The 51,924-nt window shown below is 70.7% G+C and carries 59 protein-coding genes and 1 tRNA gene (2 of these 60 only partly in view); 34 read left to right on the forward strand and 26 right to left on the reverse strand.

All coding sequences use genetic code 11. The features are described 5' to 3' along the window. Together DY262_RS12520 and DY262_RS12525 are read left to right on the forward strand one after the other, a co-directional pair. A protein-coding gene (locus DY262_RS12520; protein ID WP_116959374.1) for a ParA family protein crosses the window boundary here: on the forward strand, positions 1 to 44 show its final stretch. The gene continues 565 nt to the left of window position 1, outside the view; only the last 44 of its 609 coding nucleotides appear in the window; its start codon lies beyond the left edge, outside the window; it ends in the stop codon at positions 42 to 44. Positions 45 to 103: 59 nt separating this feature from the next. Continuing rightward, on the forward strand, positions 104 to 559 hold the full coding sequence (locus tag DY262_RS12525) for a MaoC family dehydratase (RefSeq protein ID WP_116959376.1): 456 nt from the start codon (positions 104 to 106) through the stop codon (positions 557 to 559). Positions 560 to 568: 9 nt separating this feature from the next. On the opposite strand, the gene DY262_RS12530 is transcribed toward DY262_RS12525, so the two are convergent. From DY262_RS12530 to DY262_RS12540, 3 genes are all read right to left on the reverse strand, one after another. Then, positions 569 to 970: a hypothetical protein gene (locus DY262_RS12530; RefSeq protein ID WP_139146913.1), complete on the reverse strand. Its 402-nt coding sequence runs from the start codon at positions 968 to 970 to the stop codon at positions 569 to 571. A gap of 65 nt (positions 971 to 1,035) precedes the next feature. Then, positions 1,036 to 1,509 (reverse strand): tRNA (uridine(34)/cytosine(34)/5-carboxymethylaminomethyluridine(34)-2'-O)-methyltransferase TrmL, encoded by a 474-nt coding sequence (gene trmL, locus DY262_RS12535; protein ID WP_116959379.1) that lies wholly within the window; start codon positions 1,507 to 1,509, stop codon positions 1,036 to 1,038. Between the two features lie 28 nt (positions 1,510 to 1,537). Next, positions 1,538 to 2,089 (reverse strand): ComF family protein, encoded by a 552-nt coding sequence (locus DY262_RS12540; protein WP_322469355.1) that lies wholly within the window; start codon positions 2,087 to 2,089, stop codon positions 1,538 to 1,540. A gap of 237 nt (positions 2,090 to 2,326) precedes the next feature. On the opposite strand from DY262_RS12540, the gene DY262_RS12545 reads away from it, so the two are divergent. The 7 genes from DY262_RS12545 to DY262_RS12570 all read left to right on the forward strand — a co-directional run bounded on the left by DY262_RS12545 (position 2,327) and on the right by DY262_RS12570 (position 8,229). After that, on the forward strand, positions 2,327 to 3,232 hold the full coding sequence (locus DY262_RS12545; RefSeq protein ID WP_147326228.1) for a class I SAM-dependent methyltransferase: 906 nt from the start codon (positions 2,327 to 2,329) through the stop codon (positions 3,230 to 3,232). A 264-nt stretch (positions 3,233 to 3,496) separates the two neighbouring features. Then, positions 3,497 to 4,669, forward strand: a complete 1,173-nt coding sequence (gene coxB / locus DY262_RS12550) for a cytochrome c oxidase subunit II (protein ID WP_116959618.1) — start codon at positions 3,497 to 3,499, stop codon at positions 4,667 to 4,669. 40 nt (positions 4,670 to 4,709) lie between these two features. Beyond that, on the forward strand, positions 4,710 to 6,329 hold the full coding sequence (gene ctaD / locus DY262_RS12555) for a cytochrome c oxidase subunit I (RefSeq protein WP_070397366.1): 1,620 nt from the start codon (positions 4,710 to 4,712) through the stop codon (positions 6,327 to 6,329). A gap of 19 nt (positions 6,330 to 6,348) precedes the next feature. Further along, positions 6,349 to 6,459, forward strand: a complete 111-nt coding sequence (locus DY262_RS21900) for a cytochrome oxidase small assembly protein (RefSeq protein ID WP_220377561.1) — start codon at positions 6,349 to 6,351, stop codon at positions 6,457 to 6,459. Positions 6,460 to 6,472: 13 nt separating this feature from the next. Beyond that, positions 6,473 to 7,075 carry a cytochrome c oxidase assembly protein gene (locus DY262_RS12560; RefSeq protein WP_116959385.1) on the forward strand — a complete coding sequence of 201 codons (603 nt, stop codon included), beginning with the start codon at positions 6,473 to 6,475 and terminating at the stop codon, positions 7,073 to 7,075. 35 nt (positions 7,076 to 7,110) lie between these two features. Further along, positions 7,111 to 7,281, forward strand: a complete 171-nt coding sequence (locus tag DY262_RS12565) for a DUF2970 domain-containing protein (protein ID WP_322469353.1) — start codon at positions 7,111 to 7,113, stop codon at positions 7,279 to 7,281. A 66-nt stretch (positions 7,282 to 7,347) separates the two neighbouring features. Beyond that, positions 7,348 to 8,229: a cytochrome c oxidase subunit 3 gene (locus tag DY262_RS12570; RefSeq protein WP_116959387.1), complete on the forward strand. Its 882-nt coding sequence runs from the start codon at positions 7,348 to 7,350 to the stop codon at positions 8,227 to 8,229. Between the two features lie 76 nt (positions 8,230 to 8,305). Here DY262_RS12570 and DY262_RS12575 read toward each other — a convergent pair whose 3' ends face one another. Then, positions 8,306 to 8,551, reverse strand: a complete 246-nt coding sequence (locus DY262_RS12575) for a twin transmembrane helix small protein (RefSeq protein ID WP_416186969.1) — start codon at positions 8,549 to 8,551, stop codon at positions 8,306 to 8,308. A gap of 54 nt (positions 8,552 to 8,605) precedes the next feature. On the opposite strand from DY262_RS12575, the gene DY262_RS12580 reads away from it, so the two are divergent. Genes DY262_RS12580 through DY262_RS12600 form a run of 5 tightly spaced genes read left to right on the forward strand, consistent with a single transcriptional unit; the run spans position 8,606 to position 12,640 of the window. Then, positions 8,606 to 9,343 carry an SURF1 family protein gene (locus tag DY262_RS12580; protein WP_116959389.1) on the forward strand — a complete coding sequence of 246 codons (738 nt, stop codon included), beginning with the start codon at positions 8,606 to 8,608 and terminating at the stop codon, positions 9,341 to 9,343. Further along, positions 9,324 to 10,022 carry an SCO family protein gene (locus DY262_RS12585; RefSeq protein WP_116959391.1) on the forward strand — a complete coding sequence of 233 codons (699 nt, stop codon included), beginning with the start codon at positions 9,324 to 9,326 and terminating at the stop codon, positions 10,020 to 10,022. The genes DY262_RS12580 and DY262_RS12585 overlap by 20 nt, the downstream gene beginning before the upstream one ends. 4 nt (positions 10,023 to 10,026) lie before the next feature. Beyond that, entirely contained in the window at positions 10,027 to 11,148 is a 1,122-nt protein-coding gene (locus tag DY262_RS12590) for a COX15/CtaA family protein (protein ID WP_116959393.1), read from the forward strand. An 8-nt stretch (positions 11,149 to 11,156) separates the two neighbouring features. After that, entirely contained in the window at positions 11,157 to 12,047 is an 891-nt protein-coding gene (gene cyoE, locus DY262_RS12595) for a heme o synthase (protein ID WP_425459295.1), read from the forward strand. Then, positions 12,041 to 12,640 (forward strand): SCO family protein, encoded by a 600-nt coding sequence (locus DY262_RS12600; protein WP_116959397.1) that lies wholly within the window; start codon positions 12,041 to 12,043, stop codon positions 12,638 to 12,640. The genes cyoE and DY262_RS12600 overlap by 7 nt, the downstream gene beginning before the upstream one ends. 66 nt (positions 12,641 to 12,706) lie before the next feature. Here DY262_RS12600 and DY262_RS12605 read toward each other — a convergent pair whose 3' ends face one another. Both DY262_RS12605 and DY262_RS12610 read right to left on the reverse strand, forming a co-directional pair. Then, positions 12,707 to 13,669, reverse strand: coding sequence for a Bug family tripartite tricarboxylate transporter substrate binding protein (locus DY262_RS12605; protein ID WP_116959399.1), 963 nt, complete (start codon positions 13,667 to 13,669; stop codon positions 12,707 to 12,709). A gap of 27 nt (positions 13,670 to 13,696) precedes the next feature. Further along, on the reverse strand, positions 13,697 to 14,728 hold the full coding sequence (locus DY262_RS12610) for a CDP-6-deoxy-delta-3,4-glucoseen reductase (RefSeq protein ID WP_116959401.1): 1,032 nt from the start codon (positions 14,726 to 14,728) through the stop codon (positions 13,697 to 13,699). 88 nt (positions 14,729 to 14,816) lie between these two features. Between DY262_RS12610 and DY262_RS12615 the strand changes: the two genes are divergently transcribed. After that, positions 14,817 to 15,737 carry an NAD-dependent epimerase/dehydratase family protein gene (locus DY262_RS12615; protein WP_116959403.1) on the forward strand — a complete coding sequence of 307 codons (921 nt, stop codon included), beginning with the start codon at positions 14,817 to 14,819 and terminating at the stop codon, positions 15,735 to 15,737. Between the two features lie 61 nt (positions 15,738 to 15,798). Here DY262_RS12615 and DY262_RS12620 read toward each other — a convergent pair. Then, positions 15,799 to 15,883: transfer RNA gene (locus DY262_RS12620), tRNA-Leu, on the reverse strand. 35 nt (positions 15,884 to 15,918) lie between these two features. On the opposite strand from DY262_RS12620, the gene cysM reads away from it, so the two are divergent. From cysM to DY262_RS12640, 4 genes are all read left to right on the forward strand, one after another. Next, positions 15,919 to 16,821, forward strand: coding sequence for a cysteine synthase CysM (gene cysM, locus DY262_RS12625; RefSeq protein ID WP_116959404.1), 903 nt, complete (start codon positions 15,919 to 15,921; stop codon positions 16,819 to 16,821). A gap of 108 nt (positions 16,822 to 16,929) precedes the next feature. Next, positions 16,930 to 17,469, forward strand: coding sequence for an NUDIX hydrolase (locus DY262_RS12630; RefSeq protein ID WP_116959406.1), 540 nt, complete (start codon positions 16,930 to 16,932; stop codon positions 17,467 to 17,469). A gap of 36 nt (positions 17,470 to 17,505) precedes the next feature. Then, entirely contained in the window at positions 17,506 to 17,733 is a 228-nt protein-coding gene (locus DY262_RS12635; protein ID WP_116959620.1) for a sulfurtransferase TusA family protein, read from the forward strand. 11 nt (positions 17,734 to 17,744) lie between these two features. Next, entirely contained in the window at positions 17,745 to 18,791 is a 1,047-nt protein-coding gene (locus DY262_RS12640; RefSeq protein WP_245980971.1) for an NAD(P)-dependent oxidoreductase, read from the forward strand. Between the two features lie 81 nt (positions 18,792 to 18,872). Here DY262_RS12640 and DY262_RS12645 read toward each other — a convergent pair whose 3' ends face one another. The 4 genes from DY262_RS12645 to DY262_RS12660 form a co-directional block, all read right to left on the reverse strand. After that, positions 18,873 to 21,752 carry a valine--tRNA ligase gene (locus DY262_RS12645; RefSeq protein ID WP_116959411.1) on the reverse strand — a complete coding sequence of 960 codons (2,880 nt, stop codon included), beginning with the start codon at positions 21,750 to 21,752 and terminating at the stop codon, positions 18,873 to 18,875. 110 nt (positions 21,753 to 21,862) lie between these two features. Beyond that, positions 21,863 to 22,048 (reverse strand): DUF2783 domain-containing protein, encoded by a 186-nt coding sequence (locus tag DY262_RS12650; protein WP_116959413.1) that lies wholly within the window; start codon positions 22,046 to 22,048, stop codon positions 21,863 to 21,865. Next, on the reverse strand, positions 22,045 to 23,784 hold the full coding sequence (locus tag DY262_RS12655; RefSeq protein ID WP_116959415.1) for an FAD-dependent oxidoreductase: 1,740 nt from the start codon (positions 23,782 to 23,784) through the stop codon (positions 22,045 to 22,047). Before DY262_RS12655 ends, DY262_RS12650 begins: the two co-directional genes overlap by 4 nt. 12 nt (positions 23,785 to 23,796) lie before the next feature. After that, complete coding sequence (locus DY262_RS12660; RefSeq protein ID WP_070397385.1) at positions 23,797 to 24,420, reverse strand: VOC family protein; 624 nt, start codon at positions 24,418 to 24,420, stop codon at positions 23,797 to 23,799. Between the two features lie 159 nt (positions 24,421 to 24,579). Here DY262_RS12660 and yaaA point away from each other — a divergent pair, with 159 nt between their 5' ends. The 4 genes from yaaA to DY262_RS12680 all read left to right on the forward strand — a co-directional run bounded on the left by yaaA (position 24,580) and on the right by DY262_RS12680 (position 27,650). Continuing rightward, on the forward strand, positions 24,580 to 25,356 hold the full coding sequence (gene yaaA, locus DY262_RS12665) for a peroxide stress protein YaaA (protein WP_116959417.1): 777 nt from the start codon (positions 24,580 to 24,582) through the stop codon (positions 25,354 to 25,356). A gap of 20 nt (positions 25,357 to 25,376) precedes the next feature. Then, positions 25,377 to 26,267, forward strand: coding sequence for a 2OG-Fe(II) oxygenase (locus DY262_RS12670; protein WP_116959419.1), 891 nt, complete (start codon positions 25,377 to 25,379; stop codon positions 26,265 to 26,267). A 7-nt stretch (positions 26,268 to 26,274) separates the two neighbouring features. Continuing rightward, the gene (gene queF / locus DY262_RS12675; RefSeq protein ID WP_116959421.1) at positions 26,275 to 27,126 is read left to right on the forward strand and encodes an NADPH-dependent 7-cyano-7-deazaguanine reductase QueF; all 852 of its coding nucleotides are present in this window, start codon (positions 26,275 to 26,277) and stop codon (positions 27,124 to 27,126) included. Positions 27,127 to 27,323: 197 nt separating this feature from the next. Further along, entirely contained in the window at positions 27,324 to 27,650 is a 327-nt protein-coding gene (locus DY262_RS12680) for an RNA recognition motif domain-containing protein (protein ID WP_220377564.1), read from the forward strand. A 57-nt stretch (positions 27,651 to 27,707) separates the two neighbouring features. On the opposite strand, the gene DY262_RS12685 is transcribed toward DY262_RS12680, so the two are convergent. Then, positions 27,708 to 28,496, reverse strand: a complete 789-nt coding sequence (locus DY262_RS12685) for an anti-sigma factor (RefSeq protein ID WP_116959423.1) — start codon at positions 28,494 to 28,496, stop codon at positions 27,708 to 27,710. Positions 28,497 to 28,506: 10 nt separating this feature from the next. Further along, positions 28,507 to 29,088, reverse strand: a complete 582-nt coding sequence (locus tag DY262_RS12690) for an RNA polymerase sigma factor (protein WP_116959425.1) — start codon at positions 29,086 to 29,088, stop codon at positions 28,507 to 28,509. 181 nt (positions 29,089 to 29,269) lie between these two features. Between DY262_RS12690 and DY262_RS12695 the strand changes: the two genes are divergently transcribed. Both DY262_RS12695 and DY262_RS12700 read left to right on the forward strand, forming a co-directional pair. Then, positions 29,270 to 29,839 carry a ferritin-like domain-containing protein gene (locus DY262_RS12695; protein ID WP_116959427.1) on the forward strand — a complete coding sequence of 190 codons (570 nt, stop codon included), beginning with the start codon at positions 29,270 to 29,272 and terminating at the stop codon, positions 29,837 to 29,839. Positions 29,840 to 29,912: 73 nt separating this feature from the next. Beyond that, complete coding sequence (locus DY262_RS12700; RefSeq protein ID WP_181936490.1) at positions 29,913 to 30,461, forward strand: DUF3455 domain-containing protein; 549 nt, start codon at positions 29,913 to 29,915, stop codon at positions 30,459 to 30,461. A gap of 103 nt (positions 30,462 to 30,564) precedes the next feature. Here DY262_RS12700 and DY262_RS12705 read toward each other — a convergent pair whose 3' ends face one another. From DY262_RS12705 to DY262_RS12715, 3 genes are read right to left on the reverse strand one after another with little or no spacing between them, the layout of a single operon-like run. Continuing rightward, positions 30,565 to 31,626, reverse strand: a complete 1,062-nt coding sequence (locus DY262_RS12705; RefSeq protein ID WP_181936491.1) for a histone deacetylase family protein — start codon at positions 31,624 to 31,626, stop codon at positions 30,565 to 30,567. Positions 31,627 to 31,639: 13 nt separating this feature from the next. After that, entirely contained in the window at positions 31,640 to 32,485 is an 846-nt protein-coding gene (locus DY262_RS12710; protein ID WP_116959431.1) for an enoyl-CoA hydratase-related protein, read from the reverse strand. Further along, positions 32,448 to 33,728 (reverse strand): DNA polymerase Y family protein, encoded by a 1,281-nt coding sequence (locus DY262_RS12715; protein ID WP_245980972.1) that lies wholly within the window; start codon positions 33,726 to 33,728, stop codon positions 32,448 to 32,450. Before DY262_RS12715 ends, DY262_RS12710 begins: the two co-directional genes overlap by 38 nt. Before the next feature lie 72 nt (positions 33,729 to 33,800). Here DY262_RS12715 and DY262_RS12720 point away from each other — a divergent pair, with 72 nt between their 5' ends. Next, the gene (locus DY262_RS12720) at positions 33,801 to 34,526 is read left to right on the forward strand and encodes an SIMPL domain-containing protein (protein ID WP_116959433.1); all 726 of its coding nucleotides are present in this window, start codon (positions 33,801 to 33,803) and stop codon (positions 34,524 to 34,526) included. A gap of 21 nt (positions 34,527 to 34,547) precedes the next feature. On the opposite strand, the gene DY262_RS12725 is transcribed toward DY262_RS12720, so the two are convergent. After that, positions 34,548 to 35,702, reverse strand: coding sequence for an alpha-hydroxy acid oxidase (locus DY262_RS12725; RefSeq protein WP_116959435.1), 1,155 nt, complete (start codon positions 35,700 to 35,702; stop codon positions 34,548 to 34,550). 169 nt (positions 35,703 to 35,871) lie between these two features. On the opposite strand from DY262_RS12725, the gene DY262_RS12730 reads away from it, so the two are divergent. Beyond that, positions 35,872 to 36,204 carry a DUF4124 domain-containing protein gene (locus DY262_RS12730; RefSeq protein WP_116959436.1) on the forward strand — a complete coding sequence of 111 codons (333 nt, stop codon included), beginning with the start codon at positions 35,872 to 35,874 and terminating at the stop codon, positions 36,202 to 36,204. 18 nt (positions 36,205 to 36,222) lie between these two features. On the opposite strand, the gene DY262_RS12735 is transcribed toward DY262_RS12730, so the two are convergent. From DY262_RS12735 to argH, 4 genes are all read right to left on the reverse strand, one after another. Continuing rightward, complete coding sequence (locus tag DY262_RS12735) at positions 36,223 to 37,227, reverse strand: Bug family tripartite tricarboxylate transporter substrate binding protein (RefSeq protein ID WP_116959437.1); 1,005 nt, start codon at positions 37,225 to 37,227, stop codon at positions 36,223 to 36,225. 36 nt (positions 37,228 to 37,263) lie between these two features. After that, positions 37,264 to 38,418, reverse strand: a complete 1,155-nt coding sequence (locus DY262_RS12740) for a mandelate racemase/muconate lactonizing enzyme family protein (RefSeq protein WP_116959438.1) — start codon at positions 38,416 to 38,418, stop codon at positions 37,264 to 37,266. Between the two features lie 154 nt (positions 38,419 to 38,572). Next, complete coding sequence (locus DY262_RS12745; RefSeq protein WP_116959439.1) at positions 38,573 to 39,460, reverse strand: LysR substrate-binding domain-containing protein; 888 nt, start codon at positions 39,458 to 39,460, stop codon at positions 38,573 to 38,575. A 22-nt stretch (positions 39,461 to 39,482) separates the two neighbouring features. Next, positions 39,483 to 40,934, reverse strand: coding sequence for an argininosuccinate lyase (argH, locus tag DY262_RS12750; RefSeq protein WP_116959440.1), 1,452 nt, complete (start codon positions 40,932 to 40,934; stop codon positions 39,483 to 39,485). A 96-nt stretch (positions 40,935 to 41,030) separates the two neighbouring features. Here argH and DY262_RS12755 point away from each other — a divergent pair, with 96 nt between their 5' ends. Together DY262_RS12755 and DY262_RS12760 are read left to right on the forward strand one after the other, a co-directional pair. Then, positions 41,031 to 42,092, forward strand: coding sequence for a sensor histidine kinase (locus tag DY262_RS12755; protein WP_116959441.1), 1,062 nt, complete (start codon positions 41,031 to 41,033; stop codon positions 42,090 to 42,092). Positions 42,093 to 42,128: 36 nt separating this feature from the next. Continuing rightward, positions 42,129 to 42,869, forward strand: coding sequence for a LytR/AlgR family response regulator transcription factor (locus DY262_RS12760; RefSeq protein WP_070397404.1), 741 nt, complete (start codon positions 42,129 to 42,131; stop codon positions 42,867 to 42,869). Positions 42,870 to 42,893: 24 nt separating this feature from the next. On the opposite strand, the gene recJ is transcribed toward DY262_RS12760, so the two are convergent. Continuing rightward, positions 42,894 to 44,615 (reverse strand): single-stranded-DNA-specific exonuclease RecJ, encoded by a 1,722-nt coding sequence (recJ, locus tag DY262_RS12765; RefSeq protein WP_116959442.1) that lies wholly within the window; start codon positions 44,613 to 44,615, stop codon positions 42,894 to 42,896. Beyond that, positions 44,612 to 45,562: a phosphoglycerate mutase gene (locus DY262_RS12770; RefSeq protein WP_116959443.1), complete on the reverse strand. Its 951-nt coding sequence runs from the start codon at positions 45,560 to 45,562 to the stop codon at positions 44,612 to 44,614. The genes recJ and DY262_RS12770 overlap by 4 nt, the downstream gene beginning before the upstream one ends. Positions 45,563 to 45,599: 37 nt before the next feature. Between DY262_RS12770 and DY262_RS12775 the strand changes: the two genes are divergently transcribed. Continuing rightward, positions 45,600 to 46,856, forward strand: coding sequence for a lipoprotein-releasing ABC transporter permease subunit (locus DY262_RS12775; RefSeq protein WP_116959444.1), 1,257 nt, complete (start codon positions 45,600 to 45,602; stop codon positions 46,854 to 46,856). Continuing rightward, complete coding sequence (gene lolD, locus DY262_RS12780; RefSeq protein ID WP_116959445.1) at positions 46,849 to 47,523, forward strand: lipoprotein-releasing ABC transporter ATP-binding protein LolD; 675 nt, start codon at positions 46,849 to 46,851, stop codon at positions 47,521 to 47,523. The genes DY262_RS12775 and lolD overlap by 8 nt, the downstream gene beginning before the upstream one ends. 6 nt (positions 47,524 to 47,529) lie before the next feature. Here the strand turns inward: lolD and DY262_RS12785 are convergent, their stop codons facing one another. After that, on the reverse strand, positions 47,530 to 47,955 hold the full coding sequence (locus DY262_RS12785) for an META domain-containing protein (RefSeq protein ID WP_116959446.1): 426 nt from the start codon (positions 47,953 to 47,955) through the stop codon (positions 47,530 to 47,532). 66 nt (positions 47,956 to 48,021) lie between these two features. Here DY262_RS12785 and DY262_RS12790 point away from each other — a divergent pair, with 66 nt between their 5' ends. The 3 genes from DY262_RS12790 to DY262_RS12800 are packed head-to-tail and all read left to right on the forward strand — an operon-like array spanning position 48,022 to position 50,074. After that, positions 48,022 to 48,861: a TatD family hydrolase gene (locus DY262_RS12790; protein ID WP_116959447.1), complete on the forward strand. Its 840-nt coding sequence runs from the start codon at positions 48,022 to 48,024 to the stop codon at positions 48,859 to 48,861. Beyond that, positions 48,858 to 49,352, forward strand: a complete 495-nt coding sequence (locus DY262_RS12795) for a DNA-deoxyinosine glycosylase (protein WP_116959448.1) — start codon at positions 48,858 to 48,860, stop codon at positions 49,350 to 49,352. Before DY262_RS12790 ends, DY262_RS12795 begins: the two co-directional genes overlap by 4 nt. Before the next feature lie 26 nt (positions 49,353 to 49,378). Continuing rightward, positions 49,379 to 50,074 carry a haloacid dehalogenase type II gene (locus DY262_RS12800; RefSeq protein ID WP_116959449.1) on the forward strand — a complete coding sequence of 232 codons (696 nt, stop codon included), beginning with the start codon at positions 49,379 to 49,381 and terminating at the stop codon, positions 50,072 to 50,074. Between the two features lie 20 nt (positions 50,075 to 50,094). Here DY262_RS12800 and DY262_RS12805 read toward each other — a convergent pair whose 3' ends face one another. Both DY262_RS12805 and DY262_RS12810 read right to left on the reverse strand, forming a co-directional pair. Next, positions 50,095 to 50,910 (reverse strand): DUF4399 domain-containing protein, encoded by an 816-nt coding sequence (locus DY262_RS12805; protein ID WP_116959450.1) that lies wholly within the window; start codon positions 50,908 to 50,910, stop codon positions 50,095 to 50,097. 69 nt (positions 50,911 to 50,979) lie between these two features. Then, positions 50,980 to 51,924 carry the 3' portion of an NAD(P)/FAD-dependent oxidoreductase gene (locus DY262_RS12810; protein ID WP_116959451.1) on the reverse strand. 225 nt of this gene lie beyond the right edge of the window, so 945 of the gene's 1,170 nt are visible here — the last part of the coding sequence; its start codon lies beyond the right edge, outside the window; its stop codon occupies positions 50,980 to 50,982.

A 51,924-nucleotide genomic window follows, 5' to 3' on the forward strand; every position in this document is an offset into this window, starting at 1 on the left:
ATCTGCAGCAGTGGCAGGGCATCTGCGACTGGCTGGACCGCTGAGGCCGGGGCTTGTCGCGCGCCCGACATCCGATCGCGGCCCGGATTTGTAGAGTGCGCCAATGCGCACATTCGACACCCTCGAGGAATTCGATGCGCTGGTGGGCCGGGCCGTGGTCACCAGCGACTGGGTCACCATCACCCAGGAGCGGGTGAACCGCTTCGCCGACGCCACCGGCGACCAGCAGTGGATCCACGTCGATGTGGAGCGGGCCAGGGCCGGTCCTTTCGGCGCGCCCATCGCGCACGGTTTTCTCACGCTGTCGCTGCTGCCGGTGTTTTTCGAGTCCGCGATGAGCGTGCGCGCCTCGCGCATGGGCGTGAACTACGGGCTGAACCGGGTGCGCTTCACCGCCCCGGTGCCGGTGGGCAGCCGCCTGCGCGCGCACATGGCGCTGCAGGCCTGCGAGCCGATCGACAACGGCGGGCGCCAGATGACCTGGGCGGTCACGGTGGAGCGGGAAGGCAGCGAGAAGCCGGTGTGCCTGGCCGAGTCGCTGGTGCGCCACTATCCCTGAGCGCAGGGCTCAGCGGATGCGGGCGAGCTGCTTGGGGTCCAGCCAGTCTTCGAACAGCTGGCGCAGGGCGTCGATGCGCGCGGCGGCCACGTGCTGGCTGTGTCGCTGGGCGATGAGCTGGAAGGCGTCGTTGCGCAGCAGCCAGAGCTCCTGAGGGCTGCGTGCCTGCTCGATCTGGCGGCGCAGGCGCAGGGCCGGCACGGAGTGCACGCAGTCCTCGATGGTGGCCAGCAGGCGCTGGCGGATGGCGACGATGTCCCGCAAGTGCGGCGTGCGCGGCTGGGGTTGGGGGTGCACCACGCCGATCCATCGGGCGATGCGCGCGATCACCGGGTGTCCCTGCGGCCCGCGGTCCCGGCGCGGACCGGTGGCGGGCAGCCGGTGGTGGCGGGGGTTGATCGTGGTCTCCATGGCGCGCATGGTGGATCAGTTGCCACAAATGGGGGATGTTTCAGGGGGAGCTCGCGTGATATGGATCACGCAACCCCGCCTTGGAAGCCGTTTTGGCGCCAGGCTTCGAACACGGCGACGGCCACCGCGTTGGACAGGTTGAGGCTGCGCTGGCCCGCCCGCATGGGCAGGCGCAGCCATCGCTCGGGGGCGATGTCCGCCCGGACCGCCTCGGGCAGGCCGCTCGATTCCGCCCCGAACACCAGCCAGTCGCCCGCCCGCCACGCGGTGTCGTGCACGCCGCGCTGGCCGCGCGTGGTCAGCGCGAACAGGCGCTCGGGATCGGGTCGCTCGGCTTGCAGGAAGGCCCCCCAGCCGGCGTGGCGACGCACCTCGGCGTACTCGTGGTAGTCCAGTCCGGCGCGCCGCATCAGCTTGTCGTCCATGGAAAAGCCCAGGGGCTCGATCAGGTGCAGCGCGCAGCCGGTGTTGGCGCACAGGCGGATCACGTTGCCCGTGTTGGGCGGGATTTCGGGGTGGACCAGGACGACATTGAACATGGTGGGGCGCGCATGATAGTGGCGCGCCTCAGTCCGCGCGCTCGTGCGGTGCCGGGGTGCGGGCGAAGACCAGGGCGTCGACGCGCGCGGCGCCCGCCGCCAGCAGGGCCTGGGCGGCGGCGTCCAGGGTGGCGCCGGTGGTGACCACGTCGTCCACCAGCAGCAGCCGGGCGCCGCGCAGTCGCGGCAGGTCTTTGGCCGGCACCGCGAACGCGCCGCGGAGGTTGCGCAGGCGTTCTTCGCGGGCCAGGCGGTGCTGGGCGGGACCGTCGCTCAGGCGCATCAGCGCGTCCGGCCGCAGTGCGCCTGGGCGCCGTGGCACGAGGGCCCGGGCCAGCGCCCAGGGCGGGTGGTGGCCGCGTTCGGCCAGGCGCCCGGGGGTCAGCGGCAAGGGCACGATGCCGTCGGCCGCGTCGAGCAGGGCGTCGGCGCCGGGCGCGGCCCGCATCAGGCCGGCGAAGGTCCGGGCCCAGGCGGTCTCGCCGTGGAACTTGAAGCGCGCGATCAGCCGGTCCCAGGGAAAGGCATAGTCCACCGCGGCCACGCAGGCGCCGAGCACGGGATCGACGGCCCGCGCCATGCAGGGGCAGAGGGACGGGTCGGTGGCGGGGGCGGCGCAGCGCGGGCAGCGGGGGCGCGCCGGCGCGAAGCGCTGGCGGCAGGCCTCGCACAGCGGCCAGGCCGGCCACCGGCCGCACACATGGCATTGGCTGGGCCATGACCCACCGGGTGTCCATACGGCGAAGCGGCGCATGCGGGCTCAATATACTGAGCGCTCCCTCCCGATACCGGGGCCGGTTCGCACCGGCTCGCCGCCTTGAACCCATCCCCCTCCGACGCTGCCGACGCCGTGCCCGGCCTCGATGCCGTGGCCTGCGCCCGCTGGCAGGGTCTGCCGCGCACCGACAGCCCCTGGCTGCACGAGGAAGTGGGCGGGCGCATGGCCGATCGCCTGCAGTGGTTCCGCGAGCCGCCCACGAGCTGGCTGCACTGGGAGCCCGTGCTCGGCGGCCTGAAGGCGCACGCGCGGCTGCGCGCGGCGCTGCCCCGCGCCGAGTGGCAGGTGTGGTCGCGCGACATGGCGCGCGCCGCCGCGGCCACCCGGGAGCCCGCACCCCGGTCCTGGAACCCGCTGCGCCCGCGCTGGGTGGAGCCCCGAGCCGCCGACCCGCAGCGACCGGTGCAGATGCTCTGGGCCAATATGGGCCTGCACGCCGAGCCCCAGCCGCAGCGCCTGATCGCGCGCTGGCATTCGCACATCGCCACCGGCGGCTTCCTGATGTTCGCCTGCCTGGGCCCGGACAGCCTGAACGAGCTGCGCGCGGTCTGGGCGGCCGAGGGCTGGCCCGCGCCCGCGCACGCCTTCACCGACATGCACGACTGGGGCGACATGCTGGTGCATGGTGGCTTCGCCGAGCCGGTCATGGACATGGAGCGACTCGAACTCACCTACGGCAGCGCCGCCAGCCTGGTCGATGAGCTGCGCGGTTTCGGGCGCAACCTCTCGACCGAGCGCTTCGGGGCCTGTCGGGGCCGGGGCTGGCGCGAGCGCCTGTTGGCGGCGATCGAGGCGCGAGGCCCGCGAACCGACGGCGGCCGCCTGCGCCTGACGGTCGAAATCGTCTATGGCCACGCCTTCAAGGCGGCGCCCAAGCCGCCGCGCGGGGACGCCACCGTGCCGCTGGACGCGCTGCGCGAGCAGCTGCGCCAGCGCCGCAGCTGAACCAAACCCGACCAAGGGGTCCCGGCTTGCAGCAGGGGCGCCCTATGGCGGCGGCTACAATCCCGCGGTTTGGGTTCAAGGGCATTTCCCCCTGTGCCGGCGTGCCGCGTCCGGGGGCGCGTTCCTGATTGGCGCGTGAGATGCGACTGCCTTGCACGGCGCGCGAAGCGCTGGCGCAGGCCTGGCAGGTTTTGGTGTAATCGGGGTCGATATCAATCGACACTTATATTTGAGGCGCAACAAGTGAGCAAGACGACAAAGACGCTGCAAGCCCTACGTGCAGCGCGGAACGCGGTGGGACTGGCGCTGCTGAGCGCCGGGGTCTGGACCTCGGCGGCCGCGCAGAAGGTCAACGATCTGCCGGGCGGCCCCGCGGTCAACCAGCTCAACTTCGCCCCGCCGGTCACCAAGATCGCCGAAGAGCAGCACTGGCTGCACTGGTTCATGATGGGCATCTGCGCCGTGATCTTCGTGATCGTCTTTGGCGTCATGTTCTATTCCATCCTCAAGCACCGCAAGTCGGTGGGCCACCAGTCGCAGGCGCTGCCCGAGCCGATCTGGGTGGAGCTGGGCTGGACCATCGTCCCCCTGCTCATCGTCATCGGCATGGCGCTGCCCGCCACCAAGGTGCTGGTGGCACAGAAGGACACCACCAACGCCGACGTGACCATCAAGGCCGTCGGCATGCAGTGGAAGTGGGGCTACGAATACATCAAGGGCGAGGGCGAGGGCATCGGCTTCCTCTCCACGCTGGACACCTCGCACCGCGTGATGTCCAACAGCGGCAAGCCCGAGGCCACCGACGACTACCTGCTCAAGGTCGACAACCCGCTGGTGGTGCCCGTGGGCAAGAAGGTGCGCATCATCACCACCGCCAACGACGTGATCCACGCCTGGATGGTGCCGGCCTTCGGCGTCAAGCAAGACGCCATCCCCGGCTTCGTGCGCGACACCTGGTTCCGCGCCGAGAAAACCGGCGATTTCTACGGTCAGTGCGCCGAGCTGTGCGGCAAGGAACACGCCTACATGCCGATCCACGTGAAGGTGGTGTCGGCCGAGGAATACAGCGCCTGGGTGGGTGAGAAGCACAAGGCCATGGCCGCCGCGGCCGACGACCCGAGCAAGGTCTGGACGCTGACCGACCTGGTCAAGCGCGGCGAATCCGTCTACGCCGCCAACTGCGCGGCCTGCCACCAGGCCAACGGCAAGGGCGCGGGCCCCATCAAGCCGCTCGACGGCTCGGCCGTCGTGCTCGACGCCGACAAGGGCAAGATGACCCACGTGCTGCTCAATGGCCAGAACAACGGCGCCATGCCCGCCTGGAAACAGCTGTCCGACACCGAGCTGGCCGCGGTCATGACCTACGCCAAGAACAGCTGGAGCAACAAGACCGAGCAGATCGTGCAGCCCGCCGAAGTGCAGGCCGCGCGCAAGTGACCCGTCCGCGCATCGAGATTGAGAACCTGAGGAACAGACCATGAGTGCAGTGCTTGACCACCACGACGCGCACGGCCACGACCACGACCACCACGCCCCCACGGGCTGGCGCCGCTGGGTGTTTGCCACCAACCACAAGGACATCGGTACCCTGTACCTGCTGTTCTCCTTCACCATGCTGATGATCGGTGGCCTGCTGGCCCTGGGCATCCGCGCCGAGCTGTTCCAGCCCGGCCTGCAGCTGGTGAACCCCGAGCTGTTCAACCAGCTCACCACCATGCACGGCCTGATCATGGTGTTCGGCGCCATCATGCCGGCCTTCGTGGGCTTCGCGAACTGGATGATCCCGCTGCAGATCGGGGCCTCCGACATGGCCTTCGCGCGGATGAACAACCTGAGCTTCTGGCTGCTCATTCCGGCGGCCCTGATGCTCGTGGGCTCGTTCTTCATGCCCGGCGGCGCGCCCGCCGCGGGCTGGACGCTCTACGCGCCGCTCACGCTGCAGATGGGCCCCTCGATGGACGCCGGCATCTTCGCCATGCACATCATGGGCGCCTCGTCGATCATGGGCTCGATCAACATCATCGTGACCATCCTGAACATGCGCGCGCCCGGCATGACGCTGATGAAGATGCCCATGTTCTGCTGGACCTGGCTCATCACCGCCTACCTGCTGATCGCCGTGATGCCCGTGCTGGCCGGCGCCATCACCATGACGCTGACCGACCGTCACTTCGGCACCAGCTTCTTCAACCCCGCCGGCGGCGGCGACCCGGTGATGTACCAGCACATCTTCTGGTTCTTCGGCCACCCCGAGGTCTACATCATGATCCTGCCGGCCTTCGGCATCGTGAGCCAGGTCGTGCCCGCTTTCGCGCGCAAGAAGCTGTTCGGCTACGCCTCCATGGTGTACGCCACCGGCTCGATCGCCATCCTGTCCTTCGTCGTGTGGGCGCACCACATGTTCACCACCGGCATGCCGGTGACGGGCCAGCTCTTCTTCATGTACTCCACGATGCTGATCGCCGTGCCCACGGGCGTGAAGATCTTCAACTGGGTCGCGACCATGTGGAAAGGCTCGATGACCTTCGAGACCCCGATGCTGTGGGCCGTGGGCTTCATCTTCGTGTTCACCGTGGGCGGCTTCACCGGCCTGATCCTGTCGGTCGCGCCGATTGACATCCAGATGCAGGACACCTACTACGTGGTGGCGCACTTCCACTATGTGCTGGTGGCCGGTTCGCTGTTCGCCATGTTCTCCGGCCTCTACTACTGGCTGCCCAAGTGGACGGGCGTGATGTACAGCGAGACCCGCGGCAAGATCCACTTCTGGTGGTCGATGATCTCGTTCAACATCACCTTCTTCCCGATGCACTTCCTGGGTCTGGCCGGCATGCCCCGCCGCTACGCCGACTACCCCATGCAGTTCGCCGACTTCAACATGATTGCGTCCATCGGCGCTTTCGGCTTCGGTTTCGCGCAGGTGTACTTCTTCCTCGCCGTGGTGCTGCCTGCCATGCGCGGCCAGGGCGAGAAGGCCCCTCAGAAGCCCTGGGACGCGGCCGAAGGCCTGGAATGGGAAGTGCCCTCGCCGGCGCCTTTCCACACCTTCGAGAACCCGCCCAAGCTCGATGCCACCGCCACCAAGGTGATCGGCTGAACGCCTCGCACGCCACGCCATGACGCCTGAACAGAAAAAGAGCAACGCGCGCCTGGGCCTGATCCTGGCCTCGGTGGCCGTGGTCTTCTTCCTCGGCTTCGTGGCCAAGATGGTGCTGCTGGGCGGCTGAGCGGAGCGTGTCGATGGGTCTGCGCCAGGAAAACCTCAAGATCGTGGGCAAGCTCTGCGTGATCGCGCTGGGCATGTTCGCGTTCGGCTACGCGCTGGTGCCGATCTACCGCCACATCTGCGAGGCCCTGGGCATCAACGTGCTGGCGGTGTCGGAGACGCGCATTCCCGGCGCGGCCCAGTTGCCCGCCAATACGCAGGTGGATCGCAGCCGCACCATCACCGTCGAGTTCGACACCAATGTGCGCGGCCCCTGGAATTTCAAACCCGCCGTGCGTTCGCTCCAGGTCCACCCGGGTGAACTCACCACGGTGCTGTACGAGTTCCAGAACATCCAGAACCGCACCATGGCCGCGCAGGCCATCCCGAGTTACGCGCCCAAGCAGGCGGCTGCCTTTTTCAACAAGCTCGAGTGCTTCTGCTTCACGCAGTACACGCTTGCGCCTGGCGAGAAGAAGGAGTGGCCAGTGGCCTTCGTGATCGACCCGCGCCTGTCCAAGGACGTCACCACCATCACGTTGTCGTACACCTTCTTCGAGGTGGGCGGCAAGACACCACCGGCGCCCGATGCGGCCGCCCTGGCGCCCGACGCCAAGGCGCAGCAGGGGGGCGCGTGAACCGCATGGCCACGCCGCCGCAGTCCGGGTCCCTGATGAGCACTGTCAAGGCGGTGCTCTGGGGTTTTCTGGGCCTGCGCCAGCGCGGCGAGTACGAGAAGGACATCAAGCGCCTCAACCCGCTGCACCTGGTGGCGGTGGGCCTGGTGATGGCCTTCATCTTCGTCGGCGCGCTCATCGCGCTGGTGAATTGGGTCGCCGGATGAGGGCGGCGACCCGCGCAGACTATTCATTGACATCGACACAGCGATAGCACAACAGGAGTGAGCAGCATGTCCGCAGCATCCCATGGCTCGACGCCGTACTACTTCGTCCCCGGACCGTCGCGTCATCCGGTCATGGCCGCCATCGGCCTTTTCTTCGTGATCCTGGGCGCTGCCCAATGGGTCAACGGCCACGGCTGGGGTGCGTACGCGCTCGCCTTCGGCCTGGCCTTCTGGCTGTTCGTGCTGTTCCAGTGGTTCCGCGACGCCGTGCACGAGAGCGAGACCGGCATGTACGGCCGCAAGATCGACCTCTCGTTCCGCTGGAGCATGAGCTGGTTCATCTTCTCCGAGGTGATGTTCTTCGGTGCCTTCTTCACCGCTCTGTGGTGGGCGCGCGCGCACTCGGTGCCCAACCTCGGCAGCATCGAGAACGCGCTGATCTGGCCCGACTTCTCGGCCGTGTGGCCCAGCCTGCAGGCCGGCGCCACCGCGTCGCCGGGCAACATCGTCGAGCCCTTCCAGACCGTGGGCCCGTTCTGGCTGCCCACCATCAACACGGCCCTGCTGCTCACCTCGGGTGTCACGCTGACCATCGCCCACCACGCGCTGCAGGCCGGCCAACGCGCCAAGACCATCGGCTTCATGTGGATCACCGTGCTGCTGGGCTTCGTCTTCCTGCTGGTGCAGGGCTACGAATACGCGCACGCCTACGCCGACCTGAACCTCAAGCTCAGCTCGGGCATCTTCGGCTCCACCTTCTTCATGCTCACCGGCTTCCACGGTTTCCACGTGTTCGTGGGCATGCTCATGCTGCTGTTCATCACGCTGCGTCTGCACAAGGGCCACTTCACCGCCGAGCGCCACTTCGGCTTCGAAGGTGCGGCCTGGTACTGGCACTTCGTGGACGTGGTCTGGCTGGGCCTGTACATCCTCGTCTACTGGATGTAATGCCCGCCCCGGGACGTTCGCCCCATGAAAAAAGCGCCGCGAGGCGCTTTTTTCTTTCGGTGCCGGCGCGCCGGGCTCAGCGTTGCACGGGCAGGCCGGTCGGTTGGATCCAGCCCATGAAATACGCCACCAGCACCAGCACGAACAGCAGCACGGAAAAGCCCACGCGAAAGGCCAGGGCGCGCGCCATCTGTCGCTTGCGCGGGGCCTCGCCCTCGCTGCCGTCGTGCACGCCGCCGCGCATCATGAACACCAGCGCCGCGGCCAGGCTGCCGATGATGGCCACGAAAGCCACGATCACCACGTATTTCATGGCCCGCATTATCCGGGGCCGGCCGCGCGCCGCTGTCGGACAAGGCCGCGCGGAGGACGGGCGATGAGCCGCGCGCGATTCCTGGTCGTCACCGTGGCCACGGCGCTCACCATGGCCGCGACCGCGTCGCTGGGTCTCTGGCAGCTCGACCGCGCGCGGCAGAAGACCGCGCTGCAGGCCGCCATCCTGTCGCGCGCCGAGCTGCCCGCCTGGGACAACGCCGCGCTGCTGGCGCAGACCGACCCCTCCGCCGGCCTGTACCGGCCGGTGCGCCTGCGAGGCCAATGGATCGCGCGCCACAACGTGTTCCTGGACAACCGCCAGATGGACGGCCGCGTGGGCTTCTTCCTGGTCACGCCGCTGCGCCTGAGCGGCAGCGAGCGCGTGGTGCTGGTGCAGCGCGGCTGGGTGCCGCGCGACTTCCACGACCGCGCGCGCGTGCCCGACGTCGACACCCCCGCGGGCGAGGTGACCGTGCAGGGCCGCTTGGCCCCGCCGCCCGGGCGCCTTTACCAGTTCGGCGAGGCCGGCACCGGGGCCATCCGGCAAAATATCGACCCCGCTGCCTACCGCCTGGAAACCGGGCTGGCGCTGCTGGACCCCTCGGTTCAGCAAACGGGCGACGACGAGGGCCCGCTGCGCCGCCAATGGCCGCTGCCGGCCGTCGACGTGAGCAAACACCACGGCTACGCCTTCCAGTGGTTCGCCCTGTGCACCCTGGTCGCTGGCCTTTACCTCTGGTTCCAGATCATTCAACCCCGCCGCCAACGCGCCCGCCTCCATGGCCCAGACGCCCGATGAACCCCTGACGCTGACGGTGCACAGCCTGCCCACGCCCGACCGCGGCGACGCCGAGCGCGCCGCCGCCACACGCACCGGCCGCTGGAAGATGCTGGCCATCCTGCTGGTCTGCGCCTCGCCCGTCATCGCTTCGTACCTCACCTACTACGTGATCCGGCCGGAGGGCCGCCGCAACTACGGCGAACTCATCGCGGCGCAGCCCTTGCTGCCGGCGATCAGCGGCACCGACGCCCAGGGCCGCTCCGTGCCCCTGAGCGCGCTGGAAGGCCAGTGGCTGCTGGTCAGCGTGGCCGACAGCGCCTGCGACGCCGCCTGCGAGAAGCACCTGTACCTGCAGCGCCAGCTGCGTGAGACCCTGGGCCGCGAGAAAGACCGCCTCGACTGGGTCTGGCTGCGCACCGGCGCCAGCGAGCTGCGCGAGCCGCTGAAAGCCGCGACGGCCGCTGCCACCGTGCTGCACGTCGACGCCGCTGCGCTGGCGCAGTGGCTGCAGCCCGCGCCCGGCCATCGCCTGGAAGACCACCTCTACGTGGTCGACCCGCTGGGCCACTGGATGCTGCGCTTCCCGGCCGACATCGACCCCACACGCGCCAAGCGCGACCTCGACCGCCTGCTGCGCGCCTCCTCGGCCTGGGACCAGCCCGGCCGCGGCGCCAACGGCGAACACCACGGCGGCTGATCGCATGGACGCCCCGTCTTCCCTGGTGGACCTCGCGCCGCTCACGCGCATGATGCTGCTGGGCATCGCGATCGCGTTCGGCCCGCTGGTCTGGATCGGCCTCAAGCACCGCCAGGCCAGCCCCGCGCAGCGCCTGCGCGTGCTGACCCTGGTCACGCTCTTCCTCACCTTCGACCTGGTGCTGTTCGGCGCCTTCACGCGCCTCACCGATTCCGGCCTGGGCTGTCCCGACTGGCCCGGCTGCTACGGCGCGGCCAGCCCGCTCGGCGCGCACGCCGACATCTCGGCCGCGCAGTCGGCCATGCCCACCGGCCCGGTCACCTTCTCCAAGGCCTGGATCGAGATGGTCCACCGCTACCTCGCCACCGGCGTGGGCGTGCTGATCATCGTGCTGGCCGTGGGCAGCTGGATCGAGCGCCGGCGCATCCACGTGCACTGGGTCTGGCCGGTGGTCACGCTGGCCTGGGTCTGTCTGCAGGGTGCCTTCGGCGCGTTCACGGTGACCATGAAGCTCTTCCCCGCCATCGTCACCCTGCACCTGCTGGGCGGCCTGGTGCTGCTGGCGCTGCTGCGCGCGCAGGCGGTGGCCTACCGCCTGGGCGAGCCGGGCAGCGCCGGCCCCGCGCCCATCGGCGCGGCGCAGCGCGGCTGGCTGCTGGCCGCCTTCGCGCTGGTGTGGCTGCAGATCGCGCTGGGTGGCTGGGTCAGCACCAACTACGCCGTGCTCGCCTGCCGCGATTTCCCCACCTGCCAGGGCAGCTGGTGGCCCGCCATGAACCTGCGCGAGGGCTTCACGCTCTGGCGCGAGCTGGGGGCCAACCACGCGGGCGAGGCCATCACCTTCCCGGCGCTCACCGCCATCCACTACGTGCACCGCCTCATGGCCTACGCCGTGTTCGCGCTGTTGCTGGCGCTGGCCTGGGCGCTGTGGCGCGTGCCGGGACTCCAGCGCTTCGCGCGCGTGCTCGTGGCCCTGTGCGCCTGGCAGTTCCTCACCGGTCTCAGCAACGTCGTGCTCGGCTGGCCGCTGCTGGCCGCCGTGGGGCACACCGGCGGCGCCGCTGCGCTGGTGATCGCGTTCACGGGCGCCGTGGCCGCCACGCGCCGCGCGGAGGTTGTCCAGTGAACACAGAAGTGCATCCCTTGCCCCTGCCGTCGACCTGGCGCCAGTTCCACGCGCTGACCAAGCCGCGCGTGATCCAGCTGATCGTGTTCTGCGCGCTCATCGGCATGGTGCTCGCCGTGCCCGGCCTGCCGAGCTGGCCGCAGGTGCGTCTCGCGGCCATCGCCTGTTTGGGCATCTGGCTGGTGGCCGGCGCGGCGGCGGCCTTCAACTGCGTGGTCGAGCAGCACATCGACGCGAAGATGAAGCGCACCGCCTGGCGCCCCACGGCCAAGGGCGAGCTCACCAACTGGCAGACGCTCACGTTCTCGGCCGCGCTGTGTGCGGTCGGCTCGGCCATCCTCTGGTTCTGGGTCAACCCGCTCACCATGTGGCTGACCTTCGCCACCTTCGTGGGCTACGCGGTGATCTACACCGTCATCCTCAAGCCACTCACGCCGCAGAACATCGTGATCGGCGGGGCATCGGGCGCCATGCCGCCGGTGCTGGGCTGGGCGGCCATGACGGGCACCGTCGCGCCGGAGGCGCTGGTGCTCTTTCTCATCATCTTCCTCTGGACGCCGCCGCACTTCTGGGCGCTGGCGCTCTACCGCGTGGAGGACTACCGCAAGTCCGGCCTGCCGATGCTGCCGGTGACGCACGGTTCCGAGTTCACGCGCCTGCAGATCCTGCTCTACACCTTCGTGCTGCTGGCGGCCACGCTGCTGCCCTTCATGCTGCGCATGAGCGGCTGGTTCTACCTGGCGAGTGCGCTCGCGCTCGGCCTGGGCTTTTGCGGCTACGCCTTCGCGCTGTGGCGGAACTATTCCGACGCCCTGGCTCGAAAGACTTTCCGCTTCTCGCTCATCCACCTGTCGCTGCTCTTCGCGGCGCTGCTCATCGACCACTACCTGCCATGGTGAAGACCACCGTCTCCCGCCGCCGCCTGATGGCCGCTGGCGCCGCTTCCCTGTTGCTGGCCGCGTGCTCCGAGTCGCCGCCGGCGTTCAAAGGGATCGACATCACCGGCGCCGACTACGCCACCGGCTTCTCGCTCACCGACCACAACGGCCAGAAGCGCACGCTGGCCGATTTCAAGGGCAAGGTGGTGGTGATCTTCTTCGGCTTCACGCAATGCCCCGACGTGTGCCCCACCTCGATGACCGAGATGGCCGAGGCCAAGCGCCTGCTGGGGGCCGACGGCGATCGCTTCCAGGGTCTGTTCATCAGCGTGGACCCCGAGCGCGACACGCCCGAGGTGATGAGGCAGTACGTGACCCAGTTCGACCCGAGCTTCCTCGCGCTGTACGCAGCGCCCGGCGAGCTGGAGGCCGTGGCCAAGAGCTTCAAGGTCTACTACAAGAAGGTCGAGGGCAAGACGCCCACGAGCTACACCATGGACCACTCGGCGGGCAGCTACGTGTACGACACGACGGGACGCATCCGCCTCTACAACCGCTACAACAGCGGCGCGCAGTCGCTGGCCGACGATGTGAAGCTGCTGCTCAAGGGCTGAGCAAGCACCGGCCACGCAAAAAAACAGGGCGCCCGAGGGCGCCCTTGTCGCGTGTGGCGTTCGAATTCAGTCCACCTTGGCCCCGCTGAGCTTGACCAAGCGCTCGTACTTGGCGCGCTCGCGGGCCATGAACTCGCCGAAGGCCTGGGGTGTGCTGGGCGCCGGCTCGGCCATCAGCGCCGCGAACTTGCCCTTCACGTCCGGCGACTGCAGGGCCTTGGTGAAGGCGGCGTTGAGCTGCGACACCACGTCGGCTGGCGTGCCGGCCGGGGCCACCAGGCCCCACCAGGTGTCGATCTCGAAGCCGGGCAGGGTCTCGGCCACGGTGGGCACCTCGGGCATCACGCCGCTGCGCTGCGCGGTGGTGACGGCCAGGGCCTTGAGCTTGCCCGCGCGGATGTTGGCCGCCGCGGTGGCGAGGTTGTCGAAGTTGAAGTCGACCTGGCCCGACAGCAGCCCCAGCTGCGCCGGGTTGCCGCCGTTGTAGGGAATGTGCACCGCGAACACACCGGCCTGGTTCTTGAACAGCTCGCCCGCCAGGTGGCCGGCGCTGCCGTTGCCGCCCGAGCCATAGTTGAGCTTGCCCGGGTTGGCCTTGCCGTAGCGGATGAGGTCGCGCACGCTCTGGATGTTCAGGCGCTGCGCGGTCTCGGCGTTCATGACCAGCACGTTGGGCACGCGCAGCATCTGCGTGACGGGCGCGAAATCCTTCGCCGGGTCGTAGGGCAGCTGCTTGAACAGCCAGGGGTTGATGCCGTGCGAGGCCGTGGTGGCGATGCCCAGGGTCAGGCCGTCGGGTGCGGCCTTGGCGACCTGGCTCACGCCGATGTTGCCGCCGGCGCCGGGTCGGTTCTCGATGATCACCGTGCCCAGCGAGTCCTTCACCGCGTCGGCCAGGACACGCGCCGTCACGTCGATCGGCCCACCGGCCGCGAAGGGCACCACGATGCGCGTGGTGCGGGCCTGTGCCCAGGCGGGCAGCGCGAGCGCGGTGGCGGTGAGGGCGATGGCTTGGCGGCGGGAAATCATGCGGTGTCTCCTAAGGGGTGGGGGTGTTCAGACCTTGTCCGCGGCGGAAGTGAAGGCGTCGGCGTAGAAGCACTCCTCGGGCAGGCCGGCCTGCGCCACGTAGTCGCGCTTGGCCGATTCGACCACGATGGGCGCGCCGCAGGCGTAGACCTCGAAGCCGCTGAGGTCGGCGTGGTCTTCCAGCACGGCGCGGTGCACGAAGCCTGTGCGGCCGGTCCAGCCGTCCTCGGGCTGGGCGTCGGACACCACGGGCACGTACTTGAGGTTCGGCATGGCGGCCAGCTGTTCTTCGATCCAGGCGCTCTGGTACAGGTCGGCCGGGCGGCGGCCGCCCCAGTACAGGGTGGCGGGGCGCTGGATGCCCTTGAAGCGCATGTGCTCGACGATGGCCTTGATGGGGGCGAAGCCCGTGCCGGAGGCGAGCAGCACCATGGGCTTGTCGCTGTCCTCGCGCAGGAAGAAGCTGCCGAAGGGGCCTTCGATGCGCAGGATGTCCTTCTCCTTCATGGTGGAGAAGACCTGGTCGGTGAACTTGCCGCCGGGCATGTGGCGCAGGTGCAGCTCCAGCCCGGGCGCCTCGGCCTGCGTGTGCGGCGCGTTGGCCATGGAGTAGCTGCGGCGGTCGCCGTCGCGCAGGATGAACTCCACGTACTGGCCCGCGCGGTACTGGAAGGTGTCGCTGGCGGGCAGCTGCAGGCGCACCACCATCACGTCGTGCGAGGCGCGCGTGAGGCTGTTGACGCGCGCGGGCATCTTCTTGATGGGGAAGGCGCCGAGTTCGGTGACCTGGCGCGACTCCAGCACCACGTCGCTGTGGGCCACGCCGCAGCAGGTGAGCACGTAGCCCGCGGCCTCCTCGTCGGCCGACAGGGCCTTGGCCTGGTGCGGCCCGTGCACCACGGTGCCCGACACGAGCTTGCACTTGCAGGAGCCGCAGGCGCCGTCCTTGCAGCCATAGGGCAGGCCGATGCCCTGGCGGATGCCGGCGGCCAGCATGGCTTCGTCGGGGTTGGCGGTGAAGGCGCGCCCGCTGGGCTGCACCGTGATCGTGAATGTCATACTCGCCGTCTTCTTTCTGTCGAGGGGCGCGCTCCGGTGGCGCGCTCCGTTCCAAGCAACCGCGCATTGTCGCAAAAACCCGTTTTGCATGAGTTTCCTTGGGGCCTTGCCCGCGCGCTTCCGGCGTGAACGGGTACTGATCGTGGGCTGTGGCGACGTCGGCCTGCGAGCGGCCGGCGCCTTGGGCGCCGGTCGGCGCGCGCGCCTGCTGGCGCTCACCTCCAGCCCCGAGCGCGTGCCCGGCCTGCGCGCGGCGGGCCTGGTGCCTTTGCGGGGCGACCTGGACGATGCGCGCAGCCTGCGCCGCCTGGCCGGCCTGGCCACGCGCGTGCTGCACCTGGCGCCGCCGCCTTCGCAGGACATGGCCGACTGGCGCATCGACCCGCGCACGCGCGCCCTGGTGCACGCGCTCGCGCAGCGCACGCCGCCGCTGGCGCTGGTCTACGGCTCCACCACCGGCGTCTATGGCGACCGCGGCGGCGCCTGGACCAGCGAGTCGCAGCCTGCGCGGCCGCGCACCCCGCGCGCGGCGCGCCGCGTGGACGCGGAGGACCGCGTGCGCTGGCTGGGCCGCGCCCTGGGCGTGCGCGCCAGCGTGCTGCGCATCCCGGGCATCTACGCCAACGACCGCGAGGGCGGCACGCCGCGCGAGCGGCTGCAGCGCGGCACGCCCGTGCTGCGCGCCGAGGACGACGTCTACACGAGCCACATCCACGCCGACGACCTGGCGCGGGCCTGCGCGCTGGCGCTGTGGCGCGGCCGCGCGCAGCGCGTGGTCAACGTGGTGGACGACAGCGAACTCAAGATGGGCGACTACTTCGACCTCGCGGCCGATCTCTATGGCCTGCCACGCCCGCCCCGCGTGCCGCGCGACACGGCGCAGGACCAGTTGCCGCTGATGCTGCTGAGCTTCATGAGCGAATCGCGCCGCCTGCGCAACCAGCGCCTAAAGTTCGAGCTGGGGCTGCGGCTGCGCTACCCCACCGTGGCCGACGGCCTGCGCGGCTGAGGCCGGCGAGCGGCCAACAAAAAGCCCGCGTGGAGCGGGCTGGTTGCGGGGCTTGCTCTGGTGGTGCCGAAGGCCGGACTCGAACCGGCACGCCTTGCGGCGGCGGATTTTGAATCCGCTGCGTCTACCGATTTCGCCACTTCGGCCCGAGCAAGGGCGCGGATTATGGCACAGTGGCGCCATGCAATACCCCACCATCGAAGACGCCGTCGGCCGCACGCCGCTGGTGGCGCTGCAGCGCATCGGCGCGGCGGACAACGGCCCGCGCGGCAACGTCATCCTGGCCAAACTGGAAGGCAACAACCCGGCCGGTTCGGTGAAGGACCGGCCTGCGTTGTCCATGATCCGGCGCGCCGAGGAGCGCGGCGACATCAAGCCCGGCGACACCCTGATCGAGGCCACGTCCGGCAACACCGGCATCGCGCTGGCCATGGCGGCGGCCATCAAGGGTTACCGCATGGTGCTCATCATGCCGGAGGACCTGTCCATCGAACGCGCCCAGACCATGAAGGCCTTCGGCGCCGAGCTGATCCTCACGCCCAAGAGCGGCGGCATGGAGTCCGCGCGCGACCTGGCCGACAAGATGCAGGCCGATGGCAAGGGCCGGGTGCTCGACCAGTTCGCCAACCCCGACAACCCGCGCATCCACTACGAGACCACCGGCCCCGAGCTGTGGGAGCAGACGGGCGGGCGCATCACCCACTTCGTGAGTGCCATGGGCACCACCGGCACCATCACCGGCGTCTCGCGCTTTCTCAAGGAAAAGAACCCGGCCGTGCGCATCGTCGGCGCCCAGCCCAGCGAGGGCTCACGCATCCCCGGCATTCGCAAATGGCCGCAGGAATACCTGCCGAAGATCTACGACCCCAAGGCGGTCGACGAGATGATCTACGTCTCGCAGGCCGACGCCGAGGACATGGCCCGGCGCATGGCGCGCGAGGAAGGCATCTTCGGCGGCATCTCCGCCGCCGGCGCGCTCTGGACGGCCCTGCAGGTGTCGCGCCAGGTCGAGAACGCCACCATCGTGTTCGTGGTCTGCGACCGTGGCGACCGCTACCTGTCCACCGGCGTCTTTCCCGCCTGACATGAAACACCCCCGCCGCGTTTCGCACGACCCCCTCGAGGGGGCCATGCCTGAGGTCCGGCAAGACCGGTTCCGCGGCATGCCTGGATCAGGCGCCTGATGGCCCATATGGCTGGCGAGTTTCGGTTCTGTCCGCAATGCGCGGCCGAATTGCAGTTCATCGTCCAGGCCGAGGACGGCGGCGACAAGCGGCGCCTGCGTTGCCCGGCCTGCGGCTACACCCACTGGAACAACCCCACGCCGGTGCTGGCGGCCATCGTCGAGCTCGACGGGCGGGTCCTGCTGGCGCGCAACGCCGCCTGGCCGGGCCGCTTTTTCGGGCTGATCACCGGGTTCATGGAAGCCGGCGAGACGCCGGAGGAGGGCATCCGCCGGGAGATCGCCGAAGAAACCTCGCTGGACACCGAGGCCCTGAGCCTGGTGGCCGTGCACGATTTCCAGCGCATGAACCAGGTCATCATCACCTACCACGCCCGCTGCCGGGGCGAGGTGCGCCTGTCGCCCGAGCTGTCGGAGTACCGGCTGCTGGAGCCGGCGGCGGTGCGCTGTTGGCGCGCGGGTACGGGGCTGGCCCTGGCCCAGTGGCTTATGTCACGGGGCTTCCAGCCGCAATTCCTGGACGACACACCAAAGGCCGACGCGGCCTAAAATGCGCCGTTACCCAGACGGAGCCCTGCCTTCATGATCGCTGCTGACCGAGAACTCGACGCCCGGGGCCTGAACTGCCCGCTGCCCATCCTGAAGGCCAAGAAAGCCCTGGCCGAGATGCACAGCGGCCAGACCCTGAAGGTGGTGGCCACCGACGCCGGCTCGGTGCGCGATTTCCAGGCCTTCGCCAAGCAGACCGGCAACCTGCTCGTCCACCAGGAAACGCTGGGCGGCGATTTCGTGTCGGTGCTGAAACGGCGCTGATGGCCACTCCCATGGACGTCCTGCTCGTCGACCCGCTGGTGCCCGAAGCCCTGGCGTGGCTGCAGGAGCGCCATGACGTGGTCTACCTTCCCGAGTTGGCGGACGACCCCGCCGAACTGCGCCGCGCGCTGGCCGAGGCGCGCGCCGTGGTGCTGCCGCCGCATGTGGTGGTCTCCCAGGAATTCCTCGACCATGCGCCCCACCTCATGATGGTCGCGCGCATGCAGATCTCCAGCGACAACACCGACCTCAACGCTTGCGCGCAGCGCGGCGTGCGGGTGCTGCAGGCGCGCAGCGCCACCGTGCGCTCCAACGCCGAGTACCTGCTGTATGGCCTGCTGATGCTGTACCGGCGGGGCATGGTGAGCGCGCTGCTGGGCCGCAAGCTGGGCCAGGTGCGCATGGGCCGTGAACTGGCGGGCAGCACCGTGGGCCTGCTGGGCCTGGCGCCGGTGGCGCACACCCTGGCGCCCATGCTGCGCAGCCTGGGCGTGCGCGTGCTGGGCTACGACCCGGCCGTGCACCACGCCGCCGAGCTCTGGGGCAAGCTGCACGTGGAGCCCGTGCCCCTGCACGAGCTGCTGGAGCGCGCCGACGCGATCTCGCTGCAAATGGTCTATGCCTCGCGCTTCAAGGGCTGGATCAACGAGCGCCTGCTCAACCACTGCAAGCCCGGCCAGCTCTGGGTGGGCGTGAGCCGCAGCGCGCTGTTCGACCCCGAGGCCCTGGCCCTGGCCCTGTGTGACGGTCGCATCGACGCCTGCCTGCTGGACGGCGCCAACGCCCAGTTCGCCGCGCCCGGTTCGCCGCTCTACGGCATCCCCAACCTGCACCTCACGCCGCGCCTGGGTTCGCACACGCGCGAGGCCAAGCTGCGGGCGAGCTGGTACCTGGCCCACCGCATCCACGAAACCCTGTCGCCCGACGACGCGCGCCGCGAGCCGGGCAGCAGCGATTTCTCCATGCTCGACAGCCTGGGCTTCCCCGAGTCGGGCGACCCGCCGCAGTCGGCCTCACCCTCGCAATGGGCCTCGCTCGCGGCGCTGTCCAGGGACTGACCCCCGCCGCGTGGCGCGCGCGCCCCTGAGAGGGGGCGGTGCCAGCGGCCCCGGCCCAGCCGGTTCCGCGGCACCCCAGGCTCAGCCCAGGCGCGCCAACTGGGCCTTCACCTTCTCCAGCGTGGCGCCGAAGTCGGCCAGGCGCTGTTTTTCCTGCTCGATCACCGCCGCTGGCGCGCGCGCCACGAAGCCCTCGTTGCCCAGCTTGCCCTGGGCCTTGGCGATCTCACCCTGCAGGCGGGCGGCTTCCTTGCCCAGGCGGACCTTCTCGGCCGCGACGTCGATGGCCATGAACAGGCACAGGCGGGCGTCGCCCACCACCGCCACGGGCGCGGCGCCCGCGGCCTGGGCCCAGGCGGCCTCGTCGTCGAACACGCGCACCTCGGCCAGCTTGGCCAGCGACTGCAGCACCGGCGCGGCACCGCGCAGGAAGGCGGCGTCGCCCACGGCGTAGAGCGGCAGGCGCTGGGCCGGTGACACGCCCATCTCGCCGCGCAGCGTGCGGCAGGCGTCCACCAGCTTCTTCAGGCGCGCCACGTGGGCTTCGGCGGCCTCGTCGATGCGCTCGGGCTGGCTCACCGGGTAGGCGGCCAGCGCCACCGATTCGCCGGCCCGCCCGGCCACCGGCGCCACCTTCTGCCACAGCTCTTCGGTGATGAAGGGAATGATGGGGTGGGCCAGGCGCTGGATCGCCTCCAGCGTGCGGATCAGGGTGCGGCGCGTGGCGCGCTGCTGCGCGGCGTCGCCGGTCTGGATCTGCACCTTGGCGATCTCCAGGTACCAGTCGCAGAACTCGTTCCAGACGAAGTCGTAGATGGCGTTGGCGACGTTGTCCAGGCGGTACTCGGCGAAGCCCTGGGCCACGGTGGCCTCGGTGCGCTGCAGCGTCGAGCTGATCCAGCGGTCGGCCTGGCTGAAGCTGAGGTAGCCGTGGAAGGGCTGCCCGACGGCGCATTCGGCCTTGGTGTGCTCTTCGAGGCCGCAGTCCTGGCCCTCGCAATTCATCAGCACGAAGCGCGTGGCGTTCCAGAGCTTGTTGCAGAAGTTGCGGTAGCCCTCGCAGCGCTTGCTGTCGAAGTTGATGCTGCGGCCCAGCGAGGCCAGGGCCGCGAAGGTGAAGCGCAACGCGTCGGCGCCGTAGGCGGGAATGCCCTCGGGGAACTCCTTCTCGGTGTCCTTGCGCACGCGCGGCGCGGTCTCGGGCTTGCGCAGGCCGGTGGTGCGCTTGTCCAGCAGCGGCGCCAGGGCGATGCCGTCGATCAGGTCCACCGGGTCGAGCACGTTGCCTTCGCTCTTGCTCATCTTGCGGCCCTGGGCGTCGCGCACCAGGCCGTGGATGTAGACGTGGCGGAACGGCACGCGACCCGTGAAGTGGGTCGTCATCATGATCATGCGCGCGACCCAGAAGAAGATGATGTCGTAGCCCGTCACCAGCACGCTGCTGGGCAGGTAGACGTCGTAGTCTTCGGTGGGGCCGCTCTTCTGGTTCGGCCAGCCCATGGTGCTGAAGGGCACCAGCGCCGACGAGTACCAGGTGTCCAGCACGTCGGGGTCGCGCGTGAGGGTCTTGCCCGGGGCCTGGGCCTGGGCATCGGCCTCGTTGCGCGCCACGTAGACGCGACCGTCCTCGTCGTACCAGGCGGGGATCTGGTGGCCCCACCAGAGCTGGCGGCTGATGCACCAGTCCTGGATGTTCTTCATCCACTGGTCGTAGGTGTTGACCCAGTTCTCGGGCACGAACTTCACCTCGCCCGAGTCGACGGCGTCGATCGCCTTCTGCGCGATGCTCTTGCCGCTGGGGTCCTGCTCGCTGACCTTGGTCATGGCCACGAACCACTGGTCGGTGAGCATGGGCTCCACCACCTGGCCGGTGCGCGCGCAGCGCGGCACCATGAGCTTGTGCTTCTTGGTCTCGACCAGCAGGCCCAGGGCCTCGAGGTCGGCCACCACGGCCTTGCGGGCCTCGAAGCGGTCGAGGCCGCGGTACTTCTCGGGGGCGTTCTGATTGATGGCCGCGTCCAGGGTGAGCACGCCGATCTGAGGCAGGCCGTGGCGCTGGCCGACGGCGTAGTCGTTGTGGTCGTGCGCAGGGGTGACCTTCACCACCCCGGTGCCGAAGGCGGCGTCCACGTAGTCGTCGGCGATCACGGGGATCTCGCGATCGGACAGCGGCAGCCGGACCTTCTTGCCGACGAGGGCGGCGTAGCGCTCATCGCCGGGGTGCACCATGACGGCGCTGTCGCCCAGCATGGTTTCGGGGCGCGTGGTGGCCACCACCACCGAACCGCTGCCGTCGGCCAGGGGGTAGCGGATGTGCCAGAGGAAGCCGTCTTCCTCCTCGCTCTCCACCTCCAGGTCGCTCACCGCCGACTTGAGCACCGGGTCCCAGTTGACCAGGCGCTTGCCGCGGTAGATGAGGCCCTGCTCGTACAGGCGCACGAAGGTCTCGGTCACCACGGCCGAGAGCTCGGGGTCCATGGTGAAGTACTCGCGCGACCAGTCCACGGTGTCGCCCATGCGGCGCATCTGCGTGGTGATGGTGTCGCCGCTCTTTTCCTTCCACTGCCAGACCTTCTGCGTGAAGGCCTCGCGGCCGAGGTCGTGGCGCTTGACGCCCTGTTCCTGCAGCTGGCGCTCGACCACGATCTGGGTGGCGATGCCCGCGTGGTCGGTGCCCGGCACCCACAGCGTGTTCGCGCCCATCATGCGGTGGTAGCGCGTGAGGCTGTCCATGATGGTCTGGTTGAACGCGTGGCCCATGTGCAGGGTGCCGGTCACGTTCGGCGGCGGCAGCTGGATGGAGAAGGCCGGCGCGCCGGCCTGGGCCTCGCCGGTGCCGCGGAACCCGGCCTTTCCTACGCCGCGCTGCTCCCACCAGGGGCCCCAGCGGGCTTCGATGGGGGCGGGTTCGAAGGACTTGGCCAGCGAGGCCAGGCCGGGTTGCTGCACGGTGTCGGTCATGGGGGACGCCAGTAATGGCAACGGCATCCCGTGGGATGCCGTTGGAGATGACGGGGGGAAGCGGGCATTTTAGCCCGCCACCCCCCGGGGCATGGGGCCTGGTGCCTCTCTCAGGCGGCCTCTCGGGCCGCCTGGATGCACTCGGCCAGCACCGCCGCGTCGCCGACCTGATTGGCCAGCAGCAGGACCAGGCGCGCGCTGAAGGCCTGGAGCTGATCGGGCGACAGGCCGGCCTGCGCGTCCAGCAACTGCTCGTAGAAGGTGTCGGCGTCCTGCCAGTGGGGGGTGGTGATCATGCGTGCACTCCGGTGAGGCCCAGGGTCAGGCCGATGGCCTGCACCAAGCGGCCGTCGATGGTGCCGCCGCTGGCGGCGAGGTAGCCGTCCGGCCGCACCAGGGCCCAGGCGGGTTCGTCGCCTTCGGCCAGGCCGCAGGCGCCGCGCAGGTGGCCCTGCGGGTCGCGGACGTGTTCGTTGGCTTGGGCCGGGGCACGGCCGGCGGGCACCTGCACCGCGCGCAGCGGCGTGGTGGCCAGCACCTCGCGCAGGCGGCGCAGCGCGGGCGCGTCCAGCGCGCCGAAGCACAGCAGCAGCAGTTCGCCGCCGGCCCAGTCCAGCAGCTGGTTCATGCGGCCCGCCTGGCCATTGGCCCAGCGGAACGCCACGTTCTGGACCGACTGGCCCGCGGCGCTGCCAGGGGCGTACTGCACGATGCGCGATTGCGTGTAGGGGTTCGCCACGGCCATGCGGCCGGTGTTGACGAGGGCGCGCGCGAAGGGATGGCGCTTGGCCAGGGCGATGGCCGCGTCGCGGTAGACCCGCTCGATGCCCTCGGCCGGGCGCAGGAAGCGCGCGGTGCGGTTGGTCACGCGCACGTTCTCGCGCGCGGCCTCCAGGCGCTCGTCCTCGTAGCTGTCCAGCAGGCCGGGCGCGGCCTGACCGCGCAGCACGGCGGCCAGCTTCCAGGCCAGGTTGTCGGCGTCGGCCACGCCGGTGTTGCCGCCGCGCGCGCCGAAGGGGCTGACCACCTTGGCCGAGTCGCCCATGAAGTACACGCGCCCGTGGCGCATGTGGTGCACGCACTCGCTGCGGTAGGCGTAGGGGCCCACCCAGACGATCTCGACCTCCACCTCGGGGCCGAACTGGCGCGCCAGGCGCTCGCGCACCACGTCCTCGCGGCTCACGTGGGCGGGGTCGGCGTTGGGCGCCATCTGGTAGTCGATGCGCCAGACGTCGTCGGCCATCAGGTGCTGCCAGACCGCGCGGTTCTCGTTGAAGGGCGCCTCGATCCAGGTGTGGCGCTCCGTCGGCGGGCGGGTGCTGAAGCGCACGTCGGCGATGCACCAGCGGTCGTCGCCGCGCTTGCTGTCGAACGGCACCTGCAGCCACTTGCGCAGCGGGCTGTTGCTGCCGGTGGCGTCGATGACGTGCTCGGCCTCGATGCGGTAGCTGCCCGCGGGCGTTTCCACCGTGAGCGTGGCCAGCCGCTCGTTCTGCTCGAAGGCGGTGAGGCGGTTGCGCCAGCGCAGCTCGACGTGGCCGAGTTGCTGGATGCGGTCGACCAGGAAAGCCTCGATATAGAACTGCTGGATATTGATGAAGGGCGGCTGCTGGCTGAGGTTGAAGCTGCCCTGCTGGCGCAGGTCGAAGCTGTAGACCTCGTCGTCGCCGGCGAAGGTGCGGCCCACGCTCCATTGCGTGCCCTTGGCGGCGATGGGTTCGTAGACGCCCAGGCGCTCGAAGATCTCCAGCGACTTCTGCGTGTAGCAGATGCCGCGCGAGGAGGCGCCCTTGACGCCGACGGTGTCGTCCTCGTCGATCAGGATGGCCTTGACGCCCAGCCGCGCGAGCGAGCAGGCCAGGGTGAGGCCGGTGATGCCGCCGCCGACGATGACGATGGGGTGCCGGGCCGGCGCCTTGCCGTGAAGTTCCGGGGGCGGCACGAAGGGGTAGGTGGGCAGCTCGTAGCCGCCGCCCTGGGTGAACTCATAGCCATTGGTGTGGGCGACGTCCCGGTAGGTGTTCAGCGACATGGGTGCCGTCCTTCAACCCTTGGCCCGCTCGGCCACCTCGGGCCGGTCGTTCTGCTGCGGCTTGAGCGGCGCGGCGCTCTTGCCCGCGGCGCGTTCCTTGCGCCACTGCTCCTTGCGGGCGTTCCATTCGCCCAGGCGGGCGTGCGCGGTCTTGCTTTCCTGCAGCATCTGGAACTCGTCGGCCAGCTGGGCCGTCAGCTCCAGCCGGATGCCGTTCGGGTCGAAGAAATAGATGCTCTTGAAGATGTGGTGGTCGGTCACCCCCAGCACCTCGATCCCGCTCGCCTCCAGGCGCGCCTTGGTGTTCTCCAGCTCGCCGACGGTGTTCACCCGGAAGCTGATGTGGTTCACCCACTTCGGCGTGTTCGGGCTCGGCAGCGCCGCCTCATCGTCGCCCAGATCGAAGAAGGCGATGAAGGAGCCGTCCTGCAGCCGGAAGAAGAAGTGCGTGTACGGGCAGTACTCGCCCGTGCTGGGCACGTAGTCGCTCTGGATGATGTGGTAGAGCGGCAGGCCCAGGATGTCCTCGTAGAAATGCCGCGTTTCCTCCGCGTCGCGCGCGCGGTACGCGTAGTGGTGCAGTTGCTGGATCGGGGCCGGCGCGGGCAGGTCGGCACGGGGCATGGCAGGCGTCATGGCGGTCTCCTTGAACGGTGCTGGCAATTTACCATAGTGAAATGCATTTCGCAAAACGTAATTCTCTGGGCGGCGGACATGGCCCTGGGGCGGGGGCCGGCGGCGGGGCTTCGCGATAATCGAGGTTCCCGTCGGCCCGTCTGGTTCCACCGTTCATCCATGCTATTCCTGATCTCGCCCGCCAAGGCCCTCGATTACGAGACGCCCCCCCATGTGAAGGCGCACACCCAGCCGCTGTTCGTCGAGCAGTCGGCCGAGCTGATCGAGGTGCTCAAGCGCAAGACGCCGCAGCAGATCGCCACGCTCATGGACCTGTCGGACAAGCTGGCCGCGCTCAATGCCGCGCGCTACGAGGCCTGGGTGCCGAAGTTCACCGCCAAGAACGCCAAGCAGGCCGTGCTGGCCTTCGATGGCGACGTCTACGGCGGCCTGGACGCCAAGAACCTCTCCGAAACCGAGCTGGAGTGGCTGCAGCAGCACCTGTGCATCCTCAGCGGCCTGTACGGCGTGCTGCGCCCGCTCGACTGGATGCAGCCCTACCGGCTGGAGATGGGCACGCGCCTGAAGACGCCGCGCGGCGCCAACCTCTACGCCTTCTGGGGCAGCCGCATCGCCGACTACCTGAATCAGCGCGCCCTGGCCGACAAGAGCCCGGTGGTGATCAACCTGGCCAGCGAGGAGTACTTCAAGGCCGTGGACCTGAAGGTGCTGCGCCCGCGCGTGGTCAGCTGCGTGTTCGAGGAGCGCAAGCCCGCTGGCTACAAGGTCATCAGCTTCATGGCCAAGCGCGCGCGCGGGCTCATGGTGCGCTGGGCCGTGCGGCACCAGGCCAGCACGCCCGAGCAACTCAAGGCCTTCGACCTCGAGGGCTACCGCTTCACGCCCGACGCGTCCGGGCCCGACCGGCTGGTGTTCCGGCGCGAGGCCACCTCCTGAGAGCGACACCGGAGACCGCCATGTCCCAGTCCGTCACGCCCGAACTGCGCCGCTGGATCATCGAGCAGGCCAGCGCCGGCTGCACGCCCGAGTCCGTGCTCAAGGCCATGCTCGACGCCGGCTGGAACGCCGGCGTGGCCGAGGCCGCGCTGGAGCGCACTTTGCTGGAGCACCTGTCCACCGTCTCGCCCGGCGCGCTGGCCCAGGCCGCCCCCGAGGTGCGGGAGGCCGTGCAGGGCGTGGTGGGCCAGGGCTCGGCGGTGCCGGTCATCGACACCTCGGCATCGCCGCGCCGCATCGACGCCGGCGACCGCTGGGTGGACATCATCACCCACATGAACCACCCGCGCGTGGTGGTGCTCGGCAACCTGCTCAGCGCCGAGGAGTGCGAGGCCATCATCGAGTCGGCCAAGCCCCGGCTGGCGCGCTCGCTCACGGTGCAGACCGCCACCGGCGGCGAGGAGCTCAACCCCGACCGCACCAGCAGCGGCATGTTCTTCGCGCGCGGCCAGACGCCCGAGGTCACGGCCGTGGAGCAGCGCATCGCGCGCCTGGTGGGCTGGCCGATGGAAAACGGCGAGGGTCTGCAGGTGCTGCACTACCGCCCGGGCGCCGAGTACAAGCCGCACTACGACTACTTCGACCCCAACGAGGCCGGCACGCCCACCATCCTCAAGCGCGGCGGCCAGCGCGTGGCCACGCTGGTGATGTACCTCAACGAACCGGCGCGCGGCGGTGGCACCACCTTCCCCGACGTCGGCCTGGAGGTCGCGCCCGTGCGCGGCCACGCCGTCTTCTTCAGCTACGACCGGCCGCACCCGAGCACGCGCACCCTGCACGGCGGCGCGCCGGTGCTCGAGGGCGAAAAGTGGGTCGCCACCAAGTGGCTGCGCGAGCGAGAGTTCAGTTAAAGCCGAGATGAGCCAGAACACCCCCGAACAATCGCAGCTGGGCAAGGCCTCGGCCTACGTCGACCGCTACGACCCCTCGCTGATCTTCCCGCTGCCGCGCGAGACCAAGCGGCGCGAGATCGGCATCGCCGGCGGCGTACCCTTCGTGGGCTGCGACCTGTGGACGGCCTACGAGCTGTCCTGGCTCAACCCGCGCGGCAAGCCGCAGGTGGCCATCGCGCACATCACCGTGCCGGCCGAGAGCACGCACATCGTGGAGAGCAAGTCCTTCAAGCTCTACCTCAACAGCTTCAACAACACGCCCTTCGACAGCGCCGACGCCGTGCGCGATCGCCTGCGCGCCGACCTGAGCGCGGCCGTCTGGCATGGCGGGCCCATGCAGGCCGGCGTGGGGGTGAAGCTGCTGGCGCCCGATCGCTTCGACGCCGAGCCCATCCACGAACTCGACGGCCTGAGCCTGGACCGGCTCGACGTGGAGTGCACGCGCTACGAGCCCGCGCCCGAGCTGCTCACGGCGGCCTTCGACGAACAGCCCGTGAGCGAAACCCTGGTCAGCCACCTGCTCAAGAGCAACTGCCTGGTGACCGGCCAGCCCGACTGGGGCAGCGTGCAGATCGCCTACAGCGGCCCGCAGATCGATCAGGCCGGCCTGCTGCAGTACCTGGTGAGCTTTCGCAACCACAACGAATTCCATGAGCAGTGCGTGGAGCGCATCTACATGGACCTGTGGACGCGCTGCAAGCCCGCCAAGCTGAGCGTCTACGCGCGCTACACGCGCCGCGGCGGGCTGGACATCAACCCCTGGCGCAGCAGCCACCCGCAGCAGCCACCGGCCAATGTGCGCACGGCGCGGCAATGAGGGAGGGGCCTGACCGTTGGTCAGGCCAATCGCGGAATGGCCGAAATCCTTAGGTGAATCCCGCCTTCGCGCGTAGGATCGCGGGCTTCGCCGTCTCGAACGGCCGATCACTGACCGCCCGGTCCTTCCCGGGTCGGCGGTCGTCTCAGGTGGCCCGCTATCACGCGGTAACCACCTTCTCTCGCGGCGTCTGTGCCATTGCAGGCCGGCCCGCTTCTCTGAAAGGCTCAGTCATGAGCAGCAAACTGTACGTGGGCAACCTGCCCTACTCCGTCAATGACGACTCGCTTCGTCACAACTTCTCCGAATACGGCGCCGTGGCCTCGGCCAAGGTCATGACCGACCGCGACAGCGGCCGCTCCAAGGGTTTCGGTTTCGTCGAGATGTCCTCCGAGGCAGAGGCCCAAGCCGCCATCAACGGCCTCAACGGCCAGTCGGTGGACGGTCGCCAGATCGTGGTCAACATCTCGCGCCCCAAAGAGGGCGGCGGCGGTGGCTACCGCAGCAACGGTCCGCGCTACTAAGCCCTGACCCTCTCGTCAAAAAGCCGGCGCTCGCGCCGGCTTTTTTCTTTGGCCGCCTCAGATCTGCTTGTGGATCAGCGGCCCGTGGAACAGCACCGGCCCGGTGGGGCCGCGCTCGCTGGGCACGCCGCCCAGGGGTTCCAGGCTGATGGCCAGCGCGGGCACCTCGCGCACCGCGCTTTCGCTGGCCGCCAGCTGCAGCAGGCGCTCGGGCGTGAGCACGCCCAGCGAGCGGGGCGCCGCGCCCGGCGGCAGCGCCCAGAGCTGCAGCGAGCGGTCGGCCGCTTCCTGGTAGCCGCCCACGCGCTGCAGGCTCAGGCGGTTGTGCTTGGGGTCGAAGGTGATCAGCACCGCCGGCCGGGCCTGGTCGTCGTTGAGCACGGACACGTAGCGCACGTCGGGGGTGGCCAGCAGCTGGCGCTGCAGCGCGGCCACTTCGGCACCGCGCCGCTCCAGTTCGCCGCGCAGCGCGGGCAGCAGCGCCAGCGCCAGCGCCACCGCGCACAGTCCGGCCAATCCGGCGCCGCGCCACAGCGCCAGGCTGTGCCACCAACCCGTGGACGGCGCCACCGCCGCCCCTTGGCGCTGCCGCGCGAGGGCGGCGCCCTCGGCGTCGGCGCGCACCAGGTTCTGGATGCGCGTCCACACCTGTGGCCCGGGCTCGGCGCCCGCCTGCAGCTCGTTGAGGCTGGCCACGCGGGTCTGCCATTCGATGGCGGCCGCGCGCACCGCGGGGTGTTCGCGCGCGATGGCCTCGAAGCGGCGCCGCGCGCCGCCGCGCAGCGTGCCCAGGGCGTGCGCGGCCGCCAGGCGCTGCAGCAGTTCGGGGTGGCGGTGCAGTTGCATGGCGCGGGCCTCAGGCGAAACGGGCCATGCAGTCGCGCAGCTTGTCCAGGCCGCGGCGGATCCAGGTCTTGACGGTGCCCAGCGGCAGCGCCAGGCGCTCGGCCAGCTCGCCGTGGCTCAGGTCGCGCAGGTAGGCCAGGCTGATCACTTCGCGCTGCTTGTTCTCCAGTTGTCCCAGGCACTGGTGCATGGCCCAGGCCTGCTGGCTCGCCAGGCTGGTGTCCATGGGGTTGGGCGCGTCGCCCGGCAGCGTGTCGGCCAGGGTCTCGTCCAGCTCCTGTGTGAGGTGGGCGCGATCGGCCGCGCGGCGGCGCAGCAGGTCCAGCGAGCGGCTGCGCACGATCAGGCCCAGCCAGGCCATGGGCGGGCTCAGTGTGGCGCGGTAGTCGCCCGCGCTGCGCCAGACCTGCAGGTAGGCCTCCTGCAGCGCGTCCTCCGCCGCCTCGGCCGAGCCCAGCACGCGCAGCGACAGCCCATAGAGCTTGCGCGCGGTGAGGTCGTAGAGCGCTTTCAGCGCGGCCTCGTCGCGCCGGGCGATGCGGTCGATCAGGTCCATGAGGGGTTCATCGGGGTCGGCGCTCATGCGGCGCATTGTGGGGGCGTTTCCATCCACCACTACGCCGGTGTTTCCCGTGTGGATTCAACGCGACCGTGCGGAGGCGCACAACCCAGCAAAACAGTCGGGTTCGCTGAATCCGGTGCGGGGCCGGCCTGCGTATTGGTGTCGACGGCCGCCGCTCACCCTCCTCAAACCCACTGCAAGAGACAAGACCATGAGCACCTCCCTCGACCCGCGCCGCGCCTTCCTGCGCACCGGCGCCACCCTGTCCGCTGTCGGCCTGGCGATGCTCGCCGGGCGGCCCGCCCTGGCCCAGGGCATGAAGGCCGACGTCGCCAAGGACGTCGACATCCTCAACATCGCGCTCGGTCTGGAGCACGAGGCCATCAACGCCTACCAGCTCGGCGCGGGCAGCGGCCTGCTGCAAAAGCCCGTGCTCGACGTGGCGGTGCAGTTCCAGGGCCACCACAAGGCGCACCGCGACGCCCTGGCCGCCACCATCCGCCAGCTCGGCGGCCAGCCCGTGGCGGAGAAGAAGCTCGACGAGTACGCCACGAACCTCAAGGCCGATTCGCTGAAGAGCCAGGCCGACGTGCTGTCGCTGGCCGCGCGCCTGGAGCTGGGCGCGACCAATGCCTACCTGAGCGTGATCCCGCCGCTGAGCGACCGCGCGCTGGCCCAGGTGGCCGCGCGGCTGGCCGCCGACGAAACCATGCACTTCACCGTGCTCAGCAGCGCGTTGGGCCGGCCCTTGCCCGCGAACGCCCTCTCGTTCGGCGCCTGAGACCCATTCCAACACGGGTGGGCCATGCACCCGCCCGGCTTTCCCTTCCCCAACCTTTGACCGGAGTATGTCCATGATCCTCAAGACCACCCTGGCCGCCTCGGCCGTTCTCGCCATGACCGCCTGCGCCTCTTCGATGGGGGGCCAGCCCATGATGTTCTCGCAGGCGGGCCTGCCCGACGCGGTGAAGGTGCCGGCGGGCCACCGCGTGGCCATGGAGACCGTGGGCGCGGGCGACATCACCTACGAATGCCGCGCCAAACAGGGCATGGCGGGCCAGTTCGAATGGGTCTTCGCCGGCCCCGACGCCCGCCTGATGGACCGCGGCGGCAAGCAGGTCGGCAAGTACTACGGCCCGCCCGCCACATGGGAGTCCATGGACGGCTCGAAGATCACCGGCACGCAGGTGGCCGTGGCCCCCGGCGGCAGCGGCAACATCCCGCTGCAGCTGGTCAAGGCCAACCCGGCCATGGGCATGGGTGCCATGCAAGGCGTGACCTACGTCCAGCGTGTGGCCACCATGGGCGGCGTGGCGCCGGCCATGGCCTGTGGCGCGGCCAACCTGGGCGCGAAGCAGGTGGTCCAGTACCGCGCCGACTACATCTTCTACAAGGCCGCCTGAGCCCCGCCGCCCCGAGGTCTCCTCAGGGGCGCGGCCCGCGGGCGGGCGCCCCTTTTGCCCTGCGGACGGTGGATCGCCGCAGGGCGCTTTTTCCCGCGCGGCCTCAGGCCGCGCGCTCGAAGCCTTCGAGCAGGTTCACCGCATTGACGCCCACTTCGGCCACCGCATAGCCGCCTTCGAAGGTGAAGAGCGTCGGCAATCCCGGCGATGCCAGCGCCGCGCCAATGCCCGCGTAGTCGGCCGAGCGCAGCCGAAAGCCCGAGATCGGGTCGCCCTCGAAGGTGTCCAGGCCGAGCGGCACCACGAGCGCGGTGGCGCCAAAGTCCGACACGGCCTGCAGGGCCTGGTCGAGCGCGGCGCGCCAGGTCGCCAGCCCCGTGCCGCGCGGCAGCGGCCAGTTGCGGTTGAAGCCTTCGCCCGCGCCGGCGCCGCGCTCGTCGGCGTGGCCCAGGAAGAAGGGGTATTCGGTGCGCGGGTCGCCGTGCAGGGAGAGCGTGAGCACGTCGGCCCGTTCGTAGAACACGGTTTGCGTGCCGTTGCCGTGGTGGTAGTCCACGTCCAGCACGGCCACGCGGGCGTGGCCGCCGTCGCGCAGCGCCTGCGCGGCGATGGCGGCGTTGTTGAGGAAGCAGTAGCCGCCGCAGAAGCCCGGGCCCGCGTGGTGGCCCGGCGGGCGCGTGAGCGCGAAGGCGCCGCGCTCGCCAGCCAGCACGGCCTGGGCGGCGGCCAAGGCGCAGGCGGCACCGCCCAGCGCGGCGCGCCAACTGCCGGCGGTGAGCGGTGTGCCCGAATCGAAGGCGAACTGACCCAGGCGCGCGGCAATGTTGTCGGGCCAGCCGTCCTGCCGGAAGCCGTGCCGGTTGGGCAGCGGCCAGACCGAGGGCAGGGCGTCGAGGTCTGCGTTGGCCGGGTCCAGCGCCACCCAGTCGTCCCAGGCGGTGCGCAGGAAGTCGAGGTAGCGCGGCTCGTGCACGGCCCGCACGGCGGGCATCAGCGCGGTCTCGTCCAGGGCGGGTTCGCGCAGTTCGCCCAGCGGGCGGCGGCGCAGCTCCGCCAGGACGTGCTCCAGGCGCGCCGGGCTTTCGTGGCTGGCCACCAGCCGGCCCCTGAACATCTCCTGGCGGCCGGCGTGTTCGGCGTGGCGCGGGTTCAGCAGCGTCAGCACGGCGGGGCGGGCTTCACTCGGCGTCCAGGAAGGACTTGAGGGGCGCCAGTGGCGCGAACCGGCCGGCGCGCCGTTCCTTGGCCGCCACGATGGCCTCGCCCACCTGGGCGTTGCTCCAGATCGCGCCCTGCAGCCAGCCCATCTGGCGCAGGCTGTCGTCCACCGAGTGGTCGCGCGCGTAGTTCACCGCCTGCTTGGTGCCCCAGATGGCCACCGGCGGCTTGCTGGCGATCTCGCGCGCGCACTGCAGCGCGGCCTCCACCGTGGCGGCGTGGCTGTCGAAGACCTCGTTCACTAGGCCCAGGGCCTGGGCGCGGGCGGCTGGCAGGCGCCGCCCGGTGTAGGCCAGCTCCTTCACCAGGCCCAGCGGGATCAGCTTGGGCAGGCGCTGCAGCGTGCCCACGTCGGCCACCATGCCGATGTTGATTTCCTGGATGCAGAAGAAGGCGTCGGCCGAGGCGTAGCGGATGCAGCCGGCGGTGACCATGTCCACCGCGCCGCCCACGCAGCCCCCCTGGATGGCGAAGATGACCGGCGCGCGCAGTGTTTCCAGCCGCGTGAAGGTGGCTTGCATCTGGGCCAGCAGGTCGAAGACCGCGGCGCGGCCCTCGGGGCTGCGGTCGTCCAGGGTGATGGCGCCGCCGAAGGTCTCCAGCGCCATGCCGGCGCTGAAGTGCTTGCCGGTGCTGCTGATGACCAGGGCGCGCGCCCGGCCCTCGTCGTGGATCTCGCGCAGCAGCGCGTCGAGTTCGCGCCAGAACGTGGGCCCCATGGTGTTGAGCGATTCGGGGCGGTTCAGCGCCAGGTGCGCCACGTCGGGCTCAGTCCAGTTCAGGGAAAAGCAGGTCGGTGTGGTCATCGCGGCGGGCCTTGTCTCGGGGCTTGGGGTGGCGGGCATTCTGGTCGGGCGCCGCGGGGCCGTCTGTCCCCGGTTTGACCAGCTTGGACGAGCGCACGCCCAGCAGGCGCAGGCGCCGCGTCAGGTCCACGCGCTTGAGGCACAGGCCGGCCGCGCGGCGGATGGTGGCGGCGTCGGCCGTGGGCTCGTCCAGCGTGAGGTCGCGCGTGACCTTGGTGAAGCCCACGTAGGTGAGCTTGATGCCGATGGTGCGCGCCAGGTAGCCCTTGCGCTGCAGGTCGCCGGCCACCTGCTCGCACAGCTCGGTGAGGATGGCGCCGAGCTCGGCGCGGTCGTGCACGGCGTGCAGGTCGCGCTCGAAGGTGGTCTCGCGGCTCATGCCCACGGGCTCGCTCTCGGTCACCACGGGGCGGTCGTCGCGGCCCCAGGCCACCTCGTGCAGCCAGGCGCCGTAGCTCTTGCCGAAGTTCGCGATCAACCACTCGGGCTCGCGCGCGGCCAGCTCGCCGATGGTGTGGATGCCGAAGGACTGCAGCTTGGCGTCGGCCTTGGGCCCCACGCCATTGACCTTGCGGCAGGGCAGGGGCCAGATCAGGCGCTGCAGGTCCCCGGCGTGCACGATGCTGATGCCGTTGGGTTTGTTGAATTCGCTGGCCATCTTGGCCAGCAGCTTGTTGGGCGCCACGCCGATGGAGCAGGTCAGGCCCGTGGCCTCGAAGATGCTTTTCTGGATGAGCCGCGCCAGCACGCGCCCGCCCTCGCGCTGGCCGCCGGGCACCTCGGTGAAGTCGATGTAGACCTCGTCCACGCCGCGGTCCTGCATCACCGGCGCGATCTCGGTGATCACGCGCTTGAAGGTGCGCGACAGGCGCTTGACCTCGTCGAAGTCCACCGGCAGCAGGATGGCCTGCGGACAGAGTTTGGCGGCCTTCATCAGACCCATGGCCGAGCCCACGCCGAACTGGCGCGCCGCGTAGGTGGCGGTGGTGGCCACGCCGCGGCCCGCGTATTCGCTCAGGCGGGGGAAGAACGCCACGGGGATGCGGTCCAGCGTGCCGGGGCCCCAGTCGGTGTCGGGAAAGGCCTCGCGCAGGCGCTCGAACATGGCGGTCTCGCGCCGGCGCCCGCCGCCGATGACCATGGGCAGGCCCTTGAGCTGCGGGTAGCGCAGCAGCTCCACGGACGCGAAGAAGGCGTCCATGTCGAGGTGGGCGATGCGGCGCTCGGGTTTCAAGCCGGCCATCGTAGCCGGCTTACCATGCCCGGGTATGTCGTTTGCACCGGCTGTCCGGTGCGCCACCGTCGGAGGACCCCCATGACCCATCCCTTCACCCGTTTGCTCGCGGCCGCGCTGGTCGGCGCGGGCGTCGCCATCGCCGGCCTGGCCGTCAGCCACGGCCTGGAGCGCTTTCGCCTGGCCGACCGCAGCGTCACCGTCAAGGGCCTCGCCGAGAAGAACGTGGAGAGCGACTTCGCCGTCTGGACACTGGGTTTTCGGCGCGGCGGCAACGCCTTTGGCGATGTCCAGAAGGCGCTGGCCGGCGACCGCGACGCGGTGGTGGCCTTCCTCAAGCAGCGCGGCTTCAAGGACGAGGAGATCGAGGTGCGCCCGCTGGGCGTGCAGGACCTGTTCGCGCGCGAGTACGGCTCTGGCAACCAGCCGCTGCGCTTCAATGGCACGGGGCAGGTGATCGTGCAATCCGCGCGCGTGGCGGACGTGCAGGCGGCGGCGCTGGCGGTGGACCCGCTGATCCAGGCCGGCGTGCAGCTGGGCGGCGAAGGCAACGGGCATGGCGGCCCGCAGTTCCAGCTGCGCGGCTTCAACGATGTGAAGGCCCCGCTGCTGGCCGAGGCCACGCGCAACGCGCGCGAGCAGGCCGAGAAGTTCGCCGCCGAGGCCGGCGCCCAGCTGGGCGCGCTCAAGAGCGCCAACCAGGGCGTGATCCAGATCAGCGGTGCCGCCGGCAGCGACTACGACGACGGCAGCTCGCGCGAGAAGCGCCTGCGCGTGGTCAGCACCTTCGTGTACGAGCTGCGCTGAGCGCGCCGCCGCGGGCGACCGTCAGGCCGTCGGGTAGCTGCCCGGCAGCAGGATGGACTTGTCGACGGACTCGATGTTGGTGTGGCCGCAGAAAGCCATGGTCAGGTCGAGCTCCTTGTGGATGATCTCCAGCGCCTTGCTCACGCCTTCCTCGCCCATGGCGCCCAGGCCGTAGAGCATGGCGCGGCCGATGTAGCAGCCGCGCGCGCCCAGGGCGCGCGCCTTCAGCACGTCCTGCCCGCTGCGCACGCCGCCGTCCATGTGCACCTCGATCTGTCCACCCACGGCCTCCACGATGGCGGGCAGGGCCTCGATGCTGCTTTGCGCGCCGTCGAGCTGGCGCCCGCCGTGGTTGCTCACGATCAGCGCGTCGGCGCCGGTCTGCACCGCCAGGCGGGCGTCTTCCACGTCCTGGATGCCCTTGAGGATGAGCTTGCCTCCCCAGCGCTTCTTGATCCACTCCACGTCGCCCCAATTGAGGCTGGGGTCGAACTGCTGCGAGGTCCAGGCGCCCAGGTTGGCCATGTCGGTCACGCCCTGCACGTGGCCCACGATGTTGCCGAACTGGCGGCGCTTGGTGCCCAGCATGCCCAGGGCCCAGCGCGGCTTGCTGGCGATGTTGATGATGTTGGGCAGCGTCAGGCGCGGCGGCGCGGTCAGGCCGTTCTTCAGGTCCTTGTGGCGCTGGCCGATGATCTGCAGGTCCAGCGTGAGCACCAGGGCGCCGCAGTTCGCGGCCTTGGCGCGGTCGATCAGGCGCTCGATGAAGGCGCGGTCCTTCATCACGTAGAGCTGGAACCAGAAGCCCTCGCCCGCGTGCTGCGCCACGTCCTCGATGGAGCAGATGCTCATGGTGGACAGGGTGAACGGGATGCCGAACTTCCTGGCCGCGCGGGCTGCGAGGATCTCGCCGTCGGCGTGCTGCATGCCCGTGAGGCCGGTGGGCGCGATGGCCAGCGGCATGGCGGCGGACTGGCCCACCAGGGTGGTGCGCGTGCTGCGGTTCTCCATGTTCACCGCCACGCGCTGGCGCAGCTTGATCTTCTGGAAGTCCGCCTCGTTGGCACGGTAGGAGCCCTCGGTCCAGGAGCCGGAATCGGCGTAGTCGTAGAACATGCGCGGCACGCGCTTTTGCGCCAGCACGCGCAGGTCTTCGATGTTGGTGATCACGGTCATGGGCGGGTCTCCTCGTTGTCGGTGGGGGGCGGCGGGCTGGCCGCGATGGTAGCCAGCCGCCTCGCCCGGCGCGCGTGAAAGCGCGCTGGCGCGGATTGAAACATTTTCAGAAGGGCGCCCGGGGCGGATTGACAGGCCCCGGGGAACCGGGCGGATACTGGCCGCTCCCATGCCCATGCGCCGCCTCACGCTCCCCGCCCTCGCGCTGGCCGCCGCCGCGTTGCTGCCCTTGTGCGCCGCAGCAGCGGAGATCTGGCGCTGGGTCGACCGCGACGGCTATGTGCACTACACGCAGTCGGTGGACATCCCCGAGCGCTACCGGGCCAGCGCCGTGCCGGCCGACGCGCCCTTGCCGCCGGGCACCAGTGCCTGCGAGGCGGCCTGGCACCGCTACGCGGCCAGCCAGGCCTGCTTCGACGCCTACCGCCTGGTGGGTGGCGGCCTCAAGCCCGAGGCCTTCCAGCGCTGCCGCGAGCTGCCCGAACCCGAACCCTGCCGCTGAGCCGGGCCCGGCCCAGGCTCACTGGTTGCTGATCTTCTGCTCGCGGATGACCTTGCCCCAGGCGGCGGACTCGCGCGCGATGTCGGCGGCCAGCGGCCCGGCCGGCATGTAGGCCGGCACGGCGCCCTGCGCGGCGGCGGCCTGCGCGATGTCCGGCGCGTCCATGACCTTGCGCAGCGAATCGCTCAGCCGCTCCACGATGGGCGCGGGCGTGCCCGCGGGGGCCAGCACGTACAGGCGCGGCACGGCCGAGAAGCCCGGCAGCGCGTCGGACAGCGGCGCGATGTCTTCGCCGCCCTGCAGCTTCACCGGGTTCATGACCGCCAGCGCGCGCAGCTTGCCGGCGCGCGCCTGGGCGATGGCCGAGGCCGCGCTCACCACGCCGATCGGCACCTGGCCGCTCATCACGTCGGGCACGATCTGCGCCGCGCCGCGGTAGGGGATGTGCACCACGTAGGCGCCGGTCTGGCCCTTGAGCATCTCGAAGCCCAGGTGGTGCACCGTGCCCACGCCCGAGGTGGCGAAGGAGTAGCGGCCGGGGTTTTTCTTCAGCAGGGACACGAACTCGGCCGGCGTCTTGGCCGGGAAGTCGTTGGCGGTGACGATCACCAGCGGCAGCGTGAACAGGCTGGCCACGGGCGTGAAGGCCTTGACCGGGTCGAAGCTCATGCGCGGCTGCAGGTACTGGGCGATCAGCAGCGAGCTGTCGCCCAGCATCAGCGTGTAGCCGTCGGGCGCGGCGCGCGCCACGGCGTCGCCGGCGATGAGGCCGGCCGCGCCGGTGCGGTTGTCCACCACCACCGACTGGCCCAGCAGCTCGGCCAGGCGCGGCGCGACCAGGCGCGCCACGGCGTCCACGCCACCGCCGGCCGAGTAGCCCACCACCAGGCGCACGGGGCGCTGGGGCCAGTTCTGCTGCGCCGAGGCGCTGGTGGCCAGGCCGGTGGCGGCGAAGGCGGCCAGCAGCCCCGCGATCAGCGCGCGGCGGCCGGGGCGGTGCGAGGGGGTGTCGTGCTTGTGCATGTCTGTCTCCTGTGTTTGTGTCGCGGGGAAAATCGTTCAGGCCTTGCCGGCGCCGCGCGAGCCGGGCCGCTTGGCGAGTTCCGCCAGGCGATCGGGGTGGGGCTTGAAGCCCAGGCCCGGTGCCTCGGGCAGGCGCAGCACGCCACGCTCGGGCTTGGGCAGGTCGTCGAAGACCAGCTCGCAGCACTGGACGGCCACCGAGTGGTACTCAACCAGCGAGCCGTTGGCCAGGCCCGCGTGCAGGTGCATGTTGTGGTGCGGCCAGGCGCCGCCGTTGGCGAAGCGCGTGTTGAACGCGGCCGCCATGCCGGCGATGCGGCCGCACTGCGTGAAGCCGCCGCTGATGCAGGCGTTGGGCTGCACCACGTCCACGGCCTGCGCCACCAGCAGGTCGCGAAAGCGCGTGGCCAGGCCCTCGTTCTGGCCGGCCGCCAGGGGGATGCTGGTCTTGGCGCGCAGCTTCTGCAGGTTCGGGATGTCGTTGTGCGTCACCGGCTCCTCGAAGAAGCTGATGTCGTAGGGCTCGACCTGCTTGGCCAGCTTCAGGGCGTGGAAGTAGTCCAGGCTGCAGTTGGCGTCGATGTAGATCTGCACGTCGGAGCCCACGGCCTCGCGCACGGCGCGGATGCGTTGCACGTCCTCGGCGATCACCGCGTCCAGCGGGCGCGGCTCGTCGCGGCGCGCCAGCGCGTGGTGGCCCACGGTCATCTTCAGGCGGGTGAAGCCACGCGCCACCCAGTCCTTGGCGGCGGCGGCGAGCTCGTCGCGCTCGAAGAAGGCGAAGCCGAAGGTGGCGTACACGGGCACCTCGGCGCGCGCGCCGCCCAGCAGGCGCCAGCAGGGCTCGCCCAGGGCCTGGCCTTTGATGTCCCAGAGCGCGAGGTCGATGGCGGCGATGGCGTGGCTGGCGTAGCCCGATTGCCCGCGCGGCGTGAGCAGCCAGTACAGGCGCTCCCAGATCTGCTCGTGGCGCATCGGGTCCAGGCCCACCAGGTGGTGGGCAGCGATGTCATTGACGATGCTGCCGATCACCTCTTCTTCGGTGATGGCGGTCATGCCGGTGCCGACCAGGCCGGTATCGGTCTCGATGGACACCAGGCAGACGGACAGGCTGGTGGTCTTGGTGCCGCCGCTGGCCGGCACGGTGACGGGCAGGTTCAGCGGCGTGGCCCAGACGCGGGCGATCTTCATCTTGTCTCCTGCGCCGCCGGGGGGCGGCGGCGTGTGTGGGTTGCGGTTCGCGGGCAGTGTAGGAAGGGGCGCCGGCGTGCGGCAATGGCCTGCGCGTGAGGCCGCTTTCGCGTTTGGCGAAAGCCGAAGGGTCCGTGGAAGCCCGCGCGGGCGCTCAGCGCAGGAGCGCGCGCACCAGCGTGGCCGCCGCCGGGGCCAGCGGCGCGTCGGTGCGGGTGGCGATGCTGTGCGTGCGCCGGGCCCAGGCGTCGCTCAGCGGCACGGCCGCCAGCGGCAGGTGGGCCAGTTGCGGCGCCACGGCTTCCAGCGGCAGCACGCCCACGCCCAGGCCGGCGGCCACCATGCGGCAGACGGCGTCGAAGCCGCGCATGCGCATGCGCACGTTCAGCGGCTGGCCGGCGTCGGTGGCCGAAGCGAGCAGGCGGTTGGACAGGGCGGTGCCGTCGCTCAGGGTGATGAAAGGCTCGTCCAGTGCCTCGGCCAGGCGCAGCTTCTGGCGGCCCGCCAGACGGTGCGAGCGCGGCGTGAGCAGCACCAGGGTGTCGCTGAAGAAGGGCGTGAAGGCCAGGCCGGCTGGGGGCACCGGCAGGTCGACCACGCCGAAGTCGGCGCGGCCTTCGATCAGGGCCAGCGGGATCTCGGGGCTGCCGCGCTCCTCGATGTCCACGCGGATCAGCGGGTGGCTGGACAGGAAGCGCTGCAGGCGCTGCGGCAGCACCTCCAGCAGGGCCGAGGTATTGGCCAGCACGCGCACCTGGCCTTGCAGGCCCTGGCTGTAGCCTTTGAGGTGCTGGGCCAGCCGGTCGGCGTCGGTCAGCAGGGCGCGGCTGCGCTGCACCAGCATCTGGCCCGCGGGCGTGAGCTGCACGCCGCGCGAGGAGCGCTCGAAGATGCGGAAACCCAGCGAGTCCTCCAGCGCGCTGATGCGCGAGCTGGCGGCGGCCACCGCCAGTTGCAGGCGCTCGCTGGCGGCGCTGATGGAGCCGAGGTCGGCGGCGGCGATGACCACGCGCAGCGTGCCGAGGTCGATGGGCTCGAGCATGCCGTGGCGCCGGGCAGCGGCCTCAGCCCAGTCGGGCGCGGTGGCGCGCGATCTGCGCGCGCACCTGGGCCGGCGCGGTGCCGCCCAGTGTGTGGCGCGCCGAGAGCGAGCCGCGCAGGCTCAGCACCTCGTACACGTCCTTTTCGATGCTGGGGTGAAAGCCCTGCAGCACGGTGAGCGGCAGCTCGGAGAGGTCGCAGTTGTGCGAGGTGGCGGCCTTCACCGCGTGCGCCACGGTCTCGTGCGCGTCGCGGAAGGGCAGGCCCTTCTTGACCAGGTAGTCGGCCAGGTCGGTGGCGGTGGCGTAGCCCTTCTGCGCGGCGGCCTCCATGGCGGGGGCGTTCACCGTGAGGCCGCCTTCCTTGGCGCCCGTGGCCGGGTTCAACTGGCCGCCCACCATCTCCGCGAAGATGCGCAGCGTGTCGGTGAGCGTGTCCACCGTATCGAACAGCGGCTCCTTGTCTTCCTGGTTGTCCTTGTTGTACGCCAGGGGCTGGCCCTTCATGAGGGTGATGAGCCCCATGAGGTGGCCCACCACGCGCCCGGTCTTGCCGCGCGCCAGCTCGGGCACGTCGGGGTTCTTCTTCTGCGGCATGATGGACGAGCCGGTGGTGAAGCGGTCGGCGATCTTCACGAAGCCGAAGTTCTGGCTCATCCACAGGATCAGTTCTTCGCTCAGGCGGCTGATGTGCACCATGCACAGCGAGGCCGCGGCCGTGAACTCGATGGCGAAGTCGCGGTCGCTCACGCCGTCCAGACTGTTCTGGCACACCGCGGGTGCCCCGTGCTCGTCGACCATGCCCAAGGTGCGGGCCACGCGCTCGCGGTCCAGCGGGTAGGTGGTGCCGGCCAGGGCGGCGCTGCCCAGCGGCAGGCGGTTGGTGCGGCGGCGCACGTCGGCGAAGCGCTCGGCGTCGCGCGAGAACATCTCCACGTAGGCCAGCAGGTGGTGCGCGAAGCTCACGGGCTGGGCCACCTGCAGGTGCGTGAAGCCGGGCAGGATCACCTCGACGTTCTTCTCGGCCACTTCCACGAGCGCGCGCTGCAGCTCGGTGAGCAGGCCGCCGATGAGGTCGATCTCGCCGCGCAGCCACAGGCGCACGTCGGTGGCCACCTGGTCGTTGCGGCTGCGGCCGGTGTGCAGTCGCTTGCCCGCGTCGCCCACCAGCTGCGTCAGGCGCGCCTCGATGTTGAGGTGCACGTCCTCCAGGTCGAGCTTCCACTCGAAGGCGCCGCTCTCGATCTCCTGCGTGATCTGCGCCATGCCGCGCTGGATGTCGGCGTGGTCCGACGGGCCGATGATGCCTTGCGCCGCCAGCATCTCGGCGTGTGCGAGACTGCCCGCGATGTCGGCCTGCCACAGTCGCTTGTCGAAGAAAACGCTGGCGGTGTATCGTTTGACCAACTCGCTCATCGGCTCCGAGAATAGGGCGGACCAGGCTTCGGATTTCTTGTCGAGTTGGTTGGATGACATGGTGTTGTCAGCGGCTGGACGGGGGAGTGTGAGAGCGCCTGGGCAACCAAGCGCGGGCCTGGGCGGCCGACCGAATGGAAAACGGCATCGCTTCCCATGAAAGATTCGCGGATTTTATCGACCTTCCAGGAACTGCCCCACGCGGCCGGGGCGCGCCCGCTCACCGAGATGCCCGAGCACGTGCGGGCCCGCGTGCAGGTGTTCGACACCTGCCAGGTCGGCGTGGTGCTGCGCGCGGTGCTGTTCGTGCAGGCCGTGGTGGCCGTGGCGGCGCTGTTCACCGCCACCAGTTTCGTCACCTGGGGCGCCTCGCTGGCCATCTACACCGGCGCCGCGCTGCCCGCCGTGCTGGCCTGGTTGCTGGCCATCTGCGCGCTCAAGCGCCAGCTGGGCCGCCTGGCCTCGCACTGGCAGTGGGCCGTGGGCGTCTCGCTGGGGGCGCTGGCGGGCCTGTACGGCTGCGCATTGGTGGTCTGGCTGGGTGTTCTCACGCAGCAGCTGTGGCTGGCCTCGGCGGCGGCCGGGGCGCTGGTGGCGGCGGTGCTGGTGGCCGGGCTCGTGTGGCGGGCCAAGGCGCGCATGCCGGCGGGCACCACGGCCCGGCTGGCCGAGCTGCAGGCGCGCATCCGTCCGCACTTTCTGTTCAACACGCTCAACAGCGCCATTGCCCTGGTGCGCGAAGAACCGGCCAAGGCCGAGAGCCTGCTGGAGGACCTGAGCGAGCTGTTCCGCCACGCCCTGGCCGATCCGAAGGAGGCCGTGCCGCTGTGGCAGGAGCTGGAGCTGGCCGAGCACTACCTGGCCATCGAGCAGGTGCGCTTCGGCGATCGCCTGCAGGTGGAATGGGCGATCGACGAAGCGGCGTCCAAGGCCCGCCTGCCGCCCCTGATCCTGCAGCCGCTGGTGGAGAATGCCGTCAAGCACGGCGTGGAGCCCAGCCCCACCGGTGCCACGGTGCGCATCAGCACGCAGCGCCGGGGCGGGGTGGTGGTGATCAAGGTCACCAACACCGTGCCGGCGGGCAGCGGCAAGCGCGGCAATGGCCTGGCACTGGACAACGTGCGGCAGCGGCTGACCTTGTTGCATGATGTGCAGGGGCGCTTCCAGAGCGCGCTGGTCAACGGCGTTTTCCAGGTGCGCCTCGAAATCCCGGTATAAGCGCGACATGGCAAAAGACCGACCACGGAGCAAGACATGGCACTGAAGGTTCTGATCGTCGACGATGAAGCCCTGGCGCGATCGCGCATGCGCACCCTGCTGGCCGAGTGCACGGAGCCGCGCACCGACGTGGTGGGCGAGGCCGGCAACGCGGTGCAGGCGATGGACATGATCCAGCGCACCCATTGCGAGCTGGTGCTGCTGGACGTGCACATGCCGGGGGTGGATGGCATCACCCTGGCCAACACCCTGCGCCAGATGGCCGCGCCGCCCTCGATCGTGTTCGTGACGGCCTACCCGGAACACGCGGTGAGCGCCTTCGAGGTGGAGGCGGTGGATTACCTGACCAAGCCGGTGCGCCGCGAGCGGCTGCAGCAGGCGCTGCAGAAGGTGGTGAAGGTGCGCGCGGGCAAGGAGGGCAGCGGCGATTCCGGTCCGCCGGAGGCGCTGATCATCCAGGAGCGCGGGCGCAGCGAGCGCGTGGCGCTGTCGGACATCATCTACCTGAAGGCCGAGCTGAAGTACATCACCGTGCGCACGGCGGAGAAGGAGCACATCTACGACGGCGCGCTGAGCGACCTGGAGGCGCGCTACTCCCACCTCTTCGTGCGCGTGCACCGCAACGCCCTGGTGTCGCGGCGGGCGGTGCGGGCGGTGGAAAAGCACAGCGACCCGGTCGAGGGCGAAGGCTGGACCGTGCGGCTCGACGGGGTCGAGGAGCGGCTGGCGGTGTCGCGCCGCCAACTGGCGGCGGTGCGCGAAGCCCTGATGGGCTGAGGCCCGCCCGCGCGGCGCGCGGGTTCAGATGTCGGCGGCTTCCACCAGAAACCGCACCCGACGCTGGCCCTGCCAGTCGTCCAGTTCCAGCCGGAAGGCGAGCTTCACCCGCTCGGGCAGCGGCTCGGTGCGCCCGAACCAGATGCCGTCCACCGCATCGCCCTGGTGCTGCAGCTTGAGCGCCAGGTGCTTCTCGCCGACGATGCGCTGGCTCACCACCCGCAGTTCCTCGCAGAACACCGGTGGCGCGAAGCCCTGGCCCCAGACCTGGCCTTGCAGCACCTCGACCAGGTCGGGCCGACGGTATTGCCGGTCCAGGGCGCCGTCGGCCTCCAGGCGGCGCTGCAGCGTGGCGGCGTCCAGCCACTCGTGCGCCACCTGCTGCAGGGCCTGCTCGAACACGTCCAGGTGCTCTTCGGCGACGGTGCAGCCCGCGGCCATGGCGTGGCCGCCAAAGCGCAGCAGCACGCCCGGGTGGCGCTTGGCCACCAGGTCCAGCGCGTCGCGCAGGTGAAAGCCGGGGATCGAGCGGCCCGAACCCTTGAGCTCGTGTTCCTTGCCCGGCGCCGCGCTCGCGGCGAAGACGAAGGTCGGCCGGTGCAGCTTGTCCTTCAGGCGCGAGGCCACGATGCCCACCACACCCTCGTGGAAGTCCGGGTCGAACAGCACCAGGGCCGGTGGCGGCTCCTCGCCCTCGTCGAACAGGGCCTCGGCCATCTCCAGCGCCTGCTCGCGCATCTCGCCCTCGATGGCCTTGCGCTCGCGGTTGATGCCGTCCAGGGTGCGCGCGAGTTCCTCGGCGCGGGCCTTGTCGTCGGTCAGCAGGCATTCGATGCCCAGCGTCATGTCGGACAGGCGGCCGGCCGCGTTCAGGCGCGGGCCGAGCGCGAAGCCGAAGTCGAAGCTGCTCGCGGTGTCGAGGCGCCGGCCCGCTGCCGCGAACAGCGCGTCCATGCCGGCCGGCAGGGCGCCCGCGCGCACGCGTTTGAGTCCCTGGCCGACGAGGCGGCGGTTGTTGCCGTCGAGCTTCACCACGTCGGCCACGGTGCCCAGGGCCACCAGGGGCAGCAGGGCGTCGATGCGCGGCTGGTTCTTGGCATCAAACACCCCGCGTTCGCGCAGCTCGGCGCGCAGCGCGAGCAGCACGTAGAACATCACGCCCACGCCGGCGATGCTCTTGCTGTCGAAGGCGCAGCCGGGCTGGTTGGGGTTGACGATCACGCAGTCGGCCGGCAGCTGCGGGCCCGGCAGGTGGTGGTCGGTCACGATCACCTGCAGGCCCAGTTCGCGCGCGACACGCACGCCGTCGACGCTGGCGATGCCGTTGTCCACGGTGATCAGCAGCTCGGCACCGCTGTCCTTGACGCGCCGCGCGATGGCGGGGGTGAGTCCGTAGCCGTCGACCACGCGGTCGGGCACCAGGTAGTGCACGCTGTCGAAGCCCAAGGGCGCGCCCAGCAGCCTGAGGCCGCGCACGCCCACCGCGCAGGCGGTGGCGCCGTCGCAGTCGTAGTCGGCCACGATGCACAGGCGCCGTTTCGCCGCCATGGCGTCGGCGAGCTGGCGGGCGGCCTCGCGCGCGCCCAGCAGGGTGTCGGGGGGGAGCAGGCGCGCGAGCCCGTCGTCGAGTTCGTCGGAGGTGGTGACGCCGCGCGCGGCGAACAGGCGCGCCAGCAGCGGGTGCAGGCCGGCCTGTTCGAGCGCCCAGGCGGCGCGCGGCGGTACGTCGCGGGTGATGATCTTCATAGGGTCTTGAGCAGGTCTTGGGCGCTGGCGCGCGGGCGCAGGCCGACGGCGCGGGCGAGCCGCCGCGCGAGGCCGGGCCGTTCGGCCAGCAGCGTGACGGCCGCGCGCTCGCCGCACAGGGTGAGGGCCAGCGGCTCGCCGCGCCGCGCGCGGTCGAGCAGGGGAGCGAAGAGGCTGTGGTCGAGTGCCGTGGCGGCGCGGCGCCAGGCCTCGAGGTCGCCGCCGAGCGCGGCGGCGCGCAGGCTGTCGTCGACCTGGGGCGGTGGGCGCAGGCGGGTGTGTGCGTCCAGCGCGCCGGGCGCGCTGAACCACAGGCCGTTGATGGGCAGGCGGCGCGCGGCCTCGCGGGCGTCGTTCACCCGGTGCGTGTAGAAGAGCATCTGCGCCTCGCTCTGCAGGCGCTGCAGCCAGCGCGCCGGTTCGCCGCGCGGCAGCCAGGCGGCCAGCGAGCGGCCGCTGACGCGGTCCAGGCTGGCGCAGGCCAGGTCGCGCAGGCGCTCGCCGCGCGCTCGCCAGCGGGTGGGTTCATCGAACAGCAGTTCCACGCCGTCTTCGGCGCACAGCGGTTCAAAGGCCGCGAACAGCGCGCGCGATTCGTCGGCGCCCAGGCCACCGGCCTGTTCGGCGCGCTGCAGCATCACCTGGTCCATGCCCACCTGCAGGTGCACGGGGTGCACCCAGGCCTGCGGCGCATGCGGTGTGTCGCTGGCCAGCGCGGCCCAGGGCAGGGCGCCGTCGCGCGGCGGCAGACCACGGGCGCGCGCCAGTGCGCGCTCGTGGGGCGGGCTCAGGCTGAGGCCGTCGTCGCCGTCGCGCGCGGCCTCGCGCAGGTGGGCGAGCAGGGCGTCGAGCGCGGGCAGGGCGGGGGGCTCAATGGCCGCGCCCAGGGCGGCGAAGGGAACCAGCCAGTGGTGCGCGGGATCCAGGACCAGGGGCTCGTCGGGCATGGTGCGATTGTCGGCGATGCCACAATCGCCCTCAGAAATGCAAACCCCCTACGAACTCCTGCTGGGCTGGCGCTACACGCGCGCCGGCCGCGCCACGCGGCGCAACGGTTTCATCTCCTTCATCTCGGGTGTGTCCATGCTGGGCATCGCGCTCGGCGTGGCGGCGCTGATCATCGTGCTGTCGGTCATGAACGGCTTCCAGAAGGAAGTGCGCGACCGCATGCTGGGCGTGCTCTCGCACATCGAGGTGTTCGAGGCCAATGGCCAGGCCATTGCCAACCTGCCCCAGGTGCTGTCCACCATCGAGGCGCGGCCCGAGGTGCTGGGCGCCGCGCCCTTCGTGGGGGCGCAGGCCCTGATCGCCCGCGGCGAGGACATGAAAGGCGCGCTGGTGCGCGGCATCGACCCCACGCTGGAGCCCAAGGTGACCGACCTCGCGGCCGAACTGGCCGACACCGTGCTGCCGCGCCTGGCGTCTGGCGGCTACGGCATCGTGCTGGGTGGCGAGCTGGCGCGCAGCCTGGGCGTGGTGGTGGGCGACACGGTGACCCTGATCGCGCCGAGCGGGCAGGTGACGCCGGCCGGCGTGGTGCCGCGCGTGCGCAGCATGACGGTGGTGGGCACCTTCGATTCGGGCCACTACGAATACGACTCGGCCCTGGCCATGCTGCACCAGGACGACGCCGCGCGCATCTTCCGCGTCGAGGGCCCCACGGGCGTGCGCGTGAAGATCCGCGACCTGCACGCCGCGCGCGAGGTGGCGGTGAAGATGGCGGCCGATCTGCCGCCGGGCCTGGTGGTGCGCGACTGGACGCGCCAGAACCGCACCTGGTTCGCGGCCGTGCAGCTCGAAAAACGCATGATGTTCATCATCCTCACGCTGATCGTGGCGGTGGCCGCGTTCAACCTGGTGTCCACCCTGGTGATGACCGTGACCGACAAGCGCGCGGACATCGCCATCCTGCGCACCCTGGGCGCGAGCCCGCGCAGCATCATGGGCATCTTCGTGGTGCAGGGCGCGGCGGTCGGCCTCATCGGCACCGGCCTGGGCCTGCTGCTGGGCCTGGGCGTGGCCTTCAACATCGACACCCTGGTGCCCGCGCTGGAGCACCTGCTGGGCGCGCGCTTCCTGCCGCAGGACATCTACCTCATCAGCCGCATGCCCAGCGACCCGCAGCGCGGCGACATCGTGCCCGTGGCGGTGATCTCGCTGGTGCTGGCCTTCCTGGCCACGCTGTACCCGAGCTGGCGCGCCAGCCGCGTGAACCCTGCCGAGGCCCTGCGTTATGAGTGAAGTCGTCCTTCAGGCGCGCGGCCTGAGCAAGCGCTTTGTCGAAGGCCGTCTCGACGTCACCGTGCTGCAGGGCGTGGACCTGGAGGTGCGTGCGGGCGAAACCGTGGCCATCGTCGGCGCCTCCGGTTCCGGCAAGAGCACGCTGTTGCACCTGTTGGGCGGGCTGGATGCGCCCAGCGCCGGCACGGTGGCCCTCAAGGGCCAGCAGCTCTCGGCCCTGGGCCCGGCGCGCCAGGGCGAGCTGCGCAACCAGCACCTGGGCTTCGTGTACCAGTTCCACCACCTGCTGCCCGAGTTCAGCGCGCACGACAACGTGGCCATGCCGCTGTGGATCCGCCGCCTGCCGCGCGCCGAGGCGGCCGAGCGCGCCAGCGCGACGCTCGCGCGCGTGGGCCTGAGCGAGCGCCTGGCGCACCGGCCGGCCGAGCTGTCGGGCGGCGAGCGCCAGCGGGTGGCCATCGCGCGCGCCCTGGTCACGCAGCCGGCCTGCGTGCTGGCCGACGAGCCCACCGGCAACCTGGACCGCGCCACCGCCGACGGCGTCTTCGCGCTGATGATGGACCTGGCGCGCGACCAGGGCACGGCCTTCGTGGTGGTCACGCACGACGAAGGCCTGGCCGCGCGCTGCGGCCGCGTGCTGCGCCTCAGCGCCGGCCGATTGGGCTGAGCCCGTTCACGGCCTGGTGCGCACGAAGCGCAGGGGCTTGTCCATGCCCTCGACGCTCAGCGTGAGCGTCGAGCCTTGCACCTGCACGCGCTGGGCCTTCTGCAGCGCTGCCATGTAGCGGTTCTCCTGCTCGCCCACCGCGCCCGCGCAGGCCATGCGCGTCATGCCCATCTGGCCGAAGGCAATGCGGTCCTGCACCAGGGTGTAGCTGCCGAAGAAGCGGTTGCAGGAGCCCTGGCCCGCCACACGACCCGCCTCGGGAAAGGCCAGCGTGGCCGGTACGCGGTCGAGCACGCCGCTGCCGCCCAGGTCCTCCAGCCGCCACTCCGTGCCCACCAGGGGCGGCGCGCCGCCGGGACCGGCGGGCATGGCGCAGGCGCCCAGGCCGGCGATGAAGGGCAGGGCGAGCGTGGCGATCCAGCGGGGTGTCATGGGGGTCCTCCTGGGGGCTTGGGGTGTTGCGGTCACAATGACCTGCCCGAGCTTATACGCGCAACGATGACGCCCTTGTGGATCGACACGCACGCCCACCTCGACGCGCCCGAGTTCGCGGCCGCCGAGGTCGCTGCCCTGCGCAGCGAGGCGCGCGGGCGCGGCGTCGCGCGCTGCGTGATCCCTGCCGTGGCGCGCTCGAACTGGGACACGGTGCGCGAGCTCGCGCACCGGCTCGGTGACGCCTACGCGCTGGGCATCCACCCGATGGGCGTGCCGGCCGCGGACGAGGCCGACCTGGACGCCTTGGATGAGGCCCTGCGCGCCCACCGCGACGACCCGCGCCTGGTGGCGGTGGGCGAGATCGGCCTGGACTTTTTCGTGCCCGAACTCACCGAGCCCGCGATGCGCGAGCGCCAGATCCGCTTCTACCGCGCGCAGCTGCGCCTGGCGCGCCGCCATGGCCTGCCGGTGATCCTGCACGTGCGGCGCAGCGCCGACGCCCTGCTCAAGGGCCTGCGCGAGCTGCCGGTGGACGGCGGCATCGGCCACGCCTTCAACGGCAGCCTGGCGCAGGCGCAGGCCTTCACCGAACGCGGCTTCGCGCTGGGCTTCGGTGGTGCGTCCACCTTCGACACCGCGCGGCAGATTCGCCGCCTGGCCGGCGAGCTGCCCCTCGAGACCCTGGTGCTGGAGACCGACGCGCCCGACATCCCCCCGCAGTGGCTGTACGCCACGGCCGCCGAGCGCGCGGCCGGCCGGCCCCAGGGCGTGAACCACCCGCGCGAACTGCCGCGCATTGGCGCGGTGATCGCGGGCCTGCGCGGCGTGCCGGTGGACGAGCTCGCGCAGGCCACGAGCGCGAACGCGCGGCGCGTGCTGCCGCGACTGGCGGCCCTGGCATGACGCGCCTGCTCGGCCTGCCCCCCATTGCCGATGCGCGCACGCGGCTGGTGGTGCTGGGCAGCTTTCCGGGCGTGGCCTCGCTGCGCGCGCAGCAGTACTACGGGCACCCGCAGAACGCCTTCTGGAAGATCCTGGGCGCGCTGTGGGGCCTGCCGCTGGCCCAGGCCGGCTACGACCTGCGCGTGGCGGCCGTGCTCGAGCGCGGCCTGGGCGTGTGGGACGTGTACGCCAGCTGCGAGCGCGAGGGCAGCCTGGACACCGCCATCCGCGCGGCCGAGCTGAACGACTTCGCGCAGCTGCGCCACCGCTGCCCCGAACTGCGCGCCATCGCGCACAACGGTGGCGAGAGTTTCCGCCACGCGCGGCTCACGCGCGCCTTCGGCCTGCCGGTGCACCGGCTGCCGTCCACCAGCCCGGCGAACGCCAGCTGGCCGTTCGAGCGCAAGCTCGCGGCCTGGGGGGCGTTGCTGCGCCAGTACGGCGTGGCCTGATCGCCGAACGCAGAAGGAGCGTTTCCATGTCCCAGGTGTCCATCCTCGTCTTCGACATCTTCGGCACCGTCGTCGACTGGCACGGCAGCATCGTGCGCGAGCTGTCGGCCGCTCACCCGCAGGTGGACGCCGACGCCTTCGCGCGCGCCTGGCGCGAGGGCTACCAGCCTGCCATGCAGCGCGTGCGCAGCGGCGAGCGGGCCTGGACGCGCATCGACGAGCTGCACCGCGGCATCCTCGACGAGATCCTGCCGCGCTTCGGGCTCGATCACCTGGACGAGGACCAGCGCGCCCGGCTCAACCGCGTGTGGCACCGGCTGGACCCCTGGCCCGACAGCGTGCCCGGCCTCACGCGGCTCAAGGCGCGCTTCACCCTCTGCTCGCTCTCCAACGGCAACATCGGTCTGCTCACCAACATGGCCAAGCGCGCGGGCCTGCCCTGGGACTGCGTGCTCTCGGCCGAGGTGTTCCGCGCCTACAAGCCCGATCCGCGCGTCTACCTGGGCGCGGCCGAGGTGTTCGACCTGCCGCCCGCCGAGGTCATGATGGTGGCCGCGCACCAGGACGACCTGGCCGCCGCGCGCGCCTGCGGCCTGGCCACGGCCTACATCGAGCGCCCGCTGGAGTTCGGCGCCGCGCACGTGAAGGACGTGTCGCCCGACCCCGCCAATACGCGCCACGCGCGCGACCTGCTGGACCTGGCGGAGCAGCTCGGCTGCTGAACCCGCCGCCCGGTCTGGCTTCAGCGCACCTCGATGCGCGCCGCCGCGGCCTCGGCCAGCGGTTGGGCGGCGCCGAGGTTGTCGAGCATTTCGAGCTTGAGTTGGTAGGCGCCCGCGGGCGGCGCCAGCCAGACCTCGGTCTGCCCGTCGCGGAAGTCCATCACGGCGGGCGTGCCACCGCCGGCGGGGGCCACGGTGAGCTTGAAGTGGCCGGTGTCGGGGATCTTCTGCGACATCTGCGCCACGTTGAGCAGCGAGGCGTGAAAGCGCACCAGGAAGGGCGGGCGCGGACTGGCGCCGTCCGGCAGGTCGAGGGCCAGGCCCTTCTTCTGCAGGGTGGCCGGGTCGGCGCCGGTCTTGCGCGTGACGGTGATCCTGGCGGGCTTGCTGAAGACGAAGTGCGGCAGGTGCTTCTGGTCGGCCAGCAGCATGCGCAGCGTGTACTCGCCCGGCGCGAGGTTCAGCACGGTCTCCATCTGGCCCTTGCCGAAGTGGATGTACTGGTCGTTGAAGGGCAGGGCTTGCTTGAAGTTGAGCGGCAGGTCGCGGTTGACCAGCAGGTGGTGGTGGCCGCTCTTGCCGTGCCCGCTCTGCGCAATGGGCGCCAGGCCCCAGCCGCCCGAGAGTCCGAACTTCAGCACGTAGGGCGTCTCGATGCGGTCGCCGTCCTTGAGGTTGGTGAAATAGGCCTCGGCCGACAGCCGCGGGGGCGCGGCCTGCCAGGGGTGCACGGTGCGCACCGGTTCGGGGGCCGCCTGCGCGAGCGCGGCGCTGGCGCCCAGGGCGGCCACCAGGGCGATGGTGGGTCGAAGAACAAGGGTAGGGCGCTGGCGCATGGTCGGTCGGTGTGGGTACCGGTAGGGGGCAGTGATCCCTCAGTTTACGGGCCGACCGTGGCGGCGGCGCTACCTCGTGGAGGCCGTTTCGCCCGCCGGTGGGGGTGGCGCCGCGGTCTCGCGGCGCTCGGCGCGGTCCTTCCAGCGCGCCACCCAGGCGCCTTGCGCGCGCAGCGGCCCCCAGGCGGCGATGGCGCGTTCCGTGCCGCAGGACAGCCGCGTGAGCGGTCGCTGCGCCGGCCAGTGCGGTTTCAGGGGCTGGCCCTCGAACGCGGCCAGCAGGTTGTGCGCCAGTGTGGCGCCGGCGCGCGCCGAGGTGGTGGCGGCGTCGGGGTAGGCGTGGTCGTCGCGGCGCGCGGCGGGGCCCACGGCGAAGACCTGCGCGTGGCTCGTGCTCTGTTGGAAGCGGTTCACCCGCACCTGCCCGCCCTCGGCCAGCGCGAGCGGCGTGCCGCGCAGCCAGGCGGGCGCCTGCGCGTCACCGGCCACCAGGGGCACGTCGCAGCGCAGCAGCGCGCCATTGGCCAGGCGCACGCCCTCGACCGTGATGCCCGTGCAGCGCTCGTTGAGCACGTGGATGCGCTGGCGCTTGAGCTCGCGCCGCACGCGCGAGGCCACGTCGGGCGGCAGCTCGCCGGCCAGCGCGCCGCCGTCGGTGAGCAGGGTGAGGATGCTGCCGGGCAGGCCCTCGGCGCGCAGGCGCTGGGCGGCGGCGAAGACCAGTTCGATGGCGGCCGCGCCCGAGCCGATGACGGCGATGGACAGCGGCCGCTCGCGCGCCATGTCGACCACGCGCGGCCACAGGCCCAGGAAGGCTTCGCTGGGGTAGCGCGCCAGCGCCTGCTCGCGCGCGCCGGGCAGGCGCTGCTCCAGCGCCTCGCGGTCGGTGCTGGCCGCGGTGTCCAGCGACAGCAGGTCGAAGGGCAGTTCGAGGGCGGCGCCACCGTCGGCCGGCGCGGCATGCACGCGCCGGCCCTCCAGGTCGAGCGCGAGGCAGCGCCCGGGCACCCAGCG

The sequence above is a fragment of the Hydrogenophaga borbori genome, from assembly GCF_003417535.1.
Taxonomy (GTDB): Bacteria; Pseudomonadota; Gammaproteobacteria; order Burkholderiales; family Burkholderiaceae_C; genus Hydrogenophaga; species Hydrogenophaga borbori.

What these genes read in the sequence shown, in the direction of transcription:
- DY262_RS12720 (WP_116959433.1), top strand. Translation starts at nt 33,801, where the DNA reads ATGACCCATCCCTTCACCCGTTTGCTCGCGGCCGCGCTGGTCGGCGCG.
- trmL (WP_116959379.1), bottom strand. Translation starts at nt 1,509, where the DNA reads ATGTTCAATGTCGTCCTGGTCCACCCCGAAATCCCGCCCAACACGGGC.
- DY262_RS21900 (WP_220377561.1), top strand. Translation starts at nt 6,349, where the DNA reads ATGACGCCTGAACAGAAAAAGAGCAACGCGCGCCTGGGCCTGATCCTG.
- lolD (WP_116959445.1), top strand. Translation starts at nt 46,849, where the DNA reads ATGAGTGAAGTCGTCCTTCAGGCGCGCGGCCTGAGCAAGCGCTTTGTC.
- ctaD (WP_070397366.1), top strand. Translation starts at nt 4,710, where the DNA reads ATGAGTGCAGTGCTTGACCACCACGACGCGCACGGCCACGACCACGAC.
- recJ (WP_116959442.1), bottom strand. Translation starts at nt 44,615, where the DNA reads ATGAAGATCATCACCCGCGACGTACCGCCGCGCGCCGCCTGGGCGCTC.
- DY262_RS12770 (WP_116959443.1), bottom strand. Translation starts at nt 45,562, where the DNA reads ATGCCCGACGAGCCCCTGGTCCTGGATCCCGCGCACCACTGGCTGGTT.
- DY262_RS12805 (WP_116959450.1), bottom strand. Translation starts at nt 50,910, where the DNA reads ATGCGCCAGCGCCCTACCCTTGTTCTTCGACCCACCATCGCCCTGGTG.
- DY262_RS12725 (WP_116959435.1), bottom strand. Translation starts at nt 35,702, where the DNA reads ATGACCGTGATCACCAACATCGAAGACCTGCGCGTGCTGGCGCAAAAG.
- DY262_RS12600 (WP_116959397.1), top strand. Translation starts at nt 12,041, where the DNA reads ATGGTGAAGACCACCGTCTCCCGCCGCCGCCTGATGGCCGCTGGCGCC.
- DY262_RS12590 (WP_116959393.1), top strand. Translation starts at nt 10,027, where the DNA reads ATGGACGCCCCGTCTTCCCTGGTGGACCTCGCGCCGCTCACGCGCATG.
- DY262_RS12670 (WP_116959419.1), top strand. Translation starts at nt 25,377, where the DNA reads ATGTCCCAGTCCGTCACGCCCGAACTGCGCCGCTGGATCATCGAGCAG.
- DY262_RS12655 (WP_116959415.1), bottom strand. Translation starts at nt 23,784, where the DNA reads ATGTCGCTGAACACCTACCGGGACGTCGCCCACACCAATGGCTATGAG.
- yaaA (WP_116959417.1), top strand. Translation starts at nt 24,580, where the DNA reads ATGCTATTCCTGATCTCGCCCGCCAAGGCCCTCGATTACGAGACGCCC.
- DY262_RS12735 (WP_116959437.1), bottom strand. Translation starts at nt 37,227, where the DNA reads ATGCACAAGCACGACACCCCCTCGCACCGCCCCGGCCGCCGCGCGCTG.
- DY262_RS12795 (WP_116959448.1), top strand. Translation starts at nt 48,858, where the DNA reads ATGACGCGCCTGCTCGGCCTGCCCCCCATTGCCGATGCGCGCACGCGG.
- DY262_RS12645 (WP_116959411.1), bottom strand. Translation starts at nt 21,752, where the DNA reads ATGACCGACACCGTGCAGCAACCCGGCCTGGCCTCGCTGGCCAAGTCC.
- DY262_RS12690 (WP_116959425.1), bottom strand. Translation starts at nt 29,088, where the DNA reads ATGCGCCGCATGAGCGCCGACCCCGATGAACCCCTCATGGACCTGATC.
- DY262_RS12530 (WP_139146913.1), bottom strand. Translation starts at nt 970, where the DNA reads ATGGAGACCACGATCAACCCCCGCCACCACCGGCTGCCCGCCACCGGT.
- DY262_RS12775 (WP_116959444.1), top strand. Translation starts at nt 45,600, where the DNA reads ATGCAAACCCCCTACGAACTCCTGCTGGGCTGGCGCTACACGCGCGCC.
- DY262_RS12525 (WP_116959376.1), top strand. Translation starts at nt 104, where the DNA reads ATGCGCACATTCGACACCCTCGAGGAATTCGATGCGCTGGTGGGCCGG.
- cysM (WP_116959404.1), top strand. Translation starts at nt 15,919, where the DNA reads ATGCAATACCCCACCATCGAAGACGCCGTCGGCCGCACGCCGCTGGTG.
- DY262_RS12630 (WP_116959406.1), top strand. Translation starts at nt 16,930, where the DNA reads ATGGCTGGCGAGTTTCGGTTCTGTCCGCAATGCGCGGCCGAATTGCAG.
- DY262_RS12605 (WP_116959399.1), bottom strand. Translation starts at nt 13,669, where the DNA reads ATGATTTCCCGCCGCCAAGCCATCGCCCTCACCGCCACCGCGCTCGCG.
- DY262_RS12610 (WP_116959401.1), bottom strand. Translation starts at nt 14,728, where the DNA reads ATGACATTCACGATCACGGTGCAGCCCAGCGGGCGCGCCTTCACCGCC.
- DY262_RS12755 (WP_116959441.1), top strand. Translation starts at nt 41,031, where the DNA reads ATGAAAGATTCGCGGATTTTATCGACCTTCCAGGAACTGCCCCACGCG.
- DY262_RS12660 (WP_070397385.1), bottom strand. Translation starts at nt 24,420, where the DNA reads ATGACGCCTGCCATGCCCCGTGCCGACCTGCCCGCGCCGGCCCCGATC.
- DY262_RS12570 (WP_116959387.1), top strand. Translation starts at nt 7,348, where the DNA reads ATGTCCGCAGCATCCCATGGCTCGACGCCGTACTACTTCGTCCCCGGA.
- DY262_RS12730 (WP_116959436.1), top strand. Translation starts at nt 35,872, where the DNA reads ATGCCCATGCGCCGCCTCACGCTCCCCGCCCTCGCGCTGGCCGCCGCC.
- DY262_RS12565 (WP_322469353.1), top strand. Translation starts at nt 7,111, where the DNA reads ATGAGCACTGTCAAGGCGGTGCTCTGGGGTTTTCTGGGCCTGCGCCAG.
- DY262_RS12700 (WP_181936490.1), top strand. Translation starts at nt 29,913, where the DNA reads ATGATCCTCAAGACCACCCTGGCCGCCTCGGCCGTTCTCGCCATGACC.
- argH (WP_116959440.1), bottom strand. Translation starts at nt 40,934, where the DNA reads ATGTCATCCAACCAACTCGACAAGAAATCCGAAGCCTGGTCCGCCCTA.
- DY262_RS12695 (WP_116959427.1), top strand. Translation starts at nt 29,270, where the DNA reads ATGAGCACCTCCCTCGACCCGCGCCGCGCCTTCCTGCGCACCGGCGCC.
- DY262_RS12585 (WP_116959391.1), top strand. Translation starts at nt 9,324, where the DNA reads ATGGCCCAGACGCCCGATGAACCCCTGACGCTGACGGTGCACAGCCTG.
- DY262_RS12615 (WP_116959403.1), top strand. Translation starts at nt 14,817, where the DNA reads ATGAGTTTCCTTGGGGCCTTGCCCGCGCGCTTCCGGCGTGAACGGGTA.
- DY262_RS12745 (WP_116959439.1), bottom strand. Translation starts at nt 39,460, where the DNA reads ATGCTCGAGCCCATCGACCTCGGCACGCTGCGCGTGGTCATCGCCGCC.
- DY262_RS12540 (WP_322469355.1), bottom strand. Translation starts at nt 2,089, where the DNA reads ATGGCGCGGGCCGTCGATCCCGTGCTCGGCGCCTGCGTGGCCGCGGTG.
- DY262_RS12790 (WP_116959447.1), top strand. Translation starts at nt 48,022, where the DNA reads ATGACGCCCTTGTGGATCGACACGCACGCCCACCTCGACGCGCCCGAG.
- DY262_RS12715 (WP_245980972.1), bottom strand. Translation starts at nt 33,728, where the DNA reads ATGGCCGGCTTGAAACCCGAGCGCCGCATCGCCCACCTCGACATGGAC.
- DY262_RS12760 (WP_070397404.1), top strand. Translation starts at nt 42,129, where the DNA reads ATGGCACTGAAGGTTCTGATCGTCGACGATGAAGCCCTGGCGCGATCG.
- DY262_RS12800 (WP_116959449.1), top strand. Translation starts at nt 49,379, where the DNA reads ATGTCCCAGGTGTCCATCCTCGTCTTCGACATCTTCGGCACCGTCGTC.
- DY262_RS12575 (WP_416186969.1), bottom strand. Translation starts at nt 8,551, where the DNA reads ATGCGGGCCATGAAATACGTGGTGATCGTGGCTTTCGTGGCCATCATC.
- DY262_RS12740 (WP_116959438.1), bottom strand. Translation starts at nt 38,418, where the DNA reads ATGAAGATCGCCCGCGTCTGGGCCACGCCGCTGAACCTGCCCGTCACC.
- DY262_RS12785 (WP_116959446.1), bottom strand. Translation starts at nt 47,955, where the DNA reads ATGACACCCCGCTGGATCGCCACGCTCGCCCTGCCCTTCATCGCCGGC.
- DY262_RS12580 (WP_116959389.1), top strand. Translation starts at nt 8,606, where the DNA reads ATGAGCCGCGCGCGATTCCTGGTCGTCACCGTGGCCACGGCGCTCACC.
- DY262_RS12560 (WP_116959385.1), top strand. Translation starts at nt 6,473, where the DNA reads ATGGGTCTGCGCCAGGAAAACCTCAAGATCGTGGGCAAGCTCTGCGTG.
- queF (WP_116959421.1), top strand. Translation starts at nt 26,275, where the DNA reads ATGAGCCAGAACACCCCCGAACAATCGCAGCTGGGCAAGGCCTCGGCC.
- DY262_RS12685 (WP_116959423.1), bottom strand. Translation starts at nt 28,496, where the DNA reads ATGCAACTGCACCGCCACCCCGAACTGCTGCAGCGCCTGGCGGCCGCG.
- DY262_RS12710 (WP_116959431.1), bottom strand. Translation starts at nt 32,485, where the DNA reads ATGACCACACCGACCTGCTTTTCCCTGAACTGGACTGAGCCCGACGTG.
- DY262_RS12640 (WP_245980971.1), top strand. Translation starts at nt 17,745, where the DNA reads ATGGACGTCCTGCTCGTCGACCCGCTGGTGCCCGAAGCCCTGGCGTGG.
- DY262_RS12650 (WP_116959413.1), bottom strand. Translation starts at nt 22,048, where the DNA reads ATGATCACCACCCCCCACTGGCAGGACGCCGACACCTTCTACGAGCAG.